The following is a 57,671-nucleotide window of genomic DNA, read 5'->3' on the forward strand; positions in this document are numbered from 1 at the left end:
CCGTCAGACCGGATCGCACGTCGAAAGAGGTTTGTGCGTGGTCACGCGCGGGATGTTGTAGCAGAGGCCGCAAGGTCAATGCGAGAGCCCGCGAACCCCTCGCAATCTGCCTCCAGAACCCCCTGCCTTTAGGCATGGGGAGAGTTCAGTTCACCCAAAACGTCACGACTCTTGCGATAACGCATCCAGCCCAATTTGGGGAGAAAGATACGGCGATTACTTTGATCGAGCTTGCATCCTTGTGGATAGCGATAGCTGTCTGACTGACCCTTCTTCTTAAAGCGAGGAAAATCTGCACGCTTAGAGAAAAAGTTTTTATAGGCACGCTCTAGATCTTTCAGCGTTTGCTGCAAGGCTTGACTTGGGGATTCTTTGAGCCAAGCAAGATTCGGATCTTGCTTCCACGACGGTAGCAAGTTTGCCAAGACGGTGTAGCTGAATCTGATGGTTTGATCAGAGGCGTACTGCTCTTTTTGCCACGCCAATGCTTTGTTGAAGACGAAACGGCAAGCGCCTGCAAAGCGCCGCATATTGCGCTGCTGTTGACCATGAGGCATCAGCTCAAATTTGTACGCTTGCAATCGCTTCATGCTGTGATTATATACAGCAGCATGTGTTTTCACACGATAGAAACATCTAGGACAGCTACGCTGTCCGTGCTATTCATCCTCGCCCTGAACGCCGAGGTTTTCCGCACAATTTGATAAAAAAACAAATTATTTAATTAAAACATCTAATTAAATAATTTTTTAATATAATTTTACAATGTGATAACATAATTAATATATGTGAAACATGCAAGGACAAGTAGGATGGCAGGGATGACTTACGATGAGTTCAAAAATCATCTGGGCAAGGCTGGCGTCACCGCCTATCAGTTTGCGGACTTGACAAAAATGAACCGCAACTCGGTCACGAACTGCTCTCAAAAGGGCACGGTTCCCTCGCATCTCGCGGTCATCGCCGCCCTCATGGGCGAGATGCATGAAAACAAACTGGATTTTCGACGCATCTTGTCAAAGATTGAACTAGAGCCAAAACGACCCAGAGGGGGTGCTGGCAAGGGGCGTTTTGGTGCCAGCAAGCAAATTGATCTGGCCCTTGGTGATCCTAACGAATGATCTTCAGCAGCAGTGCTTAAGCGATAGCGACAAGGCGGTTGCTCATCTATTCCGGAGTCAAGTATGAGTCGAATAATAAAAATTGATTTTGTTTCGGATATTGCTTGCCCTTGGTGCGCCCTAGGCTTTGCGAGTCTCGAAAAAGCGGTCGAAAACTTGGGGCCTGATTTCAATGTCGAGATTCGCTGTCATCCATTTGAATTGAACCCGCATATGCCCGTGGGTGGTGAAGAAATCTTCGAACATTTGCAAGCTAAGTATCGGGCGACGCCAGAACAAGTGCGTGCGAGTCAACTGAAATTTTTATCGCGAGGTTTAGCCGTTGGCTTGGACTTCAACAATCGCTGTGGGCAACGCATTTACAATACGTTTACCGCGCACCGCCTGTTGCTGTGGGCGGGTGAAGAGGCAGACGACGATACTGCCCAGCGTCGGTTGAAGAAAGAGTTGTTGACAACGTATTTCACCCTTAACGCGAGCCTTGACGATCATGAGAACCTGCTCGACGCAGTCAGTCGTGCGGGTCTGGACGTTGAGCGGGCAAGAGAAATCTTGGAGACCAATGCGTTTGCAGAGGAAGTCTGTGCCGAAGAAACCTTCTACGCGCAAGCGGGGATCACAGCGATCCCAGCCATTATTTTCAATGACACACATTTAATCGAAGGGGCCCAGCCGGTTGAGCGTTTCGAAACCGCGCTAAAACAGTTTTCAATGGCAGAGTAGAACGACGCTGTCGGCCGAATTGACGGCACCGATCCACAGACCGCTTATTTGCTGATCAGCATTTTCTGCCGTTCTTTCATCTCTTCGGGATTTGAAATATTCATATCCAGATCGTTCAACAAACCATCTTTTAAGCCGTACACGCAACCATGTACCGTCAGCACTTGGTCACGAGCCCAAGCATCTTGAACGCTGGTGGTCTGGCAGACGTTAAACACTTGCTCCATCACATTGAGCTCACACAAGCGATCGAATTTGTCTTGCCGATTGTCGAGACAATCTAACGCATGCTGGTGCTTGTCCTGTACATCTCTAATGTGACGAATCCAGTTATCGGCAAGGCCTACCCTCAGGTTGCTCAGTGCCGCATTCACCCCAGAACAGCCATAATGCCCCACCACCATGATGTGCTTGACCTTCAGCTGATCAATGGCGAATTGCAAGACAGATAGGGCATTGAAATCGGTGTGAACCACCATGTTGGCAATGTTTCGATGAACGAACACTTCGCCCGGCGCCAAACCAATAATCTGATTGGCCGGCACTCGAGAATCAGAACAACCAATCCAAAGATAATCTGGATTTTGCTGGTTCGCCAAGCGCTGGAAATATTCTGGATCGTTGTCAGTGACTACTTTGGCCCATCGGCGATTCTGAGCAAACAGTTTCGCCAACGGCGAATCGATGTTAACCGTCACAGCAGAACCTCTTCTGTCATGCGCACACGAAGCCGATCCAAGAAACCAAGACAAGCTTCAAGTTGACTGATCTCAATATATTCGTTCGGTTTGTGAGCAACAGCGATATCCCCGGGGCCGACAACAATACAAGGAATACCAGCATGTTGAAGCCAACCGCCATCCGTCGCGAAGGATACGCGTCCGAGCAACTGATTGCGGGCGAGCGCCGTCCCAAGATAAGTGATCTTTGCATCAGCCGGTGTATCCAATGGCACGGCGTTGGCTATCGTTTCAAAGGTGATGTCAGATTGCTCATAGATCTTGCGCATTTCGATCTTGAGTTTCTCCGCATGCGCCTGAATCCGGCCAATCAACACGTCGGAATTAGCGCTTGGCAGCGCACGACAATCGAACACAAATTCGCAGTCTTTAGCAACAATATTGGGCGCCGCGCCCCCGTGAATCAAGCCGGTTTGAAGCGTGGTGTGCGGCGTTTTAAATTCAGGGTCAAACGGCCCCTCTGCGCGCAATTCGGCCGAGAGCCCCCTGATCTCATCGATCAGTCTTGCGGCATATTCGATCGCATTCACTGCCTCAGGGGCCATCGATGAGTGCGCTTCCAGGCCTCGGACTTTGCATCGTGTCACTCGCATGCCTTTGTGCCCCGTCATGACCTGCATCATCGTTGGCTCACCGACGAAACATCCGGCAGGTTGAATATTGGCTGCCTTCAGGTCTTTGATGAGGGTTTGAACCCCGATACAACCTGTTTCTTCGTCGTACGTCAGGCCGATATGCATCGGTTGCATCAACGTCGACTCAAGGTAGGCAGGTGTCATGGCCAACGTAGCAGCGATGAAACCCTTCATATCAACGGCGCCTCGCCCGAATATCTTACCGTCGGCGATATGCGCTTTAAATGGATCTGTATCCCATGCCTGACCGTCTACTGGCACCACGTCAGTATGCCCACAGAGTACGATGCCAGCACGATCGGCGCGACCAATCGTCGCAAACAGGTTGGCTTTTCGTCGGTCAGCGTCATAGGACAACCGTGCGTCAACGCCTAAACGAGCCAAATAATCGCGAACGAACTCAATGAGTCCCAAATTCGATTCCCGGCTTGTAGTATCAAAACCGACAAGCGTCTTAATTAATTCGATGGTTGTTTGCAAAGCTAACGGGTCAGACATAGGTTGCTCGTTTATTCAAATCAAAGGGCGACGCATCGAGGCTGCGCCAATCAGGTCAAGGTCAGCTCACCGTTCAAGCTGAAGTAGGTTTTTACCTTGTTTTTCAGCGATGCGCTTACATCCTGCATCACCAGTCGGATGCTACTGGCCGTAGTCACTCAACAGAAGCGCTCGGCCTGATTCGGGGAACCTTTAGGCGATGAACCATCTAAGCAAATGCTCTGAATCTGTTTTCGTTTTAAAATAAAGACGTCATTACGCATTTAACATTCTGTTTTTTATAGGTTTTTATGAATATCACTCGCCAAGTTTTTGCGGTTTCTTTACTGGTCTTTGCAAGCTTGTCTGCGTCAGCGAAATCCGATAGTGAACTGCCCGCCGGTGTCATTGCGACCGTCAACGGCACCGCTATCCCCCAGTCACTCATGGATCAAAGCGTACAGGCAAGTATTGCCCAGGGGCAAAAAGACTCGCCTGAGTTACGCCAAGCCATCAAACAAGAACTCATCGGTCGCGAGGTCGTTGCTCAAGAAGCTACCCGCCTGAACCTGGACAAAACACCCACTGCTCAGATTCAGTTCGCACAATTAAAGCAAAATTTCTTAATCGACCTCGCCGTGATCGACTATTTGAACAAGCACCCAGCCTCCGAGTCGGATCTTAAGGCAATCTACGATGATCAAATCCAAAAGCTCGCCGATGCACAGCAATATCGGCTTAGATTGATCACCGTGGCGACTGAGACCGAAGCCAAACAGTTGTTGGCTCAAATCCAACGATCAAAAACTGACAATTTCGCATCGCTTGCGAAAGAAAAATCGATCGACGGTAGCAAATCGACAGGTGGCGCCTTGGATTGGGTGACATCAACTCAAATTATCCCCGCTATTGGCAACGTGATTGTCAATCTGCCCAAAGGTGGGATCTCAGCGAGCCCGATACAAACGCCTGCTGGCTGGAACATCGTCCGCGTTGAAGACAAGCGCCCATTCAAGGCACCATCGTTCGAAGAAAGCAAAAAGCAGCTCGCCAATGACTGGGCTCAGAAAACTCGCCTGCAGTACGCTCAGCAGTTACGTAGCGCTGCAAAAGTCGTCGAATAAAGCACAAAAAGGTGCTCAGCGCGCAGACATGCATGGTCTGTTGACTAACTGCGCTGAGCCCTCTCGCGCAACATCAGTGCCTCGATGGTGACGTCGCCAGCAGCACTTGAGACAAAAATCGAACCGTCTTGCACGTGAACATTGATATCCATGCTGGATGCAACCAAGGTGTCTAGCGCCTTGGTTTGCTCAGCGGGAAACGCAATGACGGTCAAGTTTCTAGCCCGTTCCAACTTGTTTGCAATGGGTTCCCACCATAGCTTGGCCACCTGCCGCGCATAGCAATAGACCACCACCTCGTCTGATCGTCCGCACGCCTTTAATATCCGTCTCTCGTCCGGCTGGCCGACATCCACCCAGAGGCTGATCGAACCCGTCAAGTCTTTTACCCAGAGATCGGGCTCATCCACCTCACTCAAGCCTTTGGTAAAGGTCAAAGCGTCAGAAGCTTGCAACGCAAAGGCGACCAAACGCACCATCATGCGCTCTGTGGTCTCTGAGGGATGTTTCGCCAGAACGACGGGGTAACTGCCGTAATGGTGCAGATCCTGATTGGCGACGTGCAGATTGGCTTTATAGATGGTTGCCCGAAGTGCCACGTTAATGCACCCCGGGTCGATGACTTTTGCCCTGAGTCAAGACAAGGCCTCAATTGCCGCGTTGACGCCACCCGCGGTGAACTTGATGCCCATTTTGTTGAACGTCGCCTCTGTCCCAGCCAAACAGCCCAGAATCATGGGCTCGTTCAGGCTGCCAAGATGACCAATCCTGAAAACCTTGCCCGCGAACAGGCCAAGCCCACCGGCCAGTGCAACGTTAAACTCGCTGCGGGCCACCTTACGGATGGCTTCCGGGTCAATGCCTGGTGACACCTGGATCGCGGTCACCGCGGTGGATCTTGTTTCTGGGACTTGACAGACAAAATCCATGGTACCCGCCTGAGACCAGCACGTCACGGCCGCATGAACCGCTTTGGATAGCCGCTGGTGACGCGCGAAGACGTTGGCGACCCCCTCTTGCTCAATCAGGCTGAGCGATGCCTCTAAGCCTAAAATCAAGTTCTGCGGTGGCGTGCCGCAAAACTTGCCATAGCCCATGGTGCTCTTGCGCTTGACCCAATCCCAATAGAATCTGGGCATAGGGTTTTTTTCAGCCACTTTCATGGCACGTTCATCGACGGCACAAAAAGCCAAACCAGGGGCTGTCATCAGCCCTTTCTGGGTGGCGCCAACCACCACATTGGCACCGACAGCATCCATTGAAAATGGGGTCGTCATAAACGAAGCCACAACATCCACGACAAACAGTGCCGGATGATTCACGGCATCGATCACGCGACGTACTGCGGCCATATCATTCGTCGTTGAGCTTGCGGTATCAGTATGCACTGCAAACACGGCAACGATCTCGTGCTTTGTATCTGCACGCAATGCCTGCTCGATGGCCTCGTGATCCAACGGCAACCCGACATGGTAGGGCGTGCGAATCACGTTAATCCCAACACCTTCGGCCATCACCGCCCACGATTCAGAGAAATGGCCCGTGCCTGCCACTAGCACCGATTGGCCTTGAGACGCGATATTGACGTTGGCAGCTTCCCAGGCCCCATGCCCATTCGATCCGTATAAAAAGACATCGGCACTCTTGGCATTCAATAGCGTTCTTATCCCGTGCTCACAGGCTCGAATTGCGTCTTCCCCGCGCGGATCCGAGGTATCCATGGGTTGGTTGCTCATCGCATCCAAAACGGGTTTAGGAATAAAAGTCGGACCAGGGGAGTGCAAAAAACGAACGCCGGGATATTGAAAAGTTGCCACTGAAGTCGCCTTAGACAAGGTGTTAGATTGGTAATATCAAAGATAAAGCAATTAGTTTAAATCATGGTGAGTATCAAGGCGTCGCGCACCCCGGTTGAGTCCGGTGTGAAATCCCGTGTGAACCGATGGATTCGTCAGCACTTGGGTCACCGTACACAAGCAGTCCCTGCGGTGGCGGTCGATGTCGGATACAGTTTGCCGAGCCAAGCGTTGTGCGCTGCGCCCCAGGTCGTTCGTTGATGACCGACTGCCCGGCCGATATTGATTGCTCCCCACGTTGCTGCATGCGCCATTAATTCATCATGGGTGACATTCTGTGCTTTCGTTGTGTTGGCATAAGTCGCAAAGCGAATTTGCTGATAACAAACGGGTTCGGCGGGATGGGCAACTTTTTGCATCAAACGCGACGTGGTCAGATGGTCAGGATGATCGTCTGGGTTTAACCGATCATCATCTTCGCTTAAATTTAGTCGTACCCAGGTCGATCCCATCGACTCTCGGGAAACAATCTCACCGAGAGTGGCCTCCAACTCTGCTAGCGTGTATCGATTGCTCTTATCGACGGCTTCAATCGTGGGCGACAATCCGTTCACGAGATTCGTTAAACTCTGGTGGCTGGTCAATTCAAAGCCGGTACCTTTTTGGCCTCCGTCGGGCAGGTTCAAGTCATACATCACAATGTTGGGGCCAAAGGTGCGCCGCTCGAGTCGATGGTCACCTATTAGCACCGGATCGACTTTCAACGACGGTGCATTGACCCCTGTCATGCTCACCATGAACAGCACCGCGCTTTCATGGCCGAGACGGCGGGCAATCCAGTAGGGCTGGTCGGCATCGCCATTGCCAACGCCATAGCCAGCATCACCTGCTGTGGTCACGATAAAGACCTTCTTCGCCTTGGGCTGCTGCACAAAATCCTGCAGGACCTGAACCCCCATAAACAACTCGATATCGTCGGGGTGTGCCCCCACGTAAAACAAGGTGGCTGGTAACTCATGTTCAGGGCGAGTCGTCGATTGCGCAAACCGATGCAATTTACCCGCAATCACTGAGTCTGTCGTGTCAGTCGCGTGTAAATCAACCGGATTCACCGCACAGCCAGTCAAGACAAGCATGAGCACTGCTAGCAAGCGAGTGGTTATCCAATGACGGTTCATAAATCGGCGGGGTCTGACGGATGTTGATAGCAAACTTTGTGTTTTACCTTGAAATCGGCAAATATGCTAACTTGACTTCAAAATAACGATCTTCAGGGTTAACCGTGATGGCATTTCATCCCACTCAAGTCAAGGCAATGGTCTTTGATACTTTCGGCAGTGTTGTCGACTGGCGAGGCGGCATCACGCGTGACCTGACTGCTTGGGGTAACGCCAACCAGATAGAAATCGATTGGCATGCACTGGCCGTTGCCTGGAGAGCGCGCTACCAACCGCAGATGGAAGTGGTACGCAAGGGGCAAAGGCCCTATACCAAGCTCGATATCCTGCACCGCGAATCGCTTGAATACTTGATCCCTCAATTCGGGCTGGATCACTTGACCGAAGCACAACGGGTGCACATCAACAAGGTCTGGCATCGTTTAACCCCTTGGCCTGACGCTGTGCCCGGTCTTTCACGTCTCAAGAAAAAATACATCATCGGGCCGCTCTCTAACGGCAACGTCGCGTTGCTGACCAATCTGGCCAAATTCGGGGGGACTGACTGGGACGTTATCCTTTCAACCGAACTCTTTAAAGGCTACAAGCCACAACCCCAGACTTACTTGGGCGCCTGCGAAATCCTTGATTTGTCGCCCGATGAAGTCATGATGTGTGCAGCACACAATTACGACTTATCCGCCGCACGTGCCGTCGGGTTAAGAACTGCCTTTTTTGCCCGCCCCACCGAATATTCACAAGATCAGACGACTGACCTCAAAGCAGACAAGGACTGGGACGTGATCGCACGCGACATCGAGCATCTGGCCGATCAGATGGGGGCTTAGTTGTTTGCCCTGCCTTACTTGCCATTGCAATCATGGACAAGAGCAAGTGTCGTCATTGGTCTTCTGCTTGGCTTAGCAGGGTGTATCACAGTCGGGCCCGATTTCGATGCGAAGAAGGCGACCGACGTAGAAAACCAACCCGTTCAATGGTCGGCGGCACAGCCCCATGGTGCGAGTTTGCAAAATCTGCAAGACTGGTGGGGGCAGTTTCATGACCCACTGATGGTTCTGCTGATCGAAGCGGCACAAAACCAAAGCAATTCAATGGCACAGGCCGCACTCAAAATAGCCCAGGCCAGAGCAACGCTGATCTCGCGCCAGGCAGCCGCGCTTCCTGACATCAATGCTCAGGGGACGAACAGTCGCGGGACAACGGTTCTCACCGCCATCACCGTTGGCACCACGAGTCAAGCACAACTGCAAGCGAACTGGGAATTGGATTTATTTGGTGGACTCAGACGTAGCGCTGAAGCTGCTCAGGCCCGTTTAACCGCTGAGGTGGCGAACTGGCACGCGGCTCGTATTTCTGTGGCTGCCGATACGGCCAATCATTACACCAACTATCGTGCCTGCGAGCAATTGCAACGATTATCCGAAGACGACGCGCGCTCTCGTGCCTCAACCGCCGGATTGACTGATCAACTTGCTGCTATCGGTTTTCAATCACCTGCCAATGCGTCTCTCGCTCGTGCAAGCGCGGCCGAAGGGGCTGGCCGCGCCGTTGCACAGAAAGCTGAATGCGATCTCATTATCAAAGCGCTCGTTGCGATGACCGGCACGACTGAAACGGACCTGCGCAGTCAACTGGCGGTCAATGCCGCGCAGTTACCGCAACCCGTCGACTTTGACATTAATCAGGTGCCGCTGAGCGTCATATCGCAAAGACCTGACGTTGCGGCCGCCGAACAACAATTAGCGGCAGCCAGTGCTGATATTGGTGTCAGCGTCGCCGATCGCTTACCGCGCCTTGCGTTAGCGGGCAACATCGGGCTCTTGAATTTCAGCACCAGTGATGGATCACTGAGCGGCCAGACCTGGTCAATCGGTCCCTCCATCAGTTTGCCGGTCTTTAACGCAGGACGCCGTGCAGCCAACGAAGAAACTGCTTGGGTTGCCTATCAAACGGCTGAGACTCAGTACCGCAATCAAGTCCGCCTCGCCGCGAAAGAAGTGGAAGAGGCGCTGGTAACGCTAGAGAGCCTGCGGTTAAGGGATGACGATGCACTGCTTGCCTCAAATGGCTACCGCATGTCGTTACGTGCAGCAGAAGAAAAATATAAATTCGGTTTGGCCAGCGTGCTAGATCTTGAAGAAACTCGACGACTTTCCTTTAATGCGGATAATACGCTCGCATCGGTGCGACGCGATCACGTGAATGCCTGGATCGCGCTTTACAGAGCAGTGGGTGGCGGTTGGCGTTCGGGCGAACTCGACCAGCCGATCACTGCCTTTAAACGAACAACCATTGATCCCCAGAGCCATCAGCGATGAAACGTCTCCTTTTACTATCTGCGTTTGCAGTTGGCATTTTGCCGCTAACGCCCGGGCACGCAATTGCAGCAGAGGGGCTCGCCAAACCAGTTCTCACCGTCACGGTGGCCCACCCCGTGACTGCAAAAATCGCCGCTTCAATCTCGGCGAACGGTAGCATTACCGCTTGGCAAGAAGCGTCGATTGGTGCCGAAGTGGGGGGGCTACGGATGGCAGAGGTCAAGGTCAACGTTGGTGACCGAGTCAAACGCGGTCAAGTGCTAGCCAGTTTTGCAACCGATACAGTCAACGCTGACTTGGCCGTGTTGAAAGCGCAGGCATCGGAGGCTGCAGCAGCGCTCTCAGAAGCTCAAGCCAATGCCGCACGCGCCAATAAGTTAAAGGACTCAGGTGCGCTATCTGCACAGCAAATCAGTCAATACCTGACGACCGAGCAAACCGCCAAGGCAAGGCTTGAAGCCGCTAAAGCGCAAGTCGGCGTGCAAGCCCTTCGGCTTCGCAACACCGAAGTGAAAGCCCCCGATGATGGCCTCATTTCATTTCGCCAAGCAACCGTCGGTTCGGTCGTACCAGCAGGCACTGAACTATTCAAGATGGTGAGACAGGGACGCCTCGAATGGCGTGCAGAAGTGACAGCCGAAGAGCTCGGTCGAATCAAGGTTGGCACGAAAGTGTTTGTTTATCCCGCCAGTCTCTCAAAAAACCAAGGATACGTCATGGGTTCTGTCCGAGTGATTGCCCCCACGGTTGATCCGCAGAGCAGAACCGCTATCGTCTACGTCGACTTGCCTGACATGAGCCAAGACAACGCGACGCTGCGTGCGGGCATGTTTGCTCACGGAAAATTCGACTTGGGTGAAACGACTGGATTAACGCTTGCACAAGAAGCCGTCGTCGTCAGAGACGGTTTTAGTTATGTTTTCAAGGTCGGTGCAGACAATCGCGTTGTTCAGCTCAAAGTGAAGTTGGGCTTGCGCTTTGACAAACGAGTCGAGATTATCGAAGGGGTTGCACTCGACGACGTGATAGCAGAATCAGGGGCAGGGTTCTTAACCAACGGTGATCTCGTTGCGATCGATCGTACGCAAACGGATCCTCAATCTCTCCCTCGAGCAAAGCAGGATCGTGAATGAATTTCTCCTCGCTGTCGATCAAGCACCCCATCCCGGCGATTTTGCTTTTTATCTTGCTGTCTATTGCGGGGTTACTGGCTTTTAAGGCACAAGGCGTGCAGGATTTCCCGGACATTGAACTGCCAACGGTGACCGTTGAAGCAAATCTGCCTGGGGCAGCGCCCGCCACGCTTGAAACCGAAGTGGCTCGCAAGCTGGAGAACTCGATTGCGACCCTTCAAGGGATTAAAAATCTCCGAACAAAAATTCTGGAAGGCACTGTCAGCATCACCGTCGAATTCGTGCTTGAAAAGGAGACGGCGGAAGCCGTCAACGACGTCCGAGATGCCGTCAGTCGGGTCCGTGCCGAACTCCCTGCGGATGTCAGAGACCCAACGGTTTTACGCAGTACGACCGCTGGCAAACCCCTGTTGACCTATTCGATCAGCTCGAACCAACTAGACGAAGAGGCGCTGTCTTGGTTGGTTGACAACACCGTCAGCAAGCAATTGCTGTCAACTAACGGTGTTGGCCGGGTGAGAAGACTGGGCGGTTTGACGCGAGAGATTAAGGTCGAACTCAACCCTGATCGTATGGCCGCGTTAGACGTCACTGCCGCTGACGTTTCACGCCGATTGCGTCAAATACAACAAGAGGCACCTGGCGGCCGAGGCGATATAGGGGGTACTGAACAAGCGGTGAGAACCATTGCCACTGCAAGCTCAGCTGCCGATCTGGACACCTTGGATTTATCGTTAACCGACGGCCGCAGAATCAGACTGGGGCAAATTGCAACCATCACGGACTCGACGGCCGAGCGTCGATCCATGGCGTTAGTCAATGGTCGACCTGTGGTCGCTTTCGAGATCATGAGAAGTAAAGGCGCGAATGAAGTCGCCCTTGCAAAAAGCACACGTGCCGTCATCGATCGACTACAACAAGCCAGACCCGAGGTGGTTTTCAAAGAAGAAATCGATAACGTCGCGCAAACTGAAGAGAACTTTAGAGGATCGATGCACTTACTCTACGAAGGTGCCATCCTGGCGGTGTTCGTTGTTTGGTGGTTTTTACGCGACTGGCGAGCGACCATTGTTTCAGCTGCTGCACTGCCGCTATCGGTTGTGCCTGCCTTTTTAGGCATGTTCTTGTTTGGGTTCACGTTGAACACTGTGACGTTACTCTCGTTGGCACTGGTCGTTGGTATTCTCGTCGATGACGCCATTGTTGAAGTTGAAAATATCGAACGGCACCTGCGCATGGGTAAAACGCCGTTTCAAGCGGCGATGGAGGCCGCTGACGAAATCGGCATGGCCGTGGTCGCAACCACGTTTGCGCTCATCGCAGTCTTTTTGCCGACGGCGTTCATGTCGGGCATCGCTGGCAAATTTTTCAAGCAATTTGGCTGGACGGCAGTTGTTGCTATTTTTGCGTCCTTGGTCGTTGCCCGTTTACTAACGCCCATGATGTCGGCCTACTTATTGAAGGCCACCAAGTCAGGGCATGCTGAAACTCAGGTGGATAGCAGCGTCATGGTGCGCTATCTCAAGTTAGTACATTGGTGCTTAGCGCATCGCGGGCTAACGATGATCTTGGCGACGTTGTTTTTTATGGGATCGATTTCCCTCTTGCCGCTTCTACCCACCGGTTTTGTACCCCCGGCAGATCGCGCTCAAACGATGGTAAACCTCGAAAAAACCCCGGGTAGCACGTTGAGCGACACACTTGCAGCCGCGGAGCGAGTCAGAGCGAAGCTCACGCAAATCCCTGAGATCAAAAACGTGTTCAGCTCAGTGGGCGCAGGTGTCTCGGGTGATGCGTTTGCCGTCGGTACAGCCCCTGAAGTCCGCAAAGCAGCACTGACCCTCCTTTTGACGCACCGCAGCGATCGTCGCGACACTCAACAACAAGTGGAAGGAAAAATACGCAATGCGCTTGCCAATGAGGCGGGGGTAAGAGTAACCGTTGGTGCACAGGAGACTGGCGTGAAGATGCAGTTGGTACTGCAAAGCGACGACCCCGCTGCGCTTGGCGTAGCAGCCCAGTCGCTCGAGCGTGAATTGCGGACCCTGAAAGGAATCGGCAATGTGCTGTCATCAGCAAGCCTAGTCCGTCCTGAAATCATTATCCGACCGGATTTCACTCGAGCGGCTGATCTTGGGGTGACCGCACAGAATATCGCCGACACGATCCGCATTGCGACCAGTGGGGACTACGATGTCAACTTACCCAAGTTAAATTTATCAGAGCGACAAGTACCCATCCGCGTCAAACTTCCTGACACCTCACGGATGGATATCGAGTCATTAAAACGGTTGACAGTGCCGGGTCGCGCGGGCCCGGTGTTGCTGGGTAATGTTGTCAACATGACGATAGACAGCGGCCCAGCGCAGATTGACCGGTTGAATCGCAGTCGTAACGTTTCGCTTGACGTGGAGCTAGGCGGTCGAACGTTGGGCGAAGTCTATGCAGAGGCGCTGGCGTTACCCACCCTGCGTAACCTGCCACCCGGGGTCAGACGAGCAGAATTGGGGGATGCACAAGAAATGGCGACCTTGTTTGCTAGCTTTGGGCTGGCCATGTTGATTGGCCTCTTGTGTATTTACATGATCTTGGTACTGTTGTTTCACGACTTCATGCAACCCATCACCATTTTGGGAGCACTGCCGCTATCGATTGGCGGGGCTTTCATTGCGTTGCTCATCACGGGCAAGAGTTTTTCGATGCCCTCATTGATTGGTCTCCTGATGCTGATGGGGATTGTGACCAAGAACTCGATTCTGTTGGTTGAATACGCGATCGTCGCCAGACGCAACGGCATGCAGCGCTTTGAGGCACTGATCGATGCGTGTCACAAGCGGGCAAGGCCCATTGTGATGACAACGATCGCCATGACGGCGGGCATGCTGCCTATTGCCATGGGCTTAGGTTCAGACCCAAGCTTCCGCTCACCGATGGCAATTGCGGTGATTGGTGGTCTCATCACCTCAACCTTGTTAAGCCTCTTAGTGATCCCCGTTCTTTTTACGTATATCGATGATCTGGAACGTTGGGCACAAAAAATAACAGGCAGAAAGTCGGTCGCCCCACTTTCTACCTGATCAGTTACTTCGGCGAAGTATGGTTATTTTTTTAGTTTATTTTTTTACTAACGGGCAGGTGCTTTCTTCCAATTTACGGAAAATATCCTCGCCTTTCAGATCGGCCACGATGTTATAAAAATCCCAAGGACCTTTCGATTCTGAAGGCTTCTTAACCTGCATCAATTTCATGTCGTGAATCATCCGACCGTCTTCCGGACGCACATAACCATTGGTTGCAAAGATATCGTTGACCTTGTTCGACTTCATCCACTTCATGACAACATCAGTGTCAACAGAATGTGTTTCTTTGACCGCTTTCAAATAAAAGCCTACCGCCGAGTAATCGCCCACTTGATTCATATTGGGGACAAATTTCGGAAACTTCTCTTGAAACCGTTTGGTAAACGCACGGTTTGCGTCATTGCTGTTCCAGTACCAAAAATCGGTTAGATACATGCCTTGAGTGGATTCGAGACCCAACGCATGAATATCATTGATATAAACCAGCAATCCGGCCATCGTCATTGTTTTGGTCACACCAAACTCGTTGGCTGCCTTGATGGTGTTCACCGTGTCGCCGCCTGCATTGGCCAGACCGAGAATTTTGGCACCTGACCCTTGCGCTTGAAGCAAGAACGAAGAAAAGTCCGCATTGCCCAACGGCACTCTCACTGCCCCCTTGACCGCACCGCCACCGCTGTTCACGACAGCCGCTGCGTCGCGCTCGAGAGAATGACCAAACGCATAATCCGCCGTAATGAAAAACCAGTCTTTGCCCCCTGCCTTCATCACCGCGGAGGCCGTGCCGCGCGCTAGCGCAACCGTGTCGTAAGCGTAATGGATCGTATAGGGACTACACTGCACCCCCGTAATATCCGAAGACCCGGCGCCTACCGCCAAGAGGGGCTTTTTCTTTTCTTTCGCCACGGTACTCATTGCCAGCGTCACCGCAGAGTTTGATCCACCGATCAACACATCAATTTTCTGCTGGTCAAACCATTCGCGTACTTTAGAGGCTGCAATATCGGGCTTGTTTTGGTGATCGAGCACCAGCAGTTCAATTTTCTTGCCATCAATCATGCCACCTGCATCAGCGATCGCCATGCGGATAGATTCGGCACCCATGGGGCCATCAGTGTCTGCATACAGCCCAGACATATCGGTCGCAAAGCCGATCCGAATCACATCGCTGGTAATTTCTGCCTGTGCGAATTGCGACGTCAAGCCAAAGCCAGCAAGTGCTAGCGCACTAGCAAGTAAACGTAATTTCATTCATGTCTCCAAATTATCAAGCAGTCAAACGGTCGAAATGCCGCTCACCGAGTCTTTCGTGCTTTTGACTGCACTTCGTCCTAGTATATCTGCCGAAAGACACTTGCTACCAACGAGAAATATCAGGGTTTGCACCCAATGCAGGGTTTAGCCGCCCGCCCGACTCCACCTGTCTTGCTGACATTTATCTCTGTTTACAGCGACAGGATTTGCTTTAAGATAAGCTCAACAATCAATAAAAATTACGGTTTAAACCCATTTTCTGAGACAAGAGTTCAACCATGTCAATTGTTGCAAGCACAAATAGCAAACCCGTTTCAAAACAAAATGCCACCGAAGTCGATGCATTGATTATTGGGGCTGGATTTTCAGGTCTTTATCAATTGCTGTCCCTACGTGACAAATTGGACTTGACCGTGCAAGTCATTGAAGTGGCTGATGAGGTCGGCGGTACTTGGTATTGGAACCGCTACCCCGGCGCCCGGTGTGACTCTGAAAGTCATTCTTATCAATATTATTTTTCAGATGAATTAGTCAAAGAGTGGGCATGGACACAACGTTATCCTGACCACGCTGAGATTCGTCAATATCTTGGTCACGTTGCTGATAAATTTAATTTGAAAGCGAACATCCGCTTCAAAACGCGCGTGACTTCAGCAAAATATGAGCAAGCGAGTAACCGCTGGTACATCACCACGGACGCTGGCGATACCTATATTGCCAAGTATTTCATTACTGCGGTAGGTTGCCTTTCGTCAGCAAATATTCCGAAAATTGCTGGGCTGGATTCCTTCGGCGGACATTGGTACCACACGGGGCAATGGCCACACGAGGGTGTTGACTTCACCGGTAAGCGGGTCGGTATCATTGGCACGGGCTCAACGGGCATTCAAGCGATCCCCGTGATCGCCGAACAAGCCAGTCACTTGACGGTGTTTCAGCGCACGGCGAACTACAGCATCCCTTCTCGTAACGCGCCCTTGACAGAACAGTTCAAGCAGTTTGCGAAAGAAAATGTGGCCGATATTCGGCACGTGATGCACACCAACACGAATGGCCATGCCTTCCGAATGGTGCCTCGGTCAGCCATTGCTACCCCTGCCCAAGAACGTCTCGCCATCATGGAGAAAGCCTGGCAGAAAGGCGGTCTAGAGTTTCGAGCCTGCTTTGAGGATATCCTGACCAACAAAGACTCGAACGATACGATGGCCGAATTCGTTCGTGGAAAGATTCGGGCCATCGTTAAAGACCCCATGAAAGCCGAGGTGTTGGCTGATATTGATCACCCGTTTGCGACAAAACGTCCTCCTGTCGATACGCACTATTTTGAGACTTACAACCGAGACAACGTGTCGATTGTTAATTTGCGAAAAACGCCCATCGACGCGATTACCCCGAAAGGTATCAAAATCGGTGACGACGAACACGAGCTTGACATCATCGTGTTTGCCACAGGCTTTGACGCCATGACCGGCCCCTTGCTCAACATCAATATCACGGGCAAAAACAACCTCGCCCTCAAAGACGTTTGGTCGACCGGTCCTCGAAATTATCTGGGGCTACAAATACCAGGGTTTCCGAATATGTTCACCATCACCGGGCCAGGCAGCCCATCCGTGTTGTGCAACATGCCCGTGGCCATTGAACAGCACGTCGATTGGATCACGCACTGCATTGCAGATATGCAAGCCAAGGGATTGCAAACGATAGAGGCAACGGCGAAGGCCGCCGACGATTGGGTACAAGAGGTCAATGCGGCCGCGAACGCCACCTTGCTTCCACAGGCGAAGCACTCGTGGTATCTCGGCGCCAATGTCCCAGGCAAACCCAGAGTATTTATGCCATACGCAGGTGGTATGGCCAACTACAGAAAAATATGCGATGACGTTGCGAAGAACGCTTACACCGGGTTTCAGCGCGCCTAAATCTGGTTATTTTGATGTCAATCGTTGATCGACCGCTGCCTCAGAGACGAAAACCCCGGCTAAAAGGGGTATGTTGCTCTGATCCAGCCCTGAACGCCACGGTAGGCACTATCCACGTTCAGCTGCTGGCCGCTTGAGTTGTAGAGTGGATTGTCGCCGACCCGAAACGCAACAGCACCGTTGACTACCCAGTTTTGGTAGGTAAATTTTGCGGTTGGACCGATCGCGGCAAGATAGTATCCATTACTGGCATTAGTCAGACCTTGCCAGTTGGGATACAGGTTCGTGTATTGCTGAACATACCCAAGATCGACGAATGCACCGAGTTGCCAGAATTCGTTGTATTTATATTGCAATTCGTTGCTTAAGATGACCCCTTGGCTTCCACCGCCCTGGCTCACAGGATAGGCTCGTACTGCATAGGGCCCACCCATGTAGATTTGTTCCGACGAGTTTAAGTTGGTATTCGCCCACTGACCCGAAGCTGAGAGAACCCACGACGTGTCCGGTAGCCACTCAAGCTCTTGCGTTCGGGTCGCATTGAAGGCCACTTTTAGGTAATCGCCTGCGGTGGCAGGCCCACTCGCGTCCGAGGCCGCTTGGCTCTGATTATTAATTGTCAGATTACCGAAAGTAGCGGTGAGCCCATAGGAAACCAACGATTTTGGGGTATCAGTCCAACTACCATTGATGCCCGTACTAAAAGCCAGAATTTGGTAGTTGCTGATGTTGGCACCCGCTTCGCTGTTTGAGTACCCGCGGCTCTCCAAGCCAAAACGCACTTTGATGACATGGTCTGATTCGCGCAGGAGAGGATAGACGGCATTAATACCCATCGTGCTTGCAATACCGGTACTTTGGTTCGTACTGAAGCTCGATAAAGTCTGATACTGCAGATAACTACCCTGCGCCCCCAACCGCCATCCCGCATAACCCACCGGCAACGTGTAGCCCAATTGACTGTAAACAGAACCTCGCGATGTGATGAGGTCGAGCGTGACTTGATCCCCGATACCTGACGGGTCGTTCATCGCTAAATTACCAACCACTTGTTCAACACCGGTACTTGCCGCCCCGTAATTGCTCAAGGCAACCTGCCCAGTAAACAGAGGGGAATCGCTCAGTTTGACCCGAAAATTGCTCTCACCAGAGGTATTGCCGGCCTCGAACTCGCCTGTCGCGCGGACACCGGGAAGATCATTCACAAGCCCTAAGGTGGACTCGATGGGCTTAGTATCAATGTAGGGCGTACCCAATACCGTTCGGCCAAAATAGAGTCTGATCATCTCGGCATCGACTCTCAGCGCCTGATTCGGATCGGCCGCTTCAACGATAATGCCACCGAGTTTCGCTTCGATGACATCGATCAGCACCAGTCCATCTTCAATATCCTGGGGTGGAACGCTTGCTTGACCCAGATATCCTCTTTTTGAATACCGCTCTTGCACGGCAGTCACCACGTCTTTCAAATCATTAAAGCTGATGGGTCGATTTGACCAAGGCTTAACCGCTTCAAGCAGATCTGCTTCACTGATCAGGCTATTGCCTTTGAATTTATAGCCTTTGACATCAATTTTTTGCTCATCTGCCGCTGCCTCGGCGGGTTTCGGTGCCGGCACGTCGGCAGGCTTTTGATTGGATTTGGATTTTTGCGTTTGCAACTGCAACTCTCGTTGCAGCGCCCCAGCATCCTGCGCCGAAGAAGGTTGGCTCAGCGGCGCCACAATCATGACGATTGCGACGCTCAGCATCAAGCGGTAGTGATGAGCCTTCACTTTAGACACCAGAATAATTCACGCCTTTAACGTGCGGATCAAGGGAAATTGACGCCCATGGCAATAGGGCGAGTCGATCCGGTCACTCGCCACGCTGCATTGTAGTGAAGCAAAGATCGTATGTCTTGCATTCAATTCATGCAGTAACACCATGATTACCCAGCTTTTCATGGATTTCATTGGAGACGAGACGGTTGCTGTCGGTAGGGTGCAACACCCGCCAACAGATCCACAAACGCGGTTTCCGTCACCGTCAGCAAATCTTTCATCTGGAAAGGTTTCAGCAAAAAATCAACCGCCCCCCCTTTCATGGCTTTGACACTCTCGTACACGGTGCTAGATCCAGAAATAAAAATAATGGGCAAATCCAGACCTTTAGTCGCTAAGCTCGTTTGCAACTCGACCCCGGTCATATCGCCCATCCTCACGTCCAATATTAAGACCGCAGGCCAACGAGGCTGTTCGACAGACAAGAAGTCAACGGCCGACGCAAACGCAATGACGTCGTAGTGCGCCAATTCAAACGCGTGCACGAGCCCCAACCTGATCGATGGATCATCATCGACCACATAGACTGTTTTGTTATTGTTCTCACATGCCATAACGTGATAATCGATGTAACCAATAAGCTCGGACCAATGCCCTCATTGTATATCCGTCTACCTAAGCATTAAAGTCATGCTTAGTATAAATGAGTGAGTCATCACTCACTCATGGCGCCATAGACCAGATTTTGCACTTGCTCGCGATAGTATTTGCGCAAATCGCCTGGTGCTGCCGTCCCCAACACGACAACTAATTCCTCTTGAGGATCTGCAAAGAAGGCAGTTCCGTAGGCGCCGTTCCAAGTGAACTCACCCACATTACCTGGCACTGCAGCTATCCCCGGTTGGGTACGGACTGCAACCCCCAAGCCAAAGCCATAACCTTCTCGGTGAGGTTCAATCCCAGCGACGAAGTTCTGGATGTCGGTGCCGAGATGATCTGACGTCATCCACGCTACGACTTGTGGGCTCAAGATGCGTTTTCCATCCAAGACGGCACCGTTGACGAGCATCTGTCCAAACCGAAGATAGTCACCCACGGTGGCAAACGCACCGGCACCGCCACAATCAAACTTGGTCTCATGCGTCAAGAAGCGGATCTGCTGCGGCTTGCCATCAAGTGGATTATTGGCAAAGGGCTGAGCGAGCAGCGATTTTTTTTCTGCAGGTACGCGAAATGTGGCGTCCGACATTCGCAAGGGTTGCCAGAGTGTTTGCGCTAAAACGTCACCCAGGCGTTTTTGGGTGACTTTTTCAATGACCGCGCCCAATACATCCGAAGAAAAACCGTACTCGAAAGCGCGTCCCGGCTGTTGCATCAGCGGCAGTTTCGTCAGTCGTTCAATAAACTGGTCGATATCGCCATCGATGGGTGGCGCATCACCGGTGGGATAGCGCTTTGCCACTGGATGATCGCTTCGTCCGCCGTACGTCAACCCGGACGTATGGCGCAGCAAGTCGTGAATCAAAATCGGGCGCTGTTGCGGTTCGAAGCTGAGACTGCCGTCCACCTGCAATACACCAACCTGCATGTCCGCAAACGATGGGAAATAATCGGTCAGTTTCGCTCGAAGCGGCAACAAGCCCTGTTCGGTCAAGGTCAGCGCTGCCACCGACGCCATGATCTTAGTCATCGAAGCGAGGGCAAAAACCGTGTCTGTCGTCATCGGCACAGCGTTCACCCGGTCACGATAACCAAAGGCTTTGTGATAGGCCAGTTTGCCACGTCGAGCGATTGCCAATACGGCGCCAGGGACTCTTTCTGCAGCGATCTCTCGATGAAAAAAACGATCGATTCTGTCTAGTTTTTCTGGTGTGAAGCCGATGAGTGCGGGCGCTACGGCAGGTAAAGGCGGTTGCACAGAAAATCTCTCGCGGTCGTTGGCTTGTTTCATGATTAGGGTCCTCCTCTCTTTTTGTGTCGTCTTTGGTCGTTCCCGACTCTCTAGATCTTAACGAGCTGATACCTTTCAAAGTCCAGTCCGCAGACATCGTATGATAGACGTTGGGCGAGCCCGAACTTTTTGACGACTATCGTCGCTCAATCCAACCACTTAAAAGTGCAAAACATGAAACATCCCAATATTGTTGTGATGGGTGCTGGTGCAGTCGGTTGTTTTTTCGGCGGCATGCTGGCGCGCGCCGGCCACGACGTCACCTTGATTGCCAGACCAGACCATGTCCAAGCCATCAATCGCGATGGGTTGTACATGGATTGCCTGTCGTTCAAAGAGCACGTCACGATTAAAGCGACAGACCGTCTTGAGGCCATCGCGCAAGCGGACATCATCTTGTTTTGCGTCAAGTCGCCAGATACGGGCAAGACAATCGAAGCCATCAAACCATTTCTCAAACCCACAGTCATCCTGCTCAGCCTACAGAACGGTGTCGACAACTGCCACCGAATTCGTGCGCTAACCGATCACGCCGTTTACCCAGCCGTGGTCTATGTGGCGACTGCCATGGCTGGGCCAGGTCACCTCAAACATCATGGCAGAGGCGAGCTGGTGATTGGCCACTGGGAGCCCGAAGGCAGCAGAAAGGATCAGAGCACTCAAGAACTGACCGCAGTCTCCCAACTTTTCGACGCCTCAGGCGTCCCCTGCGCGATCTCGATCGACGTGCGTTATGAGCTTTGGTACAAATTTCTGGTCAATTGCTGCTTCAACGGCATCTCGGCGATCGGCCAGATCAGGTATGGCGACATGGTTCAAGTTGAATCGGTCCGCAACTTGATTGATGCCTTGGGCCACGAAGTCGTCGTCATCGCTCGACACGAGGGGATTGCCCTGACCGATGCCGAGGCTCACCGAGTCATCGACCAAATCCCTAAGACCATGGCAACCCAAAAATCATCCACCGGCCAAGATATTGCCCGTCGAAAGCCAACTGAAATTGATTACCTGAATGGCTTTATTGTTAAAAAAGCAAAGCATTACGGCATTGAAACGCCTGCGAATCAAGCCGTCTACGCACTCGTCAAAATGATTGAACAGTACAACACTTGAGTATGATGTTGGTGTTGGAACTAACACCACAAGAAGGATTGCCATGCTAGCGCGCGCTGATATCACTCCCTACTTGGGTAGCCTGTTGAAATTTCGACGGGATATTCATGCACACCCTGAGCTCAAGTTCGAAGAAGTCCGGACTGCAGATCAGATCGCCCATTACCTCGCGTCTTTAGGGCTACAGGTGCATCGAGGGTTGGGTAAAACAGGTCTGGTGGCAAGCCTCAAGGGCAAAGGACCCAACGCGAGCGACGCAAGCCACGCGCTTGCACTCAGAGCAGACATGGATGCCTTGCCCATTGTTGAAAAAAACAGTTTTGATCACGCGAGCAAAAACATCGGCCGAATGCATGCCTGCGGACACGACGGCCACACAGCGATGTTGCTAGGCGGGGCCACCCTGCTAAGCAAGAATCCGGATTTTAATGGCACCGTCCACTTCATCTTCCAGCCAGGCGAAGAAGGTGGTGCCGGGGCACAGAAAATGATCGAAGACGGTCTATTTGAGAAATTCCCCGTCAAAGCAGTTTTCGCACTGCACAACTGGCCGCCCTTACCCAGTGGGCAAATGGCGGTGCGTGTTGGTCCCATCATGGCAGCAACCGATAAGATCGAGATCACCATTTGCGGCAAAGGGGGTCACGCCGCTCAACCACACTCGACCATCGATCCTATCCCCGTCGCCTGTGCATTGGTGATGCAGCTACAAACGTTGGTCTCTCGCACGGTCAATCCTCTGGATAGCGCTGTTTTGACGATTGCTCAAATTGAAGCGGGTACTGCAGTCAACATCATTCCGTTTGAAGCCAAAATTTCCGGCACGCTTCGCACCTTGGGTACTGAAACCCAGACTCATTTGCTGAAGGCCATTGAGCGCATGAGCAATCATGTCGCTGCTGCGCACGGCACGACCGCAAAGGTCGAGCTGACCAAAGGCTATCCTTGCACCGACAATCACCGTGATGAAGCCCACTTCATGGCTGAGATCATGGCAGAGTGTGTGGGCAAAGAAAATGCATTTCCCGATGTCTTGCCAGCCATGACCGGGGAAGACTTCAGCTTCATGTTGTTGAAAGTGCCCGGTGCCTACGGGTTCATCGGCAATGGGTTGAACGGCCTGCCGGGCATCAATTTGCATACCGCTGAATACGATTTTAACGATGACAACCTGACCATCGGATCACAATTCTGGGATCGTCTGGCCAGGCGCTGGTTTGAGAAACTTACTGTGCAAACTGCTTGATCATCTGATACATGAACTCACGCCCGTCGTACAAACGTTTTTGTTCGACGCGTTCGTCGAGCCCATGAGAACGGGAGTCGCTGGGCTCGAAAAAGATACCGGACACGCCGTACATGGACATTCCTGCGTTACGCATGAAACGGCTATCCGTAGCACCTGTACTCATGAACGGGACAACGGTGGCGCCTGGCCACATTTTTTGCGTCAACCCTTCAATGACATCCACCACATCTTTACGAAGCGGTGATGGAGGACTTGCCAAAGGCGGGTTGACGGCTTTCATGTTGATACGGTCATTGCCAAGCAATTTGCGCAACGCCGCATCAACCGCTGTAGGATCATCGTGAGGCAAGATGCGGCAATTCACCGTCGCTTTTGCAGTTTGCGGTAAGGCGTTATCAGCGTGGCCCGCGTTAATTCGAGTGACAACGCAAGTTGTTCGGAGTGTGGCGTTATAGAGCGCCACCTTAGATAGACGATCGACGGCTTGCTGACTGGGCTTGCCCGCTGCCACGGCCAGCATGTCCTCTTTAACTTGGCCTGTTTCAAATTTGGCACTGCGCTCAAAGTAGACTTTAGTGACCTCAGCCAACTTGACCGGAAACTTGTATTCACCGATCCGGGTCAACGCGGCTGTCAGTGGGTAGGCGGGATTGTTCGGGGTCGGTAAGGAGCTGTGTCCACCGACATCCTTAACCTCAAGCTCATAAGTGGTATACATTTTTTCAGCCACTTGTACCCGCTGCAGAATAGGCTTTCCGTTGTTGAGCTGCCCTCCCCCCCCTTCGTTGATACCAAAATCGGCGGTGATCAGCTCAGGATGATTTTTAATCAACCACCAGGCACCATTGGTCGGGACATCACCTAGTTCTTCATCAGACGTTAAAGCGAGAATAATATCCCGCTTAGGGGCGAACCCTTCGCGCTTGAGTTGCCCCAGAATGGACACAAAGGCTGAAGCCATAGCCTTATCATCCACTGCGGCTCTTGCGGTGAAATAGCCGCCGTCTTCCTGCAGGACAAACGGGTCGGTTTTCCAGTCTTCTCTTTTTGCCTCGACTGCATCGACGTGTGCCAGCAACAGAATGGGCTTTTTGCTGCCGTCACCTTTCAGTCTCAGCACAAGATTCCCTTTGCGCGGAAAAGGCTCAAATATCTGGACATCCGCTTCACCAAAACCGTCTTCAACTAAATACTTTTTCATGGCAACGACAGCTTTCGTGTTGTCACCCACAGAGTTGGAGGTATTGATGTTGACGAGCTCTTTGTAGATATCGTGAAAACGTTGTTGCTCTGGTGTTAACGCAATAGCAGTTTGAGCTGACGCAACAAGAGCGATGCCTGTCAGAGCAAAGGCCAAAGCAGTTCGGTGAAAGGGATTCGTGACCAAGGTGTCTCCTTTTTTTTATAAAAATAGGTGAAATTGCTGAAACAGAATACTGCATCTCTGAAGACTGACCCAAACCTTATGCTAAAAACAGTAAAAATCTAAACAGGCCTCAACGCCAAGCCCAGGAGCAAATACAGTGGAGCTCATCGAAGGACTCGAAACCCGCCGCAGCGTCCGAGGTTTTAAATCAACACCAGTCTCACCCGAACTACTTAGAAAAATGCTTCATGCTGCCAATCGAAGCCCTTCTTACACCAACAGTCAGCCGTGGGAAGTCGCGGTCATAACGGGCCAGAAGCGTGACCTGTTGAGCAAAAAGCTGTACGACCTTGCGGCGGCAAATACCCCAGCAACCCCCGACGAACCATCACCCAAAGGCTGGCCCGAGGCAATTGCTCAGCGAACCAAAACCCACGGGGCCAACCGCTTTGCAGCGCTTGGGGTCGGTCGCGATGACACGGTCAAACGGGAAGAATTACGGTTAATTAATTTCAAATTTTTTAACGCGCCGGTTGCCATGCTTATTTTTATGGACGCATCACTGGGCCCTTGGTCAACACTGGATATGGGTATCTTCATACAGAGTTTGACCCTGGCTGCGCATGGCCTCGGCTTGGGTGCGTGCCTGCAAGCATCCTTATCTTACTACCCTGACGCAGCCCGCGAACTCCTTGAAATCCCCAATACCAAGAAGCTGATCTGCGGCGTTTCAATTGGTTATCCGGATATGGATGCACCTCTTAATATCTATCGCAGCGCTAGAAAAGAAGTGGATGACTTTACCCTTTGGTACGACTAAATTTACCAAGAGTAAAACACGCTGAACAAGCTATATAAAAGGATAAAACATGAGACAAATTCATGCTGTCGTGGCTACGATGCTTATAGTGCTCGGCTCGAACTTACTTATCACTAGTACCCAAGCTCAAACGATCCCAGCAGGGATTCCTTCAAGGATAGAAGTTCACGCCTTGCCAAGCGTCACGCTGGAAAACGACGAATTTCTGACCGGAAGCAGCAAAGGTAAGCCTGTCACACTGGCGGGCGAATTGCGTTTACCCGTCCGCACTGCAGCCAAATTTCCAGCGGTGGTTTTAGTTCATGGTAGCGGTGGCGTAGGGGGTGCAATGGATATGTGGATCCATCATCTGAATCAGGCGGGGATTGCGACCTTTGTGGTCGACACCTTCAGCGGTCGAGGCATTGTCAGTACTGTCCAAGATCAGACCCAACTCGGTAGCCTCGCCATGATGGTGGATGCCTACAAGTCGCTCGACCTGCTGGCCACACACCCCCGCATTGATGCTAAACACATTTACGTCATGGGATTTTCTAAAGGTGCCGTTGCTTCCATATTTTCAGCGTCCACTCGCTTCAAGCAAATGTATGGGGGTCAGGCCCAGTTTGCGGGGCATATTGGGCTCTACACACCATGCAACACCCGTTACATCGGTGATACTGAGGTCACCGGTGCCCCCATGCGCTTATTTCATGGCATCACGGATGACTACGTCAACAGCGATCATAGCTATGACGGCCCACTCACCCCAAAGCGCCTCGAAATCGCCAAAGCACAGAGCACACGGAATTGTAAATTTATTGAGGATAAGCCTGGCAACATCGTGAACGAGGCCTCAAAGCTCTCGTTCAGTTACTCAGATCCTTGTATCGCCATGGGTGCGCATGTTGGCTACAACCAAAAATCAACGGAAGAGACGATCAAAGCTGTCCTGGGTTTCATCAAGGCAACAGCAAGCAAGACGTAACGTCGGGCAAGGGGGCTTTAGCGCCCCTTGCCGGATACGCCCGCTCACGACCAATTATGGCCTGCTGGGTGTCTCTTCAAGCGGTGCACTGCCAGTATGCAGATTCAAGCGCATATGGTTGGGTACCTCTTGTCCGACGTCTGTAAATGCCTTGCGCAACGCCCCCATACTCGGACCGAGAATTCCGCTTCGGTTTGCGCTTAACCATTCACGCGAATCTCTTAAGGTATTCAGACTTCCCTGAAATCTCGGCATGACCCAGCGCGCAAACAACTCGTAACTGCGCAGCGTCTGCTCGCGTGTTGCCCATTCGTGAGATCTAAACAAAACCGCACCTGCGCCACCACCCGTGAATGTCAACAAACGTTCGATGCCCGCTGCAACTGTGTCGGGTGAACCGACCAAGGTCGTGCCTGCAGCCAGCCCGTCACCCAGCGGATTCTCACTTCGCATGGGCGGACGCCCAAGTGTCTCACTAAAATAGCTCAGCGTTTCAAGGCGCTCGCCATGTTTGACCTCTCTGATGGCTTGCTCATCGTCTTTTGCTACATGCAGGTTGATCACCAGACGCCAATTATCACGACTCATGGTTTTGCCATGTTTGGCCGCCTCAGCCTCGCCCAGCTGCCACTGCTCGGCAAGCTTTTGCGGGCCACCGGGCAAGGCCGCGCCGAGCGACAGCAAGCCAACACCATATTTGCCAGCCGTTAACACACCCGAAGGCGTTGTCGCGCTCGCGACCGCAATCGGGAATCCCCCTTTTGTGTAAGGCGCGAGGTGAAGCCGTGCATCACGCAACTCGAACCAGTCAGTTTTGAGCGTCAAGGGCTCTTGACCGTCGAGCAAATGCATGATGGCACCCAGCGACTCATCCATCCGGCGACGTTGATGGTCAGCGTCGATACCCATCATGTAGGCATCTGAGACCAGCGCACCGGGCCCACACCCAAGCATGGCTCGACCGCGCGTCATATGATCCAGTTGAACAAAGCGTTGAGCAACCAAAAACGGGTGGTGATAAGGCAGGCTAGTCACACCTGAGCCCAGCATAATGTGCCGAGTGCGCTCAGCTGCAGCGGCGATGAAAATCTCGGGTGAGGCAATGGTTTCCCAACCGCCAGAATGGTGCTCACCAATCCAAGCTTCATCGTAGCCAAGCTGATCCAGCCACTGAATCAGTTCCAGGTTACGCTGAAATCCCAGTGTCGGGTTATCGCCCAGACGGTGAAAGGGCGCCAGAAAAATCCCAAACCTCAGCCCTGCATGCGACATACTAGTCTCCTCTTTTTTACGTTTTATTTTCTGATGGACGCTCTTTCGCTCAAAGAATCGTCCACGTATTAAGCTTTGTAGCTACTTTTCACCGTCAGAGCAACACAAACTACGCTGGCGATACACATTTTTAGACGTATATTGTTCGAACATTTTTTAAATAGAACTCGCCACGATGCCGCAGCTGATCGATTCACCCCGTCTTGTGTTTGTTATTACCTTTGTTTGCCTATGTATGGCGATGTGGTGGGGCGCAACCACACTCGCCTCTGCACGCCGATCACTCGAAGGGGCAAGAAGCAATCTCGGGGTGATACAGACGACCACGCTGACCTTACTCGTCTTGATTATCAGCTTTTCTTTTTCGATGGCGCTAGAGCGATACGACGCTAGAAAAAACCTTGAAGAAGGTGAAGCCAATGCGATCGGCACCGAGCTACTGAGGGCAGACTTGTTGCCCGCCACCACCTCACAGAACGTTAAGCAATTACTGAAGCAATACACCGATTTGCGCATTGCCTTTTACACCGAACGTGACGACACCCAGTTAGCGAAAATTGCGCAGTCAACGACGGCAATTCAACAGAAACTTTGGATCGATATCCTGGCACTGGCCCAAAACCAACCTACGCCCATCACCGCTTTGGCCGTATCCGGGATGAATGATGTGTTCAATTCGCAGGGATACACACACGCGGCTTGGTCCAACAGAATCCCAATCGTGGCTTGGTTTCTGCTGTTTGCAGTTGCTCTCTGTGGTGCGGTCATTCTTGGCTTAGGGGCTCGTCATTTCAAAGCCCACTGGAAACTCTTTCTCGTGATTCCGTTCATCGTTTCGCTGTCATTTTTTTTAATCGCGGATATCGATAGTCCAAGGCACGGCATCATTCTGGTCATCCCTCAAAATCTGATTTCACTGTTTAACTAACCCCTGTCTCTCGTACGATTGCCCTGTGAACAAAAAAGGCACGCGCCCGAGCGCTTATCAATAAACCACTTAATCAGAGGACTCACGCGTGACTGATCAATTAATTTTCGATGTCAGAGAAAAAATTGCAACTATCCGGCTCAATAGACCCGAGAAGTACAACGCGTTTACTCAAGAGATGTTGATCGCTTGGGCAAACGCGCTAGAAGCTTGTGCCGCACGCGAGGATATTCACGTCATTGTGTTGACCGGTACAGGCAAGGGATTCTGCTCTGGGGGTGATGTTGGCAATATGAATAATCGGACAGAAGATAGTGCCTATCAAAGACGTCGTTTTCTATCGGACTACGTGCATCGGATCCCGACGCTGCTTGAATCTATCGACAAGCCTCTGATTGTGGCGGTCAATGGCGTTGCAACAGGGGCTGGCATGGATATGGCATTGATGGGGGACATCCGTATTGCTGCTCGTAGTGCCCGCTTTGCCGAGACGTATATCAAGGTCGGTCTGTTTGCCGGTGATGGCGGTACCTGGTTTCTACCGCGTCTGGTGGGTTTGCCCAAAGCACTTGAATTATTTTGGACGGCTCGATTTGTTGAAGCCGACGAAGCCGAAAAACTTGGTTTGGTGAACAAAGTGGTCGATGATGATCAGCTGATGACAACGACCTATGAAATGGCAGCGCAAATCGCGGCACAGCCGCAAGTTGCGGTCAGAATGATGAAACGCGCTGCACGGCAAAGTGAGCGTGTCGACTTGCGAACGCATTTAGACATGGCCGCGTCACACATGTCGGCGATGTACTCAACCGAGGACCATCGAGAGGCCGTCGCTGCATTTGTTGACAAACGCCCCGCCGTGCTTAAAGGTCACTAGCTTCATACTTAGTCGAAAAGAGATCCTGTGATGAGCGACTCCCCTACTCTGCTTGAGCGTTTTGCCGAGTTCTTCTGTCAAATCAAGTTTGACGATCTACCTCAGCCCGTGGTGCAGAAAACAAAAATGCTGACGCTTGATCTGGTCGGTGTCATGATCGCCGGTCTGAAGATGGATTTTCCGGGCATGATGATTGACTATCTTGCGGGCTTAAAAGGGATTGAGGAGGCGACGCTGTTTGGGACCTCACACAAGGTACCCGCCATCCACGCCGCGCTTGGCAATGGGATCAGCGCCCATGCGCTCGATATGGATGATGGCTATAGGCATGGCGGCGTGCATGCGGGGGTCGCAGTCATCCCAGCCGCACTGGCCTACGCCGAATCTCGACAACTCAGCGGCAAAGCGCTAATACTCGCCATTGCAATGGGATACGAGATAACGAACCGCTTGGCTAAAGCGATGAATCCTTCGCATTTGAATCGCGGATTTCACACCACCGGTACCTTGGGCGTCTTGGGCGCAACGGTGGCGTGCGGCGTCCTGGCAGAGTTGAATCCTTCTCAAATGGCCAACGCACTTGGTATCTCAGCACTACAGGGTGCTGGTTTGCTTGAGATCTTGCACCATGGATCGATGGTAAAGCCTTTGCACCCCGGCAAAGCTGCGATGGCAGGCATTCTTTCCGTTGAGATGGCCCTGCGAGGTGCAGTCGGGCCCACGACGGCGCTGGAGGGTTCGAAAGGGCTATTCAAGGCAATGGCCGATGACGTCCAAATCGATCGCCTGTTCGATGGCCTAGGCACTGAGTTTTATATTATGGATCAGTACGTCAAATTGCACGCCGCTTGCCGGCATATCCATCCAGCTATTGACGGATTGCTATCAGTGATGGCCAACCATCAGCTAAGTTTTCAACACATCGACAGGGTCATGGTTGCAACCTATCCCGTTGCCGTCAGTTTTTGCGGCACTGCAGGGCGCCCCGACACCGTGGAAGGCGCAAAATTCAGCATCCCCTATTCGACTGCCATGGCGGCTTTTTATGGCGACGCGAGCGAGGACAGGTATCGTCATTCTGTCTTGCAGAATCCTGAGATTCTTCAACTCGCGAACAACATTCAATGGTCAACGGATGAGCGCTGGGCACTGAGCTATCCGCGTGAGCGGGGTGCGACGATGACCATCATGACTAAACAGGGCCAGTCATATGGGATCGAAGTACCGCTTGCCAAAGGCGAGCCAGAAAACCCTGCCTCTGACGAGGATTTCTTTGCAAAATTCAAGCAAAATAGTAGCGACTACGCTCATGAGCTGACAATAAAGATTCTCGACATCACGGTTGCACTTGATGAGCATCCCGCCATACGTCTGACGCAGGCGATAGGACAATTAACCGCCTAGCTCGTGACCTACTGGCTCTTCAGATCGAATTTGACGCCGATTTGTACGCGCTCAGAAACAGGCTTTCCGCCTCGAATCGCTGGCGTAAAAAGCCAAGTCATGGCCGTGGTTAACGCTGACTGGTCTAGCGCTTGAACGCCGCTGGTTCTAGCCAACTCTGCTCGATTGACCAAACCATCAGATCCGATATCCAAGTTCATCACGACGATCCCTTCCTGTTTGGCTCGCAGCGCGGCGTGGGGATAAGGCGGTTTACCATTCTTAAGGGGCTTTGGCCCCCTGTCATCCCCGGTCGTTGGGGCACTCGCTGCTGATTGGCTTTGAGTATTGAGGCCGTTTGAATTCGTCATAGGCCCATTCGTTGACCCAGATGGTTTGTTGACGTCGATGGCGCTGTCTTGCGGTGCGGACGGTTTGACTGATTTATCGATGACCTCTCGTTTGGTACGAACAGGTATTGGCTTTGGCTTGACAGGCGGGCTCTCAAGTTTTCTGGGGGTTGCTACTTCGACTGGTTTTTCTTCTGCCGGTAACGCGCGGCTGTCGTCAAATGGATGAGCAACTTCCTCGGCGGGCGAAGTGCTCGCGACCTGAGCAGCATCGGTGGCACTCGCTTGAGTCGCTTGTCGCGAAACAGCTGCCTCTACATTGACATCATTGTCTTGCATGGCGGTCGAACCCCAGGGGATCAAATCAACTTCGGCAGTCACCACGCTTGTGTCAGCCAGATGGACACGCCCCATGCCAGACAAAGCGATAGCGGCGGCGTGAACCACCACTGCCAACGCTAACCACGCATAGGCCTGCCCTGATGAGTTTCGACGCCGATTGACGTAACTAGGGGTTTGCGCGACGACAGCGTCGCTCTCATTGACGAACATTCATTCACTCAAGTACCGGCAGATAAAACCACAAACCCGTCAACGAGCTAGTCTTTTAATCGCTCTGCAATGATTCGCATTTTTGGCTCAGCACGCACAAATGCTTCTACCACTGCCGGATCATACTTGATGCCGCTCAAACTCGTGATTTCATCGATGGCTTGGTCGTACTTCCAGTAGCCGATGTCTTTGGAGATCGACGTCAGGCTGTCGTATGCATCAATGACGGCGAGAATTCGCGCCCCAATCGGGATTGCTTCGCCAGAGAGCCCTCGCGGATAACCCAGACCATCCCATGTTTCATGATGGCTACTGATGAGTTCGAGCGCTTCATTCAAAAGTTCAGTTGCGCCAGGGCTTGATCGCATGACCGAAGAAATCACCGACTCACCGATCGGGACGTGCGCCTTCATGATCTCTTGGTCGGTATCACTCAAAATTCTATTTTTCTGCATCACGTAATCTGGCAAACCCATCTTACCGATATCGTGCAAGGGGATCACATCGATCAAATTGGCTAATCGATGGGCGTTCAAAGCGTCAAGGTGCAGGTTCATTTCCCTGAGTTCGGCAGCGATCGGGGGCACATATTGTTGCAACCGTTCAATCTGCCCCGCTGACCCATGATCTCTCGCCAGCGCCAGCGTGTTCAAACCATCGATAATTTGGTGCTTCAAGCTGGTGTTCTGCTCGATTTCAGAGGTAAGCCTGTTATTCGCCAAGAGGTCGAAGCGCATCATGATGTAACAAATATGTCGGAACATCAGTTGTGTAAAGACTAGCGTCACAAACCAATAATTAAGCGTGTTTTGATCTGGCGCAAATGCAAAGTTAACAGCAGGAAGTGCGCAGATTCGTGCCACCCAGATCACGCATCCAATGAGGCCTGCCAACCCCAGTAGTTTTACAAACCGAGTCTGCGTCGAATCTGCGAGCGAGAACATGGCTAGAAATGCCCAAGCATTCACCACCGCAAAGACAGAGCCTGCCAGCACCGGCATCCACTCGACGTAATCGAGCTTCCAGAGCAGGCAAACCGCCAAACCAGCAACGAGCGACATCAACAAATGCCAGCTCACCGCTCCCGCTTTCTTGTTTAAAAGCGAACGCACCGAATAGACGTAGAAAAACTGGTTGTAGATGAGTAAAAAATTAACGAGTGCGATGCGAATCAGACTACCCGTGGAGTCTGCTGTGATGACCAGCAAGGCGCCACAGGCATAGAGCAGCGAACCGACGATCCACAATAGCGTCGATCTATCTTGCCGTAGCTTGAAAGACAGCAGCAATGCAATGACAACAACCAAATGCAATGCAATCGACAGAGGGTAGAGGGAGGAGACAGAAAACAATCGAAAATCCTAGGCAGGCATCATCCACATTTCTAAATATAACTGAGCGCATAGGTATTTCATTTATCCGACAACAGCCCTCGCAAATTAAGCGATTTTTGTGGTTTTTTTTACAACTTTTACGTCAACTCTAACGGCAGGGCGTCGAAAAACTTTAGGTGATTTGTGTAAAAAAATATATTAAAGCTTTACTGTTAAAGTGATTTATTAAGTAAATATCTATTATATTTCAACTAGTTAACATATGATGTAAGTAAAACACTTACAACATTAAAGATGAAAACGCCACAGCAAAAACGGCTTTTACCTTATTTTTTATTCTTAGCATGCAGTCAATAATGCACTCGTGGGACAAATTTTGTTCAACTATTCCTTAATGAGTGAGTACTGCCATGAACCAAATCGATCAAATGCAAGAACAAATGATGGCTGAAATCAGAGATGCCAATCTGAACTATTTGATTTTGGCTCAACAAATGATTCGTACCGATAAAGCCTCTGCGATCTATCGACTCGGCGTCAGCAAAGACATCGCTGATATGCTCGATACACTAAGCAACGCTCAGCTGATCAAGCTGGCAAGCTCAAGTGTCATGTTGACTCGCTTCAGATACGACGATGCCACCATTTTGGGCATGCTTACCCATCACAACAAAGGGTACGCTCAAGCCATGGCGCACAGTGCTATTTTGATGGCGGGTCAGGCGGTTGAAGCAGTAGCCTAATTACAACAGTCTAAACCGAGTTTGAATCATGACCCATACCGCTTCGGCAATAAAACAAAAAACAGTGGTCGGCGAGGCCGAGCAACTGCAGCTGGCGATTCGATTGATCAATCTGGGCGCCAGACTGCAATTGCTTGAGTCGCAGACGTCGTTATCGCGCGAGCGTTTGACCAAACTTTACAAAGAGCTAAAGGGCATGTCGCCACCGAAAGGTATGTTGCCGTTTTCAACCGATTGGTTTCTAACTTGGTTGCCCAACATCCATTCGTCTTTGTTTTTAAACATTTATAACTTTCTGATCGCCAATGCTGGCATCGACGGCATTGAAGCACTTGCCAAAGCGTATGAACTGTACCTCGAACAAGCCCGCGAACTAGAGAACGCGCCTGAGTTTCAATCCAGCGACGAGCCGGTGCTAAGCTTGATTCGCGCCTGGACACTCGTTCGGTTTGTCGAGAATAAACTATTGAAAATGGAAAACTGCTCGAGATGCAGCGGTCATTTCATCGTCAACCCCTACGATTTGCACAATAACTTTCTATGTAACTTGTGTCATATCCCGTCGCGTGCGGGTAAGTATCAAAAAAATAAAAAGCCTGCCTTGACAGACGATTCGATCGACGCTTGATCCCATGCGTTGGTGGAAGACACCTGCGAGTAAATCGCTCGCCATTCAATTCGTTAGTGCGCTCACGCTCTGGCTGATCCACATGATCAGTCAGTTTGTCCCCCATACAGACACGATCATCCATCCTGTGGTTTGGGTGTTGGCTCAAAGTAGCTTAGCGCTGCTCATTTCCCAGCGAGCGCTTCAAGAAACCTGGTGGCTGGCGATTCATTTCATCTTTCCGTTTGCCGTGTATTTGATGCTGCAACTAGAGATCTCCAATCACCTCTATTTAGTCGCGTTTGTCCTATGCTTAGGATTATTCTGGAGCAGCGTCGGTAACCGTGTGCCCTACTACCCATCAAGGCAACTTGTTTGGGATGAGGTGTTGAGTCTACTGCCGCAAGACAAACCCGTCAGAATGATAGACATCGGCAGCGGTCTGGGCGGATTGGTCATGACTGCCGCGCGCAAGTACCCACAGCTCTCGGTCACAGGCATCGAAACCGCACCGTTGATCTGGGCCTACAGTGTGCTGCGCGCGAAGCTGACGCGTTCGCGTGCCCAGTTTCTCTTAGGTAACTACGAAAACCTTGATCTTGGTCATTACGACTTTATCTTCGCCTACCTCTCCCCTGCTGCCATGCCCGCCTTGATGACAAAATGTGATTTAGAAATGCAACGCGGCGCCGTATTCATTAGTCATGAGTTTCCGTTTCCAGACATAACACCCACCATGCTGTTGGATCACGGCGGTGCAACAAAACCAAGCTATGTTTACAGAATGTCATGAAAAGAGCTGAAGCGACTCAGTTCATCAGCAGAAATAAGTGTTATCACGTGTCAATATCCAGATAAAATCCGTGAAATTGGTCTTGATCGCTCAATACACGTTCGGGTTAAACCAGTAACCTGAGCTCCTCAACTGCTCATTAAGTAAAGGGTTCACGGTGTTTGTCATCATAGGTTACGTCGCCGTCTGTGCGAGTGTGTTTGGTGGATTTGTGCTGGCGGGTGGTCATATTGCGGCCCTGTGGCAGCCACTAGAATTGCTGATGATTGGCGGTGCCGCGTTGGGTGCTTTCATTGTCGGCAACGAAATGAAAGCGATTAAGGCAACGGTCGCTGCGCTGCCGACGTTGTTCAAGGGATCAAAATACACCAAACAACTCTATATTGATTTGTTATCAATGATGTTTGAGTTATTGAGCAAGGTTCGCAAAGACGGCATGATGTCGCTTGAGAAAGATGTTGACGGACCAGACGATAGTCCTCTTTTTTCGCGTTACCCAACGATCCTGAAAGATCATCACTTAATGGAATTCATTTGTGATTATCTGCGGCTGATGCTGACAGGTAATCTGGATCCGTTTCAAGTCGAAAATTTAATGGACGTGGAAATTGATACCCATCACCAAGAAGGGCACATCCCTATTCACTGTATCGCTAAGATAGGTGATGGTTTACCTGCTTTCGGTATTGTTGCCGCTGTGATGGGTGTCGTCCACACGATGGAGTCCGTGGGTGTCCCGCCCTCTGAACTCGGTGAGATGATCGCGCATGCGCTTGTCGGCACCTTTCTCGGCATTCTGCTTGCCTATGGTTTTGTCGGGCCGCTCTCTTCCTTGCTCGAGCAAAAGCTGGCTGAATCCAGCAAAATTTATCAGGTCACCAAAGTGGTGCTGCTGGCACACATGCAGGGCTATGCACCGACCATCGCCGTTGAATTTGGCCGCAAGGTGCTGAACTCGACCGAAAGACCAAGCTTCAGTGAACTCGAAGAACACATTCGCCTCACGAAGACAAAATAATGACAACTGATGCGCTGACCTCGTTCAATCATGGCTGACAGCGAAGCACCCCGCCCGATTATCGTCAAACGAATCAAGAAATCTGATGGCGGCCATCACGGTGGTGCGTGGAAGATCGCTTACGCAGACTTCGTAACCGCCATGATGGCGTTCTTTCTTTTAATGTGGTTGCTGGGTTCGACGACGTCCGGCGATTTGAACGGTATCGCCGAATATTTCAAAACCCCATTACGAGTGGCAATGGCTGGCGGATCCGGTGCGGGGGCTAGCGACAGCATCATTAATGGCGGTGGTAAAGATCTCACTCAAAAGTCTGCTCAGGTCCGAAAGACGCGTGAGAAGGTTGAGAAGAAAGAGCGTCGTAACCCAAGAGTTGTCGACTTGGACGCTGCGACCAAAAGAAACATGGCTAAAGAGCTGCAAGAGCTCAAAAAGCTGATGGCTAATATACAAGCTGAAATCGATGCGAATCCGCATCTTGGTCAATATAAAAACCAGTTGAGTTTGAACATCACGGCTGACGGCTTGCGAATTCAGATTGTTGACGAGAAAAACCGGCCGATGTTCGCGGTCTCTCGAAGCGAACTTGAGCCCTATGCGAAAGTGATTTTGCGTGACTTGGGCACGATGTTGACCGGCATCCCCAATAAAATCATGATTTCAGGCCACACGGATGCATTGCCCTACCCCAATGGCAATAAAGCGTATAGCAACTGGGAGCTCTCTGCCGAACGAGCCAATGCGGCAAGACGGGAACTCGTCGCCGCTGGCCTACCCGAATCCAGTTTGATTCAAGTGATTGGCCTTTCATCGGCAATCCCTTATGACAAAAAAGATCCGCTTAATCCGATTAATCGGCGGATCGCAATTACTGTCTTTAATAAGGCGGCCGAAGAGCGTATCACCAAAGAGATGGAATCTAACCCCGTCTCTAAATCCAAAGAGGCCGAGACGTTGCTGAATGATCTAAAAGAGGACGACAATCGGTCTGCCGCGAAGCCATGAATGGAAGATGAGTGAAACACGACGCCTGTTCTTCGCAGAAGCCCAAGATCTGTTGGCACAAGTTCAAACGTTAGCTGCCACACTCACCGACGACGAGCCGTCGAAACCCAATTTAAACCGAATTTTTCGATACATCCATTCGATCAAGGGTGGTGCCGCGGCGTTTGGGTTTAAACAAGCAGCCGAAATTGCCCATCGATTAGAAGATTTACTGGCCCAACTGCGCCGCGAGTCGGTCACCATTGAGCAAAATCACGTTGACCTTATTCTTCAAGCCAAAGAACATCTTGCAGCGGTGTTGTTTCACAACCAATCAGGCACTACCGTTGAGCGATCAGGCTTGCATCCTATGATTGCCAAACTCGACGCAAGTGCCGAACAGGTCAAGCCGCCCCCCTCACCTGCACCGACGTGCTATCAAATCGAGCTGGTCAACCCTGAACAGTTTAAGCACTGGGCAGATTTGCAGGTTCAACTGTCTGCTCTGGGTCAGATAGCGGTAAAAAAAGCCACGCACGAACATCGGATCTTCACACTCAGCACCACCACTGACAAAAAAGGCATCTTGGCGGTCTGCTCCTTTATCGTCGATCCAAAAGATATCGTCATCAGGGTAGCACCCCTCTCGATGGGCGAGCTGTTGGCTCATTTTCCTGCGATGATCGACGAACTGAATCAGCAGCTTGGGAAATCAGCCGTACTCATCAGATACGGCGATGATATTGAGATTGACAAAGATCTCGCGAAGCACTTATTGCTGCCCATCACCCATATCGTGCGCAATTGCATGGCACATGGGATCGAATCACCCGCGCGGCGCAAACTGGCAGGAAAACCCGATCAAGGTCGGCTAACGATCACCAGCGCGATAATTGGTAGTAACCTATCTATCCGCATTGCGGACAATGGCGAAGGCTTGAACCGAGAGCGTATTCTCACGCAAGCGTATGCACTTGGCCTGCCGTTACAGGACGACGACACCGACGAAAGCGTTTGGCAGGTGTTATTTGATCCACGATTTTCAACGGCGGCGGAAACATCAACATTAGCGGGCCGAGGGGTAGGTTTGGATATTGTAAAAACGGCGTTACACGAACTGGACGGACAGATTCAAATCACTTCACGGCTTGGTGTTGGCACAACAATGACACTGCTCGTACCCGTGAATGTTTAAATACGTGTCACTAACCTGCAATTCGAAAAAAATAACTTAATCGCATAATCTATAAGGAGTGACTGCGATCCATGGCTGTCAAATTTAATGCCCAGGCCCGTCTCAATATGCTGGCAACGCTGTGCCTCATCACCATCATCGCTATCGGTGGATTTGCCACATACTTAACGCGTACCAATGTCGAATTGCTGAAGGCGAATCACAATGGTGACACGGCTCAGGCGGTCCTCATCAGCAACATTGCAGCCAAGGCGGCTGAATCAACAGTCATCCTGCAGACGACGTCAAGTTACTTTACGGCCACTGCGCCTAACGGAATGCAGAACACCCGTGCCGGCAGCCTGCCTTTCGCAGAGGAACTGATCAGTCGACTACAAAAGAATGTCGAAACGACCAGGGGGCTGTGGGCGCAATTAGCCAAAACCATCCAGGACGGCGAGATTAAGGCAAAGGTTGAAAAAGCGGCGCAAGAGTATATTGATCTGACGAACTCATCCGCCATACCAACCGCCAACGCACTGGTCGCCGACAACAACACAAGCGCAACGAGCCTGATTGAGCGCTTGATGAAACAACAGGATCAATACAGCCAGCAGGTAAAAGAGCTTCAACAGACCGTCTTTGAGGCGCTCAAAATCTCTCAAACAGCCATTGATCAAGATAATCAACGAAACCTTTATCTGGCCGTTTGCCTAGCAGCCATCATCACCATCGTGATTGCCGTGTTTTTGTTAATGAGTCGTCTGCTAACGGTCTACCGAGGAAAAATCGACTCAGCGGTCAAAGCCAAGTTGACCGACGCAGACCTCTTCAAGCCACAAGCACCGCCCATTGAACCCCCAGTCGCCCAACCAAGTGTCATCGTCTCGCACCCAGAGATCGTGCAGCAGCTCTATAGCAAGATGAATGGTTCAATCAAATTGGTATCGACGGTGAATATCGAGCTGATGGAGCTTAATCAAGAGCAAAAGTCGTTGACCAACAAAGTGCTCGAAGCCTTGCCGCAACTGAAACAGTACCTGGGCGAGGCAGAGAATAATGCCACGCACATGCAAGCGTTTGGCACTGAAGTATCTGGTGTCGCACGGTCGAGCGATGTATCGCTCAAAGATATGCAAAGTTTGCTCAGTCAGATTACCGAAGACGCGCGAAAAATGGATTCGCTCGCCAGCGCCATTGATGCGATCTCGTTGCAATCGGACATGCTGGCTTTTAACGCCACCCTCGAAGCCGCAAAAGCAGGGGACTTTGGCCGCGCCTTCTCAGTGATCGCCAGCGAGGTCCGGCTACTGGCACAAAAATCCATGACAGCGACCCAGGATTTAAAGTCAGTGATTCACGACATCAGCCATCGGTCAAGCGCTCATGTTGAACGGATGAATGAGGCTCAAACGTCGCTCGGCCGCTTGACCGAACGATCGGACGAGTTCGTCACGGCAGCCTCCGCACAGTTAGCGACCCAGCTCAGTGAAATGGAAACACTTGAGTTTGCAGAGCTGGCTTACAAACGCATTGAGCAATCCATCGATAAGCAGTTACAGCTGTTCAAAGACATCAACGGGGCCTTAGGTATTGACGATCCAGCAGCGCCCGAGGCTGCCACAACGTCAATGATGACAAGCGCACAACCCGCGAAAGACCTGGTGCCCCCATTGACCAAACCGCCGTCGAATATGTCACCAACGAACAACAAAAATGATTCGGATTGGGCGCTCTTTTAAACCAATCACTGTGATGGATTGAACGATCAATCTCAACATCAGTGAATAATCACCTAGAATATTGCGAAACAGTGATCTGTCTAACGTCTAACAAAGTGCAGCCGCCCCATGTCTGAGAGAACGCGATACTCGAATACCCGATTTTTAATCGCGGACGACTTTTTGACCATGCGACGTATTATCCGAAACCTATTAAAGGAAAACGGATACACCAACGTAGAAGAAGCCGATGACGGCGCAGCAGCTGTGCAAAAAGTTAGGCAGGCTAATTTTGACTTTGTCATTGCTGACTTGAATATGCCTAACATGGACGGGCTCAGTCTTTTAACTGCGATCAGGTCCGACTCACGCACAGAAAACCTGCCTGTGCTGATCATTGCGGCAGAAGCTAACAAAGAAAATATCGTTGCGGCAGCAGAAGGCCGGGCTAATGGCTACATCGTCAAGCCCTTTACCGGCGCGACATTGACAGACAAAATCATCCAGATTTTGGACAAAATAAACAAGTAGTTCAGTAATTCAGTGCCCACCAGCCCAGAGAATTTTCATATTAACGGTTGATTCTCGGAAATCTTGAGCGAAAAGGGGGGATTAGTACCCCTTATTCCTTCGATTCAAACGCCTGCTTCTAGCGCAAACTGCCTTCTAATAGCAATCCACCTCGTTCTTGGGGCTAGCCGTGGCTGAAGACAGTGATTTAGAACGTTCCGAACAGGCGAGTCAAACCCGCCTCGATAAGGCACGCGAAGAGGGTGATGTTCCCCGGTCGCGTGACCTGTCCACGTTCGTCACGCTCATTTGTGCTGCAACGGGCCTCGCCATTTTTGGTAGCCAAATGTGTCACGCGATCGAGCAAACCCTCACCAGCAGCCTGACTTTCGACAAATCTGCTTTATTTGACACCACCATCCCACTCAATCAAATGGCGATCAAAATTGCCGACTTGTTGTTGGCCTTTGCCCCCTTTGCACTCATGATGCTGATTGCCGCACTGGCCTGTCCTCTGCTCATCGGCGGATGGAACGTCAGCGCGACCCATTTGACGCCAAATTTTGGTCGACTCAACCCCTTTGAGGGTTTGAAGAATATGGTGTCCCAGCGCTCATTGGTTGAGCTCGTGAAATCGATTCTCAAAACACTCGTCGTCGGCGTGATCGCGTATCTGGTGATTTCCAAGGACTTTCCGATTCTGTTGACCCTGTCGAGCTTGGCGGTCGACGAAGGCGTGATGAAGACAAAAAGCCTTCTGCTGGACGGTTTCTTTTTTGTTGTTTCCGGGATTGCACTGATTGCCATGATCGATGCTCCCTACCAGATGTTTGCCTACGCTCAAAAGCTCAAGATGTCCAAAGAAGAGCTCACTCGAGAATCCAAAGAGCAGAACGGAAATCCTCAAATCAAGGCTCGCATCAGAAGACAACAGCGTGAGATGGCTCGCCGGCGCATGATGTCTGAAATACCCAACGCAGACGTCATCATCACGAACCCAACCCACTATGCGGTTGCCATTCGGTATGACGACCAAACGATGCAAGCACCTCGTGTGGTCGCGATGGGTGCCGATGAAATGGCCCTTAGAATTCGCGCCATTGCCCGCGAGCACGAAGTTCTCATCATGGAGTCACCGAAACTTGCGCGTGCGCTCTTTACACACACTGAGCTGGGCGATGAAATCCCTGCTGCCCTTTATATCGCTGTCGCTGAAATCCTCGCCTACGTGTTCCAGTTACGCAACTTCCGTCCTGGCTTTGGCGCTTATCCAGTTGCGCCCGGCTATGTGGATGTGCCAGATGAGCTTGACCCCCTGCTGGCTAGTCTGGATCAAGGACGTGCATCATGAACTTCACCTTGCCAGCCTGGCTAGCCGGGATCAACACCAAGTCCATCGCTGCGCCGATGATCATTGTCCTTTTGTTGGCAATGATGGTTCTGCCCTTGCCAGCCATTGCACTGGACATCTTGTTTACCTTCAATATCGCACTATCCATTCTGGTGCTGTTGATCGGTTTGCAAACGTCTAAACCGCTGGACTTTCTGGCGTTTCCAACGGTATTGCTGGTCACCACCATGTTGCGGCTATCGCTCAACGTTGCGTCAACACGCGTAGTCCTGACCAATGGTCACAGCGGCGCGGCTGCCGCAGGTAAAGTGATCGAATCATTTGGTCACTTCCTGATTGGCGGCAACTACGCGGTTGGTATCGTGGTGTTTGTGATCTTGACGATCATCAATTTCACCGTCGTCACCAAGGGTGCTGGTCGAATTGCAGAAGTGGGCGCGCGTTTTACGTTGGACGCGATGCCTGGCAAACAAATGGCGATCGACGCTGACTTGAATGCAGGCATTATCAATCAAGATCAAGCTCGTATCCGTCGCTCAGAGGTCGGGCAAGAGGCAGAGTTCTACGGTGCCATGGACGGTGCAAGTAAGTACGTTCGCGGAGATGCGGTAGCCGGCATCATGATCACGATCATCAATATCGTCGGTGGGTTGATTGTCGGCATCGTCCAGCACGACATGGCTTTCATGGATGCGGTCAAAACCTTCACCTTATTGGCAATTGGCGACGGACTCGTCGCTCAGATCCCTTCGTTGGTGATCTCGATTGCAGCGGGTGTCGTGGTCTCGCGCGTCGCCAATGAACAAGACTTAGGTAGCCAGCTGGGCACACAACTGTTTGCCAATCCCAAAGTGTTGAACGTCACGGCAGGCATTATTGGTGGCATGGGCGCTATCCCCGGCATGCCGCATCTGGCGTTCTTCATGCTGGCGGGTCTGTTTGCGAGCATGGCTTATCTCTTGAAACGAACCGCTGACAAGAAGACAAACGAAGTGGCTCCGGCTAGCACTGAGCCCTCTAAAGATGCGCTGGAAGCCTCGTGGGATGACATTACAGCCGTCGATATTCTGAGTCTTGAAGTTGGTTTCCGACTAGTGCCCTTGGTTGATGTCAGACAAAATGGTGAATTGATCAATAAGATCAAAGGATTACGTAAGAAGTTTGCGCAGACAGTGGGCTTTCTTACCCCTTCGGTTCACATCAGTGACAACCTCGAGTTAAAACCCACAGGGTATGCGATAAAAATTCGCGGTGTCACCATGGGCGTTGGTGAATCCCATTACGGTCAAATGCTTGCCATCAATCCTGGCATGGTAACCGGTGACATACAGGGTATGCACACCCGCGATCCGGCCTTTGGTTTACCTGCTGTTTGGATTGACCCCCAACAAACTGACGACGCACAGAAAATGGGCTATACGGTGGTCGATGCCAGTACCGTGGTTGCAACTCACCTTAACCACATTGTCGGCATGAACGCCGCTGAATTGCTGGGTCGTCAAGAGGTTCAGCAACTGCTTGATTTACTCGCAAAAGACTCACCCAAGTTGGTCGAGGATTTTGTGCCGAAAGTGGTACCGCTGGGTGTATTCGTACAAATCCTTCAAAATCTGCTGGTTGAAGGCGTACCCATCCGAGATCTCAGAACGATTGTCGAGACGATTTGTGAGGTAGCACCACAAGTGCAAGATCCTGACATCATCACCGCACGCGTTCGAGTCCGTCTGGGTCGTGCAATCGTTCAACAGCTCTTCCCCGATGGCAATGAAATGTCTGTGATTTCTCTTGAACCTAACCTCGAAAAACTGCTGATGCAGTCGGTGCAGATGGGCAACCAGGGCAACGGGATTGAACCCGGTTTAGCCCAAAGTATCTCGCGCCAAGCCGTCGATGCTAGTCAGCGCCAAGAGCAAATGGGTCATAGCCCTGTCTTGATTGTGCCAGCTGCCATCAGACAAACGCTGGCGCGCTACTTGCGCAGGGTCAGTCCGAATTTACGAGTACTCGCTCACGAAGAGTTACCCGAAACAAAAACGATACGCGTGAACAACTTAATAGGTAGAACCGCATGAACGTCAAAAAATTCTATGCACCCCGGGCGCGCGAAGCTTTGAACATGGTTCGCGGCGAATTTGGCGATGAAGCCGAGATCATCTCTAATCAAATCGTGAATGGTTGGGTTGAAATTACCGCGAAGGGGCCTGAGTTGTCCGATGGACCCACCAGCTTGGACAACGAATCACAACCGCCTTCCTTTGCGCCGCCTAGCAATGATTCTGAAATCAGCCTCATGCGCGTTCTCGATGAAATTCGTGAATTGAGAACCACCTTTGACTCTCGATTGAAAGAGCTCAGCTGGACCCACGCCAGACCCTCGATCACTAGACACGAAGCGTGCCTGAAAAAGACATTGGCCGCAGGGTTTTCAGACGATTTGGCGAATCGCTTGATTGCAAAGCTGCCAGACGACTTTACCGACGCTCAGGCAGTTGCCCAAGCTCGCCATATTCTCGCGAAAAACCTCAACGTGGCGCAGAATGAGGATGAGCTACTCAAACCTGGTAGCGCCGTTGCCCTATTAGGGCCGACTGGCGTAGGAAAAACCACCAGCATCGCCAAGATTGCTGCCCGTTTTGCCATGAAACATGGGGTAGAAAAGCTTGCGCTGATCACCACCGACTACTACAGAGTGGGTGCTGTCGAACAGCTCAGAGTCTACGCCAAGATTTTCGGCATCGACGTTCATCCCGTCAAGGATCTCGGTGAGCTGCAGCAAACCCTGAGGCGTTTGGGCCCCAACAAAACCGTCTTGATCGACACCCCAGGCCTGAATCAGAGAGATCCCCGCGTGCATGTCCAGCTTGCCATGCTCGCTGGGACTGACAGGCACATTCAAAAACTGTTGTGCCTGAATGCTGCCACGCATTTCGACACCTCACACGATGTGGTCAACGTGTATAAAACCAAAATGATCGACGGCTGCATCATTACCAAAGTCGACGAGGCGGTCACCCTGGGCTCATCGCTCAATGTCGTGATGCAGCACAAACTAAAGGTCTACTACCTGACGACGGGACAACGTGTCCCTGAGGATATTGAGCTTGTCGATAGCGAAAATCTCTTTAAAAAGGTGCTGAAAGACGAGTACGACAGCTTTAAGTCTTTCGACGAGAAAGAGAAACAACCGATGGTTGCAACCGTCAACACCGTTGTCAACAAGCAACAAAGGGTGAGCATCCATGCTTAATACCGTCGTTGAAATGGACCAAGCTGACGGCCTTCGGCAGCTCATGTTGAATCGATCCAAACGCTATATTTCCGTCAGCATCCCAGGTTCGGATTTTGATCGACACAAAGTGTTTGGTTTAGTCCGTCAAGCAATGAACCTACGCGATGTTGATGAGGTTTCTGAGGCGTTGCTCACCGACATCCAAACGTTTGATACGTCATCAGCCGAAATTATTATTTGCGTCAACCACACGCCCCGATCGATCACCGAGGCTTACGGTATTATTAAAACTTTACGAGCGAACGCGGATTATCTGTCTGTCGGGATATTTGTTCTGGCGCATAATCCGAACCAATCAACTAAGATTTTTCAGAATATACGACAAGTGGCGTCTGCCAACCTGGATGTTGAAATCAACCTGATCGGTCACGCGACGATTCAGGCTGTCATCAATCAACGGGTCTTTTCGGCTCACGCTGCATACACCAGTCGACGTCTGAGCAATCAAGACGCTTTAGTCAATTGAGGCTAGGAAAAGGCTCTATGTATAACGCCACTGGTAAGACTGACGACAAAGAGAAGCTCGTGCTTGCCCATGCGGATATGGTTCGCAAGATTGCGTACCAGATCAAGGCCAAGTTACCTGCAAACATTGAGGTCGACGATCTCATGCAGGCGGGCATGATTGGCCTGCTCGATGCCAGTGACAAATTCCAAGACAACCAGGGTGCGCAGTTCGCCACTTACGCAGCGCAGCGGATCCATGGGGCAATCATGGACGAATTACGTGGTTCAGACTGGGTGCCGCGCAGTGTTCGCAAGCAAATGCGAGAGATTGAAACGGCCATTCATTATCTTGAACAAAAGCTGGGGCGAGGCCCTAGCGAGGCGGAAGTGGCAAAAAGACTTAACGTCACCTTAGATCAGTACCACGCCTACCTGCATGATTCGAGCGGTCATCGCCTGATTTACTTTGAAGATTTTCATCAAGATCAAGAATCTGACGCAAGCCACTACCTAGACAGCCAAGTATCCGATCAAAAAGCAGACGCGCTGCGGTTGCTCATGTCGACTGAATTTAAAGACAATCTGACTCGGGCGATCGAAGCGTTACCGGATCGCGAAAAGACGCTGATGAGTTTGTATTACGAGCAGGATCTGAACCTGAAGGAGATCGGCGCCGTCATGAACATCACTGAGTCCAGGGTGTCCCAGCTGCATAGCCAGGCGGTTGCCAGACTACGCGTATCGTTAAAGGATGACATATGGACTGGTCGAGTGTAATCGGCCTGTTGGTAGCAATTGCTGGCATTGTTATCGGACAAACGATTGATGGTGGCAGTATCCTCACGCTATTTCAACCGGCGCCGTTTTTTATTGTCTTGTTTGGCACCATGGGTGCTGTGATTTTACAGAGCAAGCCGGCCAACCTGATTCAAGGGGTACGCAAGATCAGACAAGTCTTTGTCGTGCCTGTTGATGACCGAAACGAACTCGCCTCTCGTATCAGCCAATGGGCGGTCATCGCTCGGCGCGAGGGCACGTTACCGCTTCAAGCATTCAGAGACATCGAGACCGACCCCATTGCTAAAAAGGGTTTGCGTCTGTTGATTGACAATATTCCGGCCGAAACCATTCGCGAAATTTGTCTCAATGACCTCCATCATTACGAAATGCAACAGTCCCGCATCATCAAAGTATGGGATTCAGCAGGCGGCTATGCCCCGACCATTGGAATTTTGGCAGCTGTCATGGGTTTAATGCATGTGATGGAAAAACTGACCGATCCCACCATGATCGGCGGCGGCATTGCGATTGCCTTCGTGGCTACGCTGTATGGGGTTGGGTTAGCGAACCTTGTCTTTATCCCTATTGCACATAAGCTCAAGAACATCCTCGAAGCTGAAGTTACCCGATCTGAAATGCTGATCGAGTCATTGACGTCGATTGCAGCGGGTGAACACACCGTCATTGTCAATGAACGCTTACTGGCCTATCTCGAATGAGAACGTCAACAAGGCGACAAAAACGCAACCAAGATGACACACGACACCACGATCGGTGGATGGTTTCTTATGCGGATTTAATTACCTTGCTCTTTGCCTTTTTCGTTGTGCTGTATGCGAGCTCATCCGTGAACTCGACCAAGTACGAACAGCTTAAAGTTTCGATGGGGGCCGCCTTTAATACACAGTTGGACACGCTGAAAAAGGATGCATCTAAATCCGCCGTGGCCGTTGCAACTGGCCAAGCCGATCCAGCGGCCCAAGCGACTGCCTCACTGCCGATCTCTGCTGAAACACCGCAGGATCCGCAACAGATCATCATTGCCTTGACCGCCCAGCTTGATAAGCTAACCGAAGAGCAGAAAGCGTTAAAGATATCCATCGATCAGACACAGGGCGATAAAGCAAAACTACAACTAACGCTTTCCGACTTAGAGACAGAAAGGCAGAACCTTCATGTCACTATCGACAAAATGCGAAATCGTTTGAGTCACTCAATGGACTTAAACCGAATATTGTCTGGGGCAAATAACGATCGAGGTCAGCTGTTGCAAGATATGCGTCAATCACTGGATTCGCAGGGGGTTCAAGTCGAAATCGATATGCGCAATGGCATTTTGCGGCTGCCTGAAGCACTGCTCTTCGACTCTGGCCGAGCCGAATTTACCCCACAAGGTGTCAAAGCACTGAAAATTCTCGCTGAGAACCTGATGGGATTTCTGCCCTGCTACGCCTATGTCAATGATGTTGCTGCCACCAGCAGCCGCAGCTGTGACAATTTGACCAATGGCAAACAAAATCGACTAGAAGCGGTCATGATCGAGGGTCATACAGACAACGTCAAAATATCGACCGCGATGTTTAGAGACAATTGGGATTTGTCGGTCGCCCGAGCACGCAATACCTATACTGAACTGGTTAAGATCCAACCTAAGCTCGAGAACTTAGAGAACAATCGAGGACAACCATTGGTTAGCTTTAGCGCCTATGCCGGCCGGCGACCCATTGCTGAGAACAACCTGGAGGCCGATCGACGCAAAAACAGAAGAATTGACCTTCGCTTTATCATGTCGTCGCCCGAGATAGCGACCGATGAAAAATCCCTAGAAAATGCAATTAACGGGGATTAAGGTTGATAAGGTTTTTTTTGTCGACAGAGAAATCAGGTGCCTAAGCGCACACAAGTGATCACTGAAGGCCTACCGGTCAATCTTACTCATAAAGCCGAGAATCGTCGATTGCAGCTTTTTGCCATACTGAGGATCTGTGGCGTAGCCCGACTTTTGCATCGCACTTGAATAACTGATCGGATCATGCACATTTTGCAACACTTGCTTGTATCTTGGATTAGACTTCAATAGATTCACAAAGTCTTTGAACGATTCGGCATACGAATCATAAGCCCTGAACTTCTCTACTCGGGCAACTTTCACGCCATCAATAAACTCAGAGGTGTTGGCGTAAGCCGTGCGTCCAGTCCACTGCTCACCGGCTTTAATGCCAAACAAGTTGTGAGCACTCTTGCCATCGGCAAACTTGATTTCGTGCTTTCCCCAGCCAGACTCTAGCGCGGCCTGCGCCAACATAAAAATCGCCGGGATACCCGTCGCTCGGCTGACGCGCTCAGCTGCAGGGCCCATTCTCATCGAGAACTCGGCGATCAACTCATGCAAGTTTTTGTGTTCATTGGGGTCGCTGCCACCACTAGCCGGCTGACCATCATCTGCGCCATGAGAATCCTGGTAATACGCAAGTTTCGCCAAGGCTTGACTGGTTAAGGATCCATGGGGGGCAATGGCAGCGAACGGGTTACCATGCGAACCCAGTTGAGTGCCAATCTTGCTTTGAACTTCGTCAGCCGTCAACCCTTCAAACGCTTCACCATCGGCAGCAGGATTGTCCATCGTTGGCTTGGGCAGACCCTGGCTCTGCGAGAGCTGTTTCACCAGAACGTCGGCCAAACCGATTCCCTTATTCGCCAACGTCTGACTTAATTGTTGATCGAGCATAGCTGTGAACGATTTGCTTTGCTCACTATCGAAAGGCCCATCATGCGGCGTCGCATCGCGCATACTTTTGAGCATCATATTTAAAAAGATGGCTTCAAACTGCTTGGCAGCACCCTGAATCGCCTCTGGCGAATTTGCATGTGCCGCGTTTTTAAGACCATTCAACCCGTTAGCGTCAATAGCAAGACTGCGGCTAACCGCAGTTGAATCAAAGGATCCGGTAGATAGGCTGCTCGCGGTGGACATTAGCGTGTGCCCATCATCAAATCACTTCAATATCCGCGTTTAACGCGCCGGATGCCTTCATGGCTTGAAGAATGGCCAGCAAATCTTGAGGGGTTGCGCCTACGGCATTCAGCGCACGAACAACCTCGGCCAGGACGACGCCTTTATTCAACTCAATCACCTTACCTTTGGCGGCATTGATATCGATTTGCGACTGCTTGGTGACCACCGTTCTACCCCCAGCGAACGCACCGGGCTGACTGACCAAAGGCGTGGTACTGATAATGACACTCAAATTACCGTGTGCCACTGCGCAGGCATCGAGTGTCACTGATTCATTCAAGACAATCGAACCGGTACGCGCATTCAGAATAACCTTTGCAGAGGCTCGAGGGACAACCAGATCCACACTTTCAAGCTCTGCTAAGAAAGAGACCCTGTAGCCTGCCAAATTATTCGGGTGAATAGAGATGACCCGTGCATTTTGCGCTTGTGCCACCGGACGTCCGAAGTGACGATTCACCGCATCGGCCACCGCGTTGGCCGTCCCGAAATCCGATACTTTCAACTCAATATTAAAGGTATCTTGCTGCGCAACGTTGTTCGGCACGGCCCGCTCAACCGTCGCCCCTGCCGAGATTCGACCGACGCTCAATTGATTAATGACAGTTTCACTGCCGTTGGCGGCGGCCCCCGCACCAGCCACCACTAAATTGCCTTGGGCCATGGCGTAGACCTCCCCGTCAGCACCTTTGAGTGGGGTCATCAACAACGTACCACCCTTGAGGCTCTTGGCGTTAGCCATGGACGAAACCGTAATATCCATGGGTTGACCTGGTTGTGCGTAGGGCTCCATGGTTGCGGTTACCATCACAGCCGCAATGTTCTTGAGCTGTATCTGGGTAGTGCCCCCCGGTGGCAACACAACCCCCATCTGCTGCAACATGCTCAATGTCGTTTGCAATGTGAAAGGCGTTTGTGTCGTTTGGTCGCCGGTACCATCAAGCCCAACGACCAAGCCATAGCCAATCAGTTGGTTAGGCCGCACGCCTTGTATGGTCGCCAAATCTTTGACCCGCTCAGCGGCGGCTGTTTGACTGAACAGCCCAATAAGCAAAGCGGCTACGGCCCCAGCAAATGTTCTCACGATTTACCCCGGCAACATGCTTTGGAAGTATCGGGTGAACGATTTGACGATATTGGCCAAATCAAACGTACTGTTGGTTCTGTACTCGATACGAGCATCTGCGACAGTATTCGAAGCCACCGCATTGTCGTTGGTAATCATATAGGGATTAACAATCCCAGAGAACCGCACAAACTCAGTACCTTGATCAAGTGCGACTTGTTTCTCGCCGCTCACGACCAAATTGCCATTCTGACGTACTTCGATCACCGATACCGTCATAGAGCCTGTAAAACTGTTGCTATTACTACCGGCGTTGGTTAGCTCGTTCTTCGCTTCATTGGCCATGTTGTACGTAGGCTCGACAGTGTTACCGACCGCATTCGTAAACGTACTGGTGCCAGTGCCCTTTTTATCGTTATTGCCTGTCCCTGAAGTCGATGCGGTGACGTTCTCAACGAAATTGATGGTCAAAATATCACCCACCCGACTGGCGCGCCGCCCCTCGAAGATGGGACGGTAGGCGGCCACACTATAAATGGCGCCCGCTGTCGGGCCCGGCAACGGCAAATTCGCCGTCGGGCTCGGCACTTCTGTCTTGGTCACCGTCGAAGGCGTCACAGAACAGCCCTGCAACAGTGCTGTGGCAACCATGCTCGCCGCAAAGAAAAGAGACTTAATTCGCATCTTCATGTTAACCACCCATTGTGGCCAGTTTTTGCAACATTTGGTCAGAGGTCGTGATCGCCTTACTGTTGATTTCGTACGCCCGCTGAGACTGAATCATGTTGACGAGCTCTTCCACCACATTGACGTTTGACGTCTCGACATACCCCTGTTGCAAAGTGCCAACGCCGTTCGACCCTGGCGCGCCAGTCAACGGGGTGCCAGAAGACGCCGTCGCTGAATACAGGTTTTGACCCAAGGCGCTCAACCCGGCCGGGTTCACAAAGTTGGCCAGTTGTATGGTGCCCAGATTGGAGACCGCCGTTGTTTTAGGCAAAGTCACAGACACCGTACCGTCTTGCGCAATCGTCACGCTTTGAGCCGTCGCAGGGATAGTGATCGAAGGCTGAACGACGTAGCCACTGGAGGTCACCAGCTGACCGGTGCTGTTCACCTGAAAGCTGCCGTCACGGGTGTATGACGTCGTGCCATCGGGCATCGTGATCTGAAAGAAGCCGCTGCCGTTAATAGCGACATCAGTATTGTTCGTCGTCTGCGTTAAATTACCTTGAGCAAAAATCCGCTCTGTCGCCACTGGCTTGACCCCAGTCCCCAATTGCATACCAGAGGGTAATTGCGTTTGTTGCGATGACTGAGCGCCAGGCTGTCTGATGTTTTGATACAGCAGGTCTTCAAACACCGCACGCGAACGTTTGAAACCATTGGTACTCACGTTGGCCAAGTTGTTGGATATGACATCCATCTGGGTTTGCTGGGCATCCAGGCCTGTCTTGGAAATCCATAACGAACGAATCATATCGAACCTCTTACATAACGAAATTTAGGGCTTAGCGTGAAGATCAGCGCTACAAAAAGAGCGAACACGCTGCTATGTTGACACCTTATCGATCAATTCAATTGATAGAGCTCACTGGCTTTTGCATCTGAATTTTCAGTTTGAGTCAATAACTGCATTTGCATATCAAACTGCCGTGCGAGTGAAATCATGTTGACCATTGACTGCACCACGTTCACATTACTGCCCTCTAGCGAACCGTTCACGACTTTCACCGTCTCATCGACAGGCGCTGGGCCACTGGACACAAACAGTCCATCAGTCCCTCGCGTCAAGCCACCTTCAGGAGGATTGACGAGCTTTAATCGTCCAATCGGGTTCGATGGGCCAGGCACTGCACCATCGTTGACTGCAGAGATGGTACCGTCGCCTGCGATCGATAACACCACATTAGGCGGCACCGTGATGGGCCCACCATCACCAACGACGGATAAGCCCTCAGGGGTAGTTAACACGCCATTCGAGCTGATTTTGAATGAACCATTGCGGGTGAAGCCTTCAGTCCCATCGGGTCGTTGAACGGCAAACCAGCCCTTGCCTTCAATCGCGACATCCAAGCTGCGACCCGTAGGTTGAATTGGCCCCGGCGTGAAGTCAGTGCCCGAGGTCGCGTTGACGACGAAGGCCCGGGTGTTCGAGGCAGCGCCAATCACCGGCACCGCTCTAAACGTATCGATTTGCGCCCGAAAGCCCGTTGACGTCGCATTGGCGAGATTATTCGAGTTGGTCGCCTGCTGGTCGAGGATGTGTTGTGCCCCACTCATGGCTGTATAAATAAGACGATCCATCATTAACCTCGTTGACTCAACAAATCACAACTGTCTGGATTAGCTTATTTGGATCGCGCTTTGCAGCGATTGATCCATGACGGTAATCACTTGTGCATTCGCTTGATACGCTCTTTGCGCCGCCAGCAAATTCACCAATTGAGTGGTCTGATCGACGTTAGACGATTCAAGCGCAGATGCCGTCAAAGCACCATAACTGCCGCTGCCTGGCGTCGCTACGGTCGCAACCCCGGATTGCGCCGTCGCAGCCCAAGAGTCGTTACCTAAGTCTTTCAACCCATTGGGGGCTGTAAACTGCGCGGTGGTGATCTGCCCCAGGGCGTAGTTCTTTTGACCGCTTGAAAGCGTGGCATCTATCGTCCCGTCGACGCCGATGGTGATCCCATTGACGTAGCCCGTGGTATTGCCGTTGGCCACTGCACTGTTCGTGGTGCTTTGTGAGCCCTGAACGGTCGAGTTCAAATACGTTGTGCCGGTGTAGTCGATGGTGCCCGTGTCACCAGCGGTATCAATCGGCACACCAGCCAAGGGCGCCGTCCCCGTGGGCAAGGTGCCATCCGTGTTAAATGTCAACGTACCGATTTGAGACGCCGTCGGATTAGTCACATAGTCATTTGAACCAGAATTCGCCGCGTTGACGCTTGAATAGACATTCCAACTCGTGCCTGTGCCTGAATAAACGTAGTACGTTGTCAGCGTTTGCTGCTCTCCCTTGGGGCTGTAGGTAGTCACCGGTGTCGCGTAGTTGTACGAGGTCGGATCCGTGGGACTAAACGCATTGGTCGGTGCCTTGGATGCCGAATTCAGATTGAGATTAAGAGCAACGGTGGTGGTTGCGGTCGGCGGCACCACGGCTGAGCTCAGCACGAGAGGGGCAACCGTGCCCACGTTCACGGTGCCATTCGTGGCGTTGTAGCCACAGACTTGCTGGCCCAGCGAATTCACCAGATTGCCAGCCGTGTTAACTTGAAACGTACCATTGCGGGTATAGGTTGTCTGACCCGTGGTGGGGTCTTGCAACTGAAAAAACCCCAACCCGTTGATAGCGACATCCGTGTTTACTTGCGTCCCCGCGATGGTCCCTTGGGTGAACTCTTGCCGGATATTGCTGGTACTGGGGCCGTTGCCTTGCGATGCCTGCACGCCCGAGCTGGCTGAGTTCAGTGAGCTGGACATCACGTTCATGAAATCCATATCCGACTGCTTGAAACCTGTTGTGCTGGCGTTAGATAAATTATTACCAATCACATTGATATTTGCTGCGGCGGCATTTACACCTGCTAAACCTATGTCGTAAAACATCATAACCTCCGGGCTATTTTCAAATAGCGGTTAAAGCACCGTTTGCACGCTGGCGGCGCTCACAGTAGTGTTGTTGTTCAGATTAAGCATGATCCCTGCAGTCCCGTTCGAGACCCCCACCACACCAGCAGCTTGCAAAGGGGTGACACCAACTGGCTGGCCTGCTGACGTTGCACTGACGCTAAAGGTATAGCCGCCACTCGCGGGCACTGGATTGCCATTCATATCACTGCCATTCCAATTAATTGGCACATTGCCGGCTGCTTGCGGGCCCATATTCATCACATCAACCACCTGTCCCGTTTGGTCTTTGACAGTGACAGTAACCGTATCTGCCTGGGCAGCCAGCTGCGCGCCAAACTGCGACTGACCGTTCACAAGCGTCGCGCTGTTACTAATACTCGGCACCAGCACAGATTGGCCGATCATCGAGGTGGCTTGTGACATTTGAGATCCTTGCAAGCTTCCCGCCAGCGAGCTCATGGTCGTGTTCAGCTGATTGATGCCATTGACGGTTGAAATTTGCGCTAATTGGCTTGTCATGTCCTGACTGGACATGGGTTGAGTTGGATCTTGATTTTGCAGTTGCGCGATGAGCATCTTCATGAAGTCTGAACTCATTTGCGCGGTGCTCGTCATCGACGAACTATCTGTTGCGCCCGCAGTGCCCGTTGAGGCAGTACTGCTTGTCCCGTTGATGGCGCTCACTAAGCTGGGTGAAAACGTCGAGCTGGAAACCGAAGTCATGGTGATTATCCTTTCTAAAGTTTAGTTTTGATCGAGCGTCAACGTTTTGAGCAACATCGACTTCGCTGCATTCATCGTGTCAACGTTGTTCTGGTAAGCACGCGAGGTTGAGATCATGTTGACCATTTCTTGCGTGACGTTAACGTTTGGCATGGTGACATAACCATCGGCATCAGCCAGTGGGTTTGCTGGGTCGTGCACTAATCTTGCTGGTGACGGATCGTCTATCACTTGTTTGACTTGCACGCCACCGGCTGCATCGCCATTCGCAATCGTCGAAAACACCACCTGCTTGGCTTTGTAAGGCTGACCCGTTGCACTCGTCGCACTATCAGCGTTCGCAAGATTACTAGCGACTGTATTGAGACGCTGAGATTGCGCACTCATCGCTGACCCTGCAATATTGAAGACATTAAATAGTGAGCTCATCTTTTACCCCCTTGCGTTAGCAACTCAGGCCCAGTTTTATCTTGAACCATCATGCCTGCAGTGCTGTCTGCATATCCTTAACATCGCCATGCAACAACGCCAAACTTGTTTCATAGTGAAGGGCGTTATCGGTAAACAAATTTCTTTCAACATCGCCATCAACGGTGTTGCCGTCAACGCTACCCTGAGTGCCTGTGCGATATTGCGCATCCAACGACGCTGCTTGTGAGTCGTTTCCAGTCGACGCACTTGAGGCGAAGTGCAAGGGTGATGTCGTGAACAGTGCGCTTGCAGCTGTGCCTATCGGGCCAGCGACAGCGGCTAACGGTAAGGCTGCTGCGGTGGCCGCCACACCCGCTACGCCATTCATCCCAGCCTCGATCGATGTCCCTGCATCACCCATGGCCTTTTTCATGGTGTCCGCAAAGCTAATGTCGCGCGCCTTATAGTTAGGTGTGTCAGCGTTAGCAATATTGGATGCCAATAACTCTTGGCGCTGACCCTGCACCCTAAGCGCGGTCTGCTGAAAGTTAAACATGCTATCGAGTTGGTTCATGATTTTTCCGATATCTCGTCAAAATGACCTAAAGTTTTTTATCTCGCCGCCGTTAGTGAATACACCATAGGCAATTACCCATAGTTGACAATGTAAGCGCTGTGTGAGCTGCGCAATCGAGCAATCAATGGCATAAAAGGTCCGTTTTTTGTGCGATTGCGCGGTTTTACTTAGGACTAAGATTCAGACTTGGGTAAAGTGCTATGGGAGTTGAAACATGCAGTTCGGTCATGTCCTTAACAGCAATCAGATGAGTCGTTCGCCAATGAAAGCCTTTGCTTTTGGCTTGGCGATATTCATGAGCCTGCTGATGACCACCGCTGACGGGGCCGGTCGAGTGGCAGAACCCGCAACGCAAGATTTGGAAGTTCTCCATCAAAAAGTCATTGAGTTTCTGGTGGATCAAAGCCGTGGGATGCCTGGTCAGTCGACTGTCAGTGTCACTCCAATCGATCCGCGCTTAAAGCTTGCGCCTTGCAACTCTATTGAGGCCTTCTTTACGGGCGGCAATCGGGCGTGGGGCAGAACCACTGTCGGCTTGCGTTGCAATGATATGCCCCGTTGGAGCATATACGTACAGGGCAATGTGAGCGTCTTCGGTCAGTATTTGGTCGCTGCGACGTCCATGTCGCAAGGTCAGCTGATCAGCAGATCTAATTTGGCTTACCAAACTGGCGATCTAACCACATTACCACCGGGTGTCTATAGTGACGCCTCACAAGTCGTTGGACGTGTCACGCGCATCGCCATGAACGCTGGTGCAGTGCTCAGACAGGATCTATCAGAGCTGCCCATGCTGGTCAGGCAAGGGCAAACCGTCAGAATCATTAGTGCTGGCAACGGCTTTACCATTTCAACCGACGGTTTGGCGCAGAACAATGCAACTCAGGGACAACTCGTTCAGGCCAAGGTCAGTAGCGGGCAGTTGGTTAGCGGGATTACCAATGCCAACGGCCAGATCGAGGTTCAAGCCCAGTAATATGTTGTCAATAAGGGATTAAGTTTTAGTTAAGGCTGCCGTTAACGATACGAAGCGTGCAGTTAACGATATGATGTATCAACCGTCCTTTCACCGGATGGGTTTGCGGCAAATCGTGAACCTCGTTGAGCTTGTGATGGTCTGCTATAAAGTTTATGGAATCTTTGCCGTTATATAGAATAACGTTGCTGGTCAACAATCAAAGTAAGGGGAGGTTATTATGTCCACTATCCATGGCGTGAACCTTTTAAATGTCTCAACTGGCGCCACCGCGCCCACCGCAACACCTGCGACAACGCCTGCTGCTGGCTCTACCGCCAGTGCAACAGCCACTGGCGTTGGGTCGAGTGCTGCGAACTCCAAGGGTGGCAGCTCGGCAATCACGTCGCAATCGACGCAACTGCAAGCGATTCAGTCATCGCTTCA

55 protein-coding genes and 1 pseudogene (1 of these 56 running past the window's edge) are annotated in these 57,671 nt (G+C 51.5%); 33 read left to right on the plus strand and 23 right to left on the minus strand.

Annotation, left to right across the window (positions count from 1 at the left end):
- Positions 1–140: 140 nt before the first annotated feature.
- Positions 141–590 (minus strand): annotated as a pseudogene (locus tag AC1W8Y_RS13130) (RNA-guided endonuclease InsQ/TnpB family protein); the annotation flags it as partial.
- Between the two features lie 231 nt (positions 591–821).
- Here AC1W8Y_RS13130 and AC1W8Y_RS13135 point away from each other — a divergent pair.
- Both AC1W8Y_RS13135 and AC1W8Y_RS13140 read left to right on the plus strand, forming a co-directional pair.
- Positions 822–1,121 carry an XRE family transcriptional regulator gene (locus AC1W8Y_RS13135; protein ID WP_482014942.1) on the plus strand — a complete coding sequence of 100 codons (300 nt, stop codon included), beginning with the start codon at positions 822–824 and terminating at the stop codon, positions 1,119–1,121.
- Positions 1,122–1,184: 63 nt separating this feature from the next.
- Positions 1,185–1,844, plus strand: coding sequence for a DsbA family oxidoreductase (locus AC1W8Y_RS13140; RefSeq protein WP_482014943.1), 660 nt, complete (start codon positions 1,185–1,187; stop codon positions 1,842–1,844).
- Between the two features lie 44 nt (positions 1,845–1,888).
- Here the strand turns inward: AC1W8Y_RS13140 and can are convergent, their stop codons facing one another.
- Positions 1,889–2,530 (minus strand): carbonate dehydratase, encoded by a 642-nt coding sequence (gene can / locus AC1W8Y_RS13145; RefSeq protein WP_482014994.1) that lies wholly within the window; start codon positions 2,528–2,530, stop codon positions 1,889–1,891.
- A gap of 8 nt (positions 2,531–2,538) precedes the next feature.
- Positions 2,539–3,717, minus strand: coding sequence for an acetylornithine deacetylase (argE, locus tag AC1W8Y_RS13150; RefSeq protein ID WP_482014944.1), 1,179 nt, complete (start codon positions 3,715–3,717; stop codon positions 2,539–2,541).
- Positions 3,718–4,007: 290 nt separating this feature from the next.
- Here argE and AC1W8Y_RS13155 point away from each other — a divergent pair, with 290 nt between their 5' ends.
- Complete coding sequence (locus AC1W8Y_RS13155; RefSeq protein WP_482014945.1) at positions 4,008–4,820, plus strand: peptidylprolyl isomerase; 813 nt, start codon at positions 4,008–4,010, stop codon at positions 4,818–4,820.
- A 44-nt stretch (positions 4,821–4,864) separates the two neighbouring features.
- Here AC1W8Y_RS13155 and AC1W8Y_RS13160 read toward each other — a convergent pair whose 3' ends face one another.
- From AC1W8Y_RS13160 to AC1W8Y_RS13170, 3 genes are all read right to left on the minus strand, one after another.
- Positions 4,865–5,419: a YaeQ family protein gene (locus AC1W8Y_RS13160; protein ID WP_482014946.1), complete on the minus strand. Its 555-nt coding sequence runs from the start codon at positions 5,417–5,419 to the stop codon at positions 4,865–4,867.
- Positions 5,420–5,455: 36 nt separating this feature from the next.
- A complete protein-coding gene (locus tag AC1W8Y_RS13165) occupies positions 5,456–6,637 on the minus strand; it encodes a pyridoxal-phosphate-dependent aminotransferase family protein (RefSeq protein ID WP_482014947.1) in 1,182 nt (393 codons plus the stop codon).
- Between the two features lie 146 nt (positions 6,638–6,783).
- Positions 6,784–7,752: a hypothetical protein gene (locus tag AC1W8Y_RS13170; protein WP_482014948.1), complete on the minus strand. Its 969-nt coding sequence runs from the start codon at positions 7,750–7,752 to the stop codon at positions 6,784–6,786.
- 149 nt (positions 7,753–7,901) lie between these two features.
- On the opposite strand from AC1W8Y_RS13170, the gene AC1W8Y_RS13175 reads away from it, so the two are divergent.
- From AC1W8Y_RS13175 to AC1W8Y_RS13190, 4 genes are read left to right on the plus strand one after another with little or no spacing between them, the layout of a single operon-like run.
- On the plus strand, positions 7,902–8,621 hold the full coding sequence (locus tag AC1W8Y_RS13175) for a haloacid dehalogenase type II (RefSeq protein ID WP_482014949.1): 720 nt from the start codon (positions 7,902–7,904) through the stop codon (positions 8,619–8,621).
- Positions 8,622–10,112, plus strand: a complete 1,491-nt coding sequence (locus AC1W8Y_RS13180; RefSeq protein ID WP_482014950.1) for an efflux transporter outer membrane subunit — start codon at positions 8,622–8,624, stop codon at positions 10,110–10,112. It abuts the gene before it with no gap.
- A complete protein-coding gene (locus AC1W8Y_RS13185) occupies positions 10,109–11,245 on the plus strand; it encodes an efflux RND transporter periplasmic adaptor subunit (RefSeq protein WP_482014951.1) in 1,137 nt (378 codons plus the stop codon). The genes AC1W8Y_RS13180 and AC1W8Y_RS13185 overlap by 4 nt, the downstream gene beginning before the upstream one ends.
- Complete coding sequence (locus AC1W8Y_RS13190; protein ID WP_482014952.1) at positions 11,242–14,322, plus strand: efflux RND transporter permease subunit; 3,081 nt, start codon at positions 11,242–11,244, stop codon at positions 14,320–14,322. Before AC1W8Y_RS13185 ends, AC1W8Y_RS13190 begins: the two co-directional genes overlap by 4 nt.
- A 36-nt stretch (positions 14,323–14,358) precedes the next feature.
- On the opposite strand, the gene AC1W8Y_RS13195 is transcribed toward AC1W8Y_RS13190, so the two are convergent.
- Positions 14,359–15,576 (minus strand): ABC transporter substrate-binding protein, encoded by a 1,218-nt coding sequence (locus AC1W8Y_RS13195; RefSeq protein ID WP_482014953.1) that lies wholly within the window; start codon positions 15,574–15,576, stop codon positions 14,359–14,361.
- 281 nt (positions 15,577–15,857) lie between these two features.
- On the opposite strand from AC1W8Y_RS13195, the gene AC1W8Y_RS13200 reads away from it, so the two are divergent.
- Positions 15,858–17,501, plus strand: coding sequence for a flavin-containing monooxygenase (locus AC1W8Y_RS13200; RefSeq protein WP_482014954.1), 1,644 nt, complete (start codon positions 15,858–15,860; stop codon positions 17,499–17,501).
- A 59-nt stretch (positions 17,502–17,560) separates the two neighbouring features.
- Here the strand turns inward: AC1W8Y_RS13200 and AC1W8Y_RS13205 are convergent, their stop codons facing one another.
- The 3 genes from AC1W8Y_RS13205 to AC1W8Y_RS13215 form a co-directional block, all read right to left on the minus strand.
- Positions 17,561–19,285 (minus strand): ShlB/FhaC/HecB family hemolysin secretion/activation protein, encoded by a 1,725-nt coding sequence (locus AC1W8Y_RS13205; RefSeq protein WP_482014955.1) that lies wholly within the window; start codon positions 19,283–19,285, stop codon positions 17,561–17,563.
- A 167-nt stretch (positions 19,286–19,452) separates the two neighbouring features.
- A complete protein-coding gene (locus AC1W8Y_RS13210; RefSeq protein WP_482014956.1) occupies positions 19,453–19,878 on the minus strand; it encodes a response regulator transcription factor in 426 nt (141 codons plus the stop codon).
- Between the two features lie 101 nt (positions 19,879–19,979).
- Entirely contained in the window at positions 19,980–21,215 is a 1,236-nt protein-coding gene (locus AC1W8Y_RS13215) for a serine hydrolase domain-containing protein (protein ID WP_482014957.1), read from the minus strand.
- Between the two features lie 174 nt (positions 21,216–21,389).
- Here AC1W8Y_RS13215 and AC1W8Y_RS13220 point away from each other — a divergent pair, with 174 nt between their 5' ends.
- Entirely contained in the window at positions 21,390–22,328 is a 939-nt protein-coding gene (locus AC1W8Y_RS13220; RefSeq protein WP_482014958.1) for a ketopantoate reductase family protein, read from the plus strand.
- A 43-nt stretch (positions 22,329–22,371) separates the two neighbouring features.
- Positions 22,372–23,574: a M20 aminoacylase family protein gene (locus AC1W8Y_RS13225; RefSeq protein WP_482014959.1), complete on the plus strand. Its 1,203-nt coding sequence runs from the start codon at positions 22,372–22,374 to the stop codon at positions 23,572–23,574.
- Here the strand turns inward: AC1W8Y_RS13225 and AC1W8Y_RS13230 are convergent.
- Complete coding sequence (locus tag AC1W8Y_RS13230; protein ID WP_482014960.1) at positions 23,555–24,964, minus strand: M20/M25/M40 family metallo-hydrolase; 1,410 nt, start codon at positions 24,962–24,964, stop codon at positions 23,555–23,557. The genes AC1W8Y_RS13225 and AC1W8Y_RS13230 overlap by 20 nt on opposite strands.
- A gap of 136 nt (positions 24,965–25,100) precedes the next feature.
- Here AC1W8Y_RS13230 and AC1W8Y_RS13235 point away from each other — a divergent pair, with 136 nt between their 5' ends.
- Positions 25,101–25,763, plus strand: coding sequence for a nitroreductase (locus AC1W8Y_RS13235; protein WP_482014961.1), 663 nt, complete (start codon positions 25,101–25,103; stop codon positions 25,761–25,763).
- 49 nt (positions 25,764–25,812) lie between these two features.
- Complete coding sequence (locus AC1W8Y_RS13240) at positions 25,813–26,730, plus strand: dienelactone hydrolase family protein (protein ID WP_482014962.1); 918 nt, start codon at positions 25,813–25,815, stop codon at positions 26,728–26,730.
- 54 nt (positions 26,731–26,784) lie between these two features.
- On the opposite strand, the gene AC1W8Y_RS13245 is transcribed toward AC1W8Y_RS13240, so the two are convergent.
- Entirely contained in the window at positions 26,785–28,002 is a 1,218-nt protein-coding gene (locus AC1W8Y_RS13245) for an LLM class flavin-dependent oxidoreductase (RefSeq protein ID WP_482014963.1), read from the minus strand.
- A 175-nt stretch (positions 28,003–28,177) separates the two neighbouring features.
- Between AC1W8Y_RS13245 and AC1W8Y_RS13250 the strand changes: the two genes are divergently transcribed.
- The 3 genes from AC1W8Y_RS13250 to AC1W8Y_RS13260 all read left to right on the plus strand — a co-directional run bounded on the left by AC1W8Y_RS13250 (position 28,178) and on the right by AC1W8Y_RS13260 (position 31,211).
- Positions 28,178–28,930 carry a bestrophin-like domain gene (locus AC1W8Y_RS13250; RefSeq protein ID WP_482014964.1) on the plus strand — a complete coding sequence of 251 codons (753 nt, stop codon included), beginning with the start codon at positions 28,178–28,180 and terminating at the stop codon, positions 28,928–28,930.
- A gap of 88 nt (positions 28,931–29,018) precedes the next feature.
- Positions 29,019–29,807 carry an enoyl-CoA hydratase/isomerase family protein gene (locus AC1W8Y_RS13255; protein WP_482014965.1) on the plus strand — a complete coding sequence of 263 codons (789 nt, stop codon included), beginning with the start codon at positions 29,019–29,021 and terminating at the stop codon, positions 29,805–29,807.
- A gap of 30 nt (positions 29,808–29,837) precedes the next feature.
- Positions 29,838–31,211 (plus strand): MmgE/PrpD family protein, encoded by a 1,374-nt coding sequence (locus AC1W8Y_RS13260; RefSeq protein WP_482014966.1) that lies wholly within the window; start codon positions 29,838–29,840, stop codon positions 31,209–31,211.
- Positions 31,212–31,219: 8 nt separating this feature from the next.
- Here the strand turns inward: AC1W8Y_RS13260 and AC1W8Y_RS13265 are convergent, their stop codons facing one another.
- Both AC1W8Y_RS13265 and AC1W8Y_RS13270 read right to left on the minus strand, forming a co-directional pair.
- Positions 31,220–32,092: an energy transducer TonB gene (locus tag AC1W8Y_RS13265; protein ID WP_482014967.1), complete on the minus strand. Its 873-nt coding sequence runs from the start codon at positions 32,090–32,092 to the stop codon at positions 31,220–31,222.
- 47 nt (positions 32,093–32,139) lie between these two features.
- Complete coding sequence (locus tag AC1W8Y_RS13270) at positions 32,140–33,444, minus strand: HD-GYP domain-containing protein (RefSeq protein ID WP_482014968.1); 1,305 nt, start codon at positions 33,442–33,444, stop codon at positions 32,140–32,142.
- Positions 33,445–33,836: 392 nt separating this feature from the next.
- Here AC1W8Y_RS13270 and flhD point away from each other — a divergent pair, with 392 nt between their 5' ends.
- The 15 genes from flhD (at position 33,837) to AC1W8Y_RS13345 (ending at position 48,692) form a co-directional block, all read left to right on the plus strand.
- Positions 33,837–34,169, plus strand: a complete 333-nt coding sequence (flhD, locus tag AC1W8Y_RS13275) for a flagellar transcriptional regulator FlhD (RefSeq protein WP_482014969.1) — start codon at positions 33,837–33,839, stop codon at positions 34,167–34,169.
- 49 nt (positions 34,170–34,218) lie between these two features.
- Positions 34,219–34,797 (plus strand): flagellar transcriptional regulator FlhC, encoded by a 579-nt coding sequence (flhC, locus tag AC1W8Y_RS13280; protein ID WP_482014995.1) that lies wholly within the window; start codon positions 34,219–34,221, stop codon positions 34,795–34,797.
- Positions 34,798–34,801: 4 nt separating this feature from the next.
- Positions 34,802–35,569 (plus strand): SAM-dependent methyltransferase, encoded by a 768-nt coding sequence (locus AC1W8Y_RS13285; RefSeq protein ID WP_482014970.1) that lies wholly within the window; start codon positions 34,802–34,804, stop codon positions 35,567–35,569.
- A 157-nt stretch (positions 35,570–35,726) separates the two neighbouring features.
- A complete protein-coding gene (gene motA / locus AC1W8Y_RS13290) occupies positions 35,727–36,587 on the plus strand; it encodes a flagellar motor stator protein MotA (protein ID WP_482014971.1) in 861 nt (286 codons plus the stop codon).
- Positions 36,588–36,617: 30 nt separating this feature from the next.
- Positions 36,618–37,592 carry a flagellar motor protein MotB gene (motB, locus tag AC1W8Y_RS13295; RefSeq protein WP_482014972.1) on the plus strand — a complete coding sequence of 325 codons (975 nt, stop codon included), beginning with the start codon at positions 36,618–36,620 and terminating at the stop codon, positions 37,590–37,592.
- Between the two features lie 7 nt (positions 37,593–37,599).
- A complete protein-coding gene (locus tag AC1W8Y_RS13300; protein ID WP_482014973.1) occupies positions 37,600–38,766 on the plus strand; it encodes a chemotaxis protein CheA in 1,167 nt (388 codons plus the stop codon).
- A gap of 71 nt (positions 38,767–38,837) precedes the next feature.
- On the plus strand, positions 38,838–40,487 hold the full coding sequence (locus AC1W8Y_RS13305) for a methyl-accepting chemotaxis protein (RefSeq protein ID WP_482014974.1): 1,650 nt from the start codon (positions 38,838–38,840) through the stop codon (positions 40,485–40,487).
- A 108-nt stretch (positions 40,488–40,595) separates the two neighbouring features.
- A complete protein-coding gene (locus tag AC1W8Y_RS13310) occupies positions 40,596–40,997 on the plus strand; it encodes a response regulator (protein WP_482014975.1) in 402 nt (133 codons plus the stop codon).
- A gap of 169 nt (positions 40,998–41,166) precedes the next feature.
- Positions 41,167–42,327 (plus strand): flagellar biosynthesis protein FlhB, encoded by a 1,161-nt coding sequence (flhB, locus tag AC1W8Y_RS13315; protein ID WP_482014976.1) that lies wholly within the window; start codon positions 41,167–41,169, stop codon positions 42,325–42,327.
- The gene (gene flhA / locus AC1W8Y_RS13320) at positions 42,324–44,399 is read left to right on the plus strand and encodes a flagellar biosynthesis protein FlhA (protein ID WP_482014977.1); all 2,076 of its coding nucleotides are present in this window, start codon (positions 42,324–42,326) and stop codon (positions 44,397–44,399) included. Before flhB ends, flhA begins: the two co-directional genes overlap by 4 nt.
- On the plus strand, positions 44,396–45,574 hold the full coding sequence (flhF, locus tag AC1W8Y_RS13325) for a flagellar biosynthesis GTPase FlhF (RefSeq protein WP_482014978.1): 1,179 nt from the start codon (positions 44,396–44,398) through the stop codon (positions 45,572–45,574). The genes flhA and flhF overlap by 4 nt, the downstream gene beginning before the upstream one ends.
- Positions 45,567–46,082 carry a P-loop NTPase family protein gene (locus tag AC1W8Y_RS13330; RefSeq protein WP_482014979.1) on the plus strand — a complete coding sequence of 172 codons (516 nt, stop codon included), beginning with the start codon at positions 45,567–45,569 and terminating at the stop codon, positions 46,080–46,082. Before flhF ends, AC1W8Y_RS13330 begins: the two co-directional genes overlap by 8 nt.
- Before the next feature lie 17 nt (positions 46,083–46,099).
- Entirely contained in the window at positions 46,100–46,840 is a 741-nt protein-coding gene (locus AC1W8Y_RS13335) for an RNA polymerase sigma factor FliA (RefSeq protein ID WP_482014980.1), read from the plus strand.
- Positions 46,822–47,562 carry a flagellar motor protein gene (locus AC1W8Y_RS13340; protein WP_482014981.1) on the plus strand — a complete coding sequence of 247 codons (741 nt, stop codon included), beginning with the start codon at positions 46,822–46,824 and terminating at the stop codon, positions 47,560–47,562. Before AC1W8Y_RS13335 ends, AC1W8Y_RS13340 begins: the two co-directional genes overlap by 19 nt.
- Positions 47,559–48,692: a flagellar motor protein MotB gene (locus tag AC1W8Y_RS13345; RefSeq protein WP_482014982.1), complete on the plus strand. Its 1,134-nt coding sequence runs from the start codon at positions 47,559–47,561 to the stop codon at positions 48,690–48,692. The genes AC1W8Y_RS13340 and AC1W8Y_RS13345 overlap by 4 nt, the downstream gene beginning before the upstream one ends.
- A 69-nt stretch (positions 48,693–48,761) precedes the next feature.
- Here AC1W8Y_RS13345 and flgJ read toward each other — a convergent pair whose 3' ends face one another.
- From flgJ to AC1W8Y_RS13380, 7 genes are all read right to left on the minus strand, one after another.
- On the minus strand, positions 48,762–49,817 hold the full coding sequence (flgJ, locus tag AC1W8Y_RS13350; RefSeq protein ID WP_482014983.1) for a flagellar assembly peptidoglycan hydrolase FlgJ: 1,056 nt from the start codon (positions 49,815–49,817) through the stop codon (positions 48,762–48,764).
- Positions 49,818–49,833: 16 nt separating this feature from the next.
- On the minus strand, positions 49,834–50,943 hold the full coding sequence (locus AC1W8Y_RS13355; protein ID WP_482014984.1) for a flagellar basal body P-ring protein FlgI: 1,110 nt from the start codon (positions 50,941–50,943) through the stop codon (positions 49,834–49,836).
- 3 nt (positions 50,944–50,946) lie between these two features.
- On the minus strand, positions 50,947–51,615 hold the full coding sequence (locus AC1W8Y_RS13360) for a flagellar basal body L-ring protein FlgH (protein ID WP_482014985.1): 669 nt from the start codon (positions 51,613–51,615) through the stop codon (positions 50,947–50,949).
- 1 nt (position 51,616) lies between these two features.
- Positions 51,617–52,405 (minus strand): flagellar basal-body rod protein FlgG, encoded by a 789-nt coding sequence (gene flgG, locus AC1W8Y_RS13365; protein ID WP_482014986.1) that lies wholly within the window; start codon positions 52,403–52,405, stop codon positions 51,617–51,619.
- Between the two features lie 92 nt (positions 52,406–52,497).
- Positions 52,498–53,232, minus strand: coding sequence for a flagellar basal-body rod protein FlgF (flgF, locus tag AC1W8Y_RS13370; protein WP_482014996.1), 735 nt, complete (start codon positions 53,230–53,232; stop codon positions 52,498–52,500).
- 39 nt (positions 53,233–53,271) lie between these two features.
- Entirely contained in the window at positions 53,272–54,534 is a 1,263-nt protein-coding gene (locus tag AC1W8Y_RS13375) for a flagellar hook protein FlgE (protein WP_482014987.1), read from the minus strand.
- A 30-nt stretch (positions 54,535–54,564) separates the two neighbouring features.
- Positions 54,565–55,173, minus strand: a complete 609-nt coding sequence (locus tag AC1W8Y_RS13380; protein ID WP_482014997.1) for a flagellar hook assembly protein FlgD — start codon at positions 55,171–55,173, stop codon at positions 54,565–54,567.
- On the opposite strand from AC1W8Y_RS13380, the gene AC1W8Y_RS13385 reads away from it, so the two are divergent.
- Positions 55,139–55,306: a hypothetical protein gene (locus AC1W8Y_RS13385; RefSeq protein WP_482014998.1), complete on the plus strand. Its 168-nt coding sequence runs from the start codon at positions 55,139–55,141 to the stop codon at positions 55,304–55,306. The two genes, AC1W8Y_RS13380 and AC1W8Y_RS13385, sit on opposite strands and share 35 nt — an antisense overlap.
- Here the strand turns inward: AC1W8Y_RS13385 and flgC are convergent.
- Together flgC and flgB are read right to left on the minus strand one after the other, a co-directional pair.
- Complete coding sequence (gene flgC, locus AC1W8Y_RS13390; protein WP_482014988.1) at positions 55,303–55,710, minus strand: flagellar basal body rod protein FlgC; 408 nt, start codon at positions 55,708–55,710, stop codon at positions 55,303–55,305. The two genes, AC1W8Y_RS13385 and flgC, sit on opposite strands and share 4 nt — an antisense overlap.
- Before the next feature lie 49 nt (positions 55,711–55,759).
- The gene (gene flgB, locus AC1W8Y_RS13395; protein WP_482014989.1) at positions 55,760–56,266 is read right to left on the minus strand and encodes a flagellar basal body rod protein FlgB; all 507 of its coding nucleotides are present in this window, start codon (positions 56,264–56,266) and stop codon (positions 55,760–55,762) included.
- 217 nt (positions 56,267–56,483) lie between these two features.
- Between flgB and flgA the strand changes: the two genes are divergently transcribed.
- Both flgA and flgM read left to right on the plus strand, forming a co-directional pair.
- A complete protein-coding gene (gene flgA, locus AC1W8Y_RS13400) occupies positions 56,484–57,245 on the plus strand; it encodes a flagellar basal body P-ring formation chaperone FlgA (protein WP_482014990.1) in 762 nt (253 codons plus the stop codon).
- A 220-nt stretch (positions 57,246–57,465) separates the two neighbouring features.
- On the plus strand, positions 57,466–57,671 hold the 5' portion of the coding sequence (gene flgM, locus AC1W8Y_RS13405; protein ID WP_482014991.1) for a flagellar biosynthesis anti-sigma factor FlgM. It continues 133 nt past the right edge of the window; only the first 206 of its 339 coding nucleotides appear in the window; its start codon is at positions 57,466–57,468; its stop codon lies off the right edge, out of view.

It is taken from the genome of Jezberella sp., assembly GCF_964834465.1.

Coding starts and splice junctions, on each gene's coding strand:
- AC1W8Y_RS13190 (WP_482014952.1), top strand. CDS start 11,242: ATGAATTTCTCCTCGCTGTCGATCAAGCACCCCATCCCGGCGATTTTG.
- AC1W8Y_RS13385 (WP_482014998.1), top strand. CDS start 55,139: ATGAAGTCTGAACTCATTTGCGCGGTGCTCGTCATCGACGAACTATCT.
- AC1W8Y_RS13175 (WP_482014949.1), top strand. CDS start 7,902: ATGGCATTTCATCCCACTCAAGTCAAGGCAATGGTCTTTGATACTTTC.
- flgC (WP_482014988.1), bottom strand. CDS start 55,710: ATGAGCTCACTATTTAATGTCTTCAATATTGCAGGGTCAGCGATGAGT.
- motB (WP_482014972.1), top strand. CDS start 36,618: ATGGCTGACAGCGAAGCACCCCGCCCGATTATCGTCAAACGAATCAAG.
- AC1W8Y_RS13330 (WP_482014979.1), top strand. CDS start 45,567: ATGCTTAATACCGTCGTTGAAATGGACCAAGCTGACGGCCTTCGGCAG.
- AC1W8Y_RS13380 (WP_482014997.1), bottom strand. CDS start 55,173: ATGACGAGCACCGCGCAAATGAGTTCAGACTTCATGAAGATGCTCATC.
- AC1W8Y_RS13195 (WP_482014953.1), bottom strand. CDS start 15,576: ATGAAATTACGTTTACTTGCTAGTGCGCTAGCACTTGCTGGCTTTGGC.
- AC1W8Y_RS13170 (WP_482014948.1), bottom strand. CDS start 7,752: ATGCTTGTCTTGACTGGCTGTGCGGTGAATCCGGTTGATTTACACGCG.
- AC1W8Y_RS13285 (WP_482014970.1), top strand. CDS start 34,802: ATGCGTTGGTGGAAGACACCTGCGAGTAAATCGCTCGCCATTCAATTC.
- AC1W8Y_RS13340 (WP_482014981.1), top strand. CDS start 46,822: ATGGACTGGTCGAGTGTAATCGGCCTGTTGGTAGCAATTGCTGGCATT.
- AC1W8Y_RS13360 (WP_482014985.1), bottom strand. CDS start 51,615: ATGAAGATGCGAATTAAGTCTCTTTTCTTTGCGGCGAGCATGGTTGCC.
- AC1W8Y_RS13155 (WP_482014945.1), top strand. CDS start 4,008: ATGAATATCACTCGCCAAGTTTTTGCGGTTTCTTTACTGGTCTTTGCA.
- flgJ (WP_482014983.1), bottom strand. CDS start 49,817: ATGTCCACCGCGAGCAGCCTATCTACCGGATCCTTTGATTCAACTGCG.
- AC1W8Y_RS13260 (WP_482014966.1), top strand. CDS start 29,838: ATGAGCGACTCCCCTACTCTGCTTGAGCGTTTTGCCGAGTTCTTCTGT.
- AC1W8Y_RS13225 (WP_482014959.1), top strand. CDS start 22,372: ATGCTAGCGCGCGCTGATATCACTCCCTACTTGGGTAGCCTGTTGAAA.
- AC1W8Y_RS13210 (WP_482014956.1), bottom strand. CDS start 19,878: ATGGCATGTGAGAACAATAACAAAACAGTCTATGTGGTCGATGATGAT.
- flhD (WP_482014969.1), top strand. CDS start 33,837: ATGAACCAAATCGATCAAATGCAAGAACAAATGATGGCTGAAATCAGA.
- AC1W8Y_RS13220 (WP_482014958.1), top strand. CDS start 21,390: ATGAAACATCCCAATATTGTTGTGATGGGTGCTGGTGCAGTCGGTTGT.
- AC1W8Y_RS13305 (WP_482014974.1), top strand. CDS start 38,838: ATGGCTGTCAAATTTAATGCCCAGGCCCGTCTCAATATGCTGGCAACG.
- flgA (WP_482014990.1), top strand. CDS start 56,484: ATGCAGTTCGGTCATGTCCTTAACAGCAATCAGATGAGTCGTTCGCCA.
- flhF (WP_482014978.1), top strand. CDS start 44,396: ATGAACGTCAAAAAATTCTATGCACCCCGGGCGCGCGAAGCTTTGAAC.
- flgF (WP_482014996.1), bottom strand. CDS start 53,232: ATGGATCGTCTTATTTATACAGCCATGAGTGGGGCACAACACATCCTC.
- AC1W8Y_RS13310 (WP_482014975.1), top strand. CDS start 40,596: ATGTCTGAGAGAACGCGATACTCGAATACCCGATTTTTAATCGCGGAC.
- AC1W8Y_RS13140 (WP_482014943.1), top strand. CDS start 1,185: ATGAGTCGAATAATAAAAATTGATTTTGTTTCGGATATTGCTTGCCCT.
- argE (WP_482014944.1), bottom strand. CDS start 3,717: ATGTCTGACCCGTTAGCTTTGCAAACAACCATCGAATTAATTAAGACG.
- AC1W8Y_RS13240 (WP_482014962.1), top strand. CDS start 25,813: ATGAGACAAATTCATGCTGTCGTGGCTACGATGCTTATAGTGCTCGGC.
- AC1W8Y_RS13250 (WP_482014964.1), top strand. CDS start 28,178: ATGCCGCAGCTGATCGATTCACCCCGTCTTGTGTTTGTTATTACCTTT.
- AC1W8Y_RS13345 (WP_482014982.1), top strand. CDS start 47,559: ATGAGAACGTCAACAAGGCGACAAAAACGCAACCAAGATGACACACGA.
- AC1W8Y_RS13215 (WP_482014957.1), bottom strand. CDS start 21,215: ATGAAACAAGCCAACGACCGCGAGAGATTTTCTGTGCAACCGCCTTTA.
- AC1W8Y_RS13375 (WP_482014987.1), bottom strand. CDS start 54,534: ATGTTTTACGACATAGGTTTAGCAGGTGTAAATGCCGCCGCAGCAAAT.
- AC1W8Y_RS13265 (WP_482014967.1), bottom strand. CDS start 32,092: ATGTTCGTCAATGAGAGCGACGCTGTCGTCGCGCAAACCCCTAGTTAC.
- AC1W8Y_RS13135 (WP_482014942.1), top strand. CDS start 822: ATGACTTACGATGAGTTCAAAAATCATCTGGGCAAGGCTGGCGTCACC.
- AC1W8Y_RS13335 (WP_482014980.1), top strand. CDS start 46,100: ATGTATAACGCCACTGGTAAGACTGACGACAAAGAGAAGCTCGTGCTT.
- flgG (WP_482014986.1), bottom strand. CDS start 52,405: ATGATTCGTTCGTTATGGATTTCCAAGACAGGCCTGGATGCCCAGCAA.
- AC1W8Y_RS13245 (WP_482014963.1), bottom strand. CDS start 28,002: ATGTCGCATGCAGGGCTGAGGTTTGGGATTTTTCTGGCGCCCTTTCAC.
- flhA (WP_482014977.1), top strand. CDS start 42,324: ATGAACTTCACCTTGCCAGCCTGGCTAGCCGGGATCAACACCAAGTCC.
- AC1W8Y_RS13185 (WP_482014951.1), top strand. CDS start 10,109: ATGAAACGTCTCCTTTTACTATCTGCGTTTGCAGTTGGCATTTTGCCG.
- AC1W8Y_RS13200 (WP_482014954.1), top strand. CDS start 15,858: ATGTCAATTGTTGCAAGCACAAATAGCAAACCCGTTTCAAAACAAAAT.
- flgB (WP_482014989.1), bottom strand. CDS start 56,266: ATGAACCAACTCGATAGCATGTTTAACTTTCAGCAGACCGCGCTTAGG.
- AC1W8Y_RS13300 (WP_482014973.1), top strand. CDS start 37,600: ATGAGTGAAACACGACGCCTGTTCTTCGCAGAAGCCCAAGATCTGTTG.